The organism is Mogibacterium kristiansenii, from assembly GCF_029224645.1.
Classification (GTDB): domain Bacteria; phylum Bacillota; class Clostridia; order Peptostreptococcales; family Anaerovoracaceae; genus Mogibacterium_A; species Mogibacterium_A kristiansenii.
The window spans coordinates 1-50,064 of the sequence record NZ_JAQXUZ010000007.1 but is presented as its reverse complement, the minus strand read 5'-3'; the positions used below and the strand labels follow the sequence as shown (position 1 = coordinate 50,064).

The following is a 50,064-nucleotide window of genomic DNA, read 5'->3' as shown; positions in this document are numbered from 1 at the left end:
AATGGTAAGACCCGTGAGAGACTATCACGTTGATAGGCCAGAGGTGTAAGTGCAGTAATGCATTCAGCTGACTGGTACTAATCGGTCGAGGACTTGACCAGATGGTTTAGATGGCCAGTAGATATTATTCAGTTTTGAAGGTACAGCCTTCAAAAAACAAATAAGGAAAATCCGGTGATTATAGCAGAGAGGATACACCTGTTCCCATCCCGAACACAGAAGTTAAGCTCTCCAGCGCTGAAGATACTTGGCGGGAAGCTGCCTGGGAAATTAGGAAGTCGCCGGTTTTTCTAAGGCCCTATGGTCAAGTGGTTAAGACACCACCCTTTCACGGTGGTAACCCGGGTTCGAGTCCCGGTAGGGTCACCACTACCCCGCTTGCAAAAGCGGGGTTACTTTTTACAAAGAATACTTTTGCGCGCGACTGGCGGAATTGGCAGACGCACTAGATTTAGGTTCTAGCGGGAGACCGTGGGGGTTCAAGTCCCTCGTCGCGCACCATAAAACCCTTGAAACAAATGAGTTTCAAGGGTTTTTTTAATACAATTTTCGTTTGTAACGGCGTATTAGCCTCGGATGCCGGATTAGATAAAGAAAGAGAAGCCTGTGCCGGGCTCCCCATAGCCCGGCTGGCTTCTCTCATTTTGGACACGCCCTCTAGAAATTCGTTTTCCAGCATTCATCATATTGCTCGGCATAGTAAGGGTCAATCTTACAATAATACTCATGTGCATTGTATTTTTTAGGGTGTTTCCGTTTGCGTTCTTCTTCCAGCTTTTTCACGTTTACCCATTTCCCGTCAATTTTCTGAATATTTGGACCCCAAATATATAATAATACGATTAATCCGAACAACAACATCGTTTTCACCTTCCTTTCAATAATGCATAGCTTGAAACCCTTATATATCAAGGTCTACAAAGGCAAGCCGTTTATCGGCGCTTTAAAGTGGGTGTTTTTACTTTTATACCTTGATTTTCTTTATTATATTACGTATTTCGCAATAGTCAATGTAATTATTTCGATTTAGGAAATACATTCAACGATGCTCTTGCTCATCGTCAAGCTGGGGTTGCTTTCCGGAGAATTGGGTAAGTATTTTACCAATAAGGGCACTTTCACACAAAAGTAGTTTAAACACCTTCAATTCGGCGTTACAATATAATCAAGTTAAGGAACGAATACCAGAAGCATTTGGAGGGATTGAAATGGATAAGATTTATTTTACGATTACCGGAACCAGCTACCGATACGGAACGGAGCTGTTTGAAAAAGGAGATCGGGTGATGCTGAAAAAAGAACCGGATAACAAATACGATCACGAAGCAATCCAGGTGAAGGTACCGGGATTGGGTGTGATTGGATATGTGGCGAACAGCGTTCCCACCGTTCTTGGGGAATCGTACAGTGCGGGACGCCTGTACGATAAAATCGGCGATGAAGCGGAAGGAAAAGTAATTCGTATTCTGCCGGAGGCGCTGCTGTGCGTGCTGTGCGACGAATGGGAAAGTATGAAATAAAAGTACTGTCAACATGTTTGTTCTCATTTTTTTAAACTCTCTTAACGGATGACCTGTCGGAATCCCATTCGGCAGGTCATTTGTTTTTGCAAAAAGAAGAAAAATTATATAATTAAATATTGTATTTTGCAAAATCCGATGATATAATCATAACATCGAAATCCGGATAAAATATAATTGCGAGAAATATAGTTTTTAGGAGGTTTGCAACGATGAGTTTACATAAATGGCCTTATGCAAATGAAATCGGCCGGGAAGAGCATTTGGAATGCGATGTTCTGGTACTGGGCGGCGGTCTTGCGGGATGCTACGCAGCAATTGCGGCAGCTCGTAAGGGACAGAAGGTAATCCTGATGGAAAAGGGTGCGACGAAGCGTTCCGGTTCGGCGGGAAGCGGATTCGATCACTGGGAATCTGCGTGTACCAATCCGGGGAGTCAGGTGACACCGAAAGAGGTTGCAGAAGCCTATATCGATGAGCAGGATCATTACAGCAACGGAATTGCCCACTACATCGAATGCCGGGAAGGCTGGGATCGCCTGCTGGATATGGAAAGCTTTGGCGGAAAGATTCGCGATACGGAAGATGAGTTCAAGGGTGCGGAGTTCCGTGATGATGAGACGAAGCTGATGTATGCTTACGATTACACGAACCGTTATACTTTGAGAATCTGGGGCTCCGGATTCAAGCCGGCACTCTATAAGGAGTGTCAGAAGCTGGGCGTGAAGGTTCTGGACAGAACGGAGGCCACTTCTCTTCTGACGAAGAAGAAGGGTGATAAAATTATCGGCGCAGGCGCCTGCGGTATGAATGTGCGTACCGGCAAGTTCTACAGCGTTTCGGCGAAAGCCACCATTCTGGCGATGTCCCGTCCGGCCAGAGTATGGCTGTTCAATGCGGATCTTCCTGGACTTTGTGAATTCCGTCCGTTCAACAGTATCGGAAGCGGACATGCGATGGGCTATCGTGCCGGCATGGAATTCACTATGATGGAGAAATCCGTTCGGGGGGAATTCTCCGCGGCAGGAAGAAGCTATCCGCCGTACAGCACCGGTAACAATCACAATACCTGGTATGGAGCCACGATGGTGGATGCCAGAGGCGTGGAGATTCCGTATCTGGATAGAGACGGAAATGAACTCAAGAGCGTTTCGGAACGCTTCAACCCGGCAAAGGGACAGAAATTCTTCCTGAAGGGCGGTGTAATCGACGAAGCGAAATACGAATACCGGGGACCGGAAACGATGCCGTTCGAAGAACTGGCGAAAAGAGGATACAAGCTGCCGTTCTATGCCGATCTGAGCAAAATGCCGGAGATGGAAAGAAAAGTTATTTGGGGCATGATGGTTGGTGAAGAAGGAAGAACCAAGATTCCGGTACTCAAGTACTATACCGAGAAGGGATTCGATCCGGAGAAACACATGCTTCAGAGCTACGGAACCGGCTGGCAGTCTGCGAATTTCCTGGGACAGGAGAGACAGCTGTTCGGTGCGCCGGGTGGTGTGATTACCGACTGGAACTTGATGACCAATATCGAAGGTGTGTATGCGGCCGGAGATCAGCTGTACGCAATGGACTGCGGTGGAGCGGCATCCGCTACCGGTTATTATGCCGGACGAAAAGCAGCGGTGCACGCTTCGGAAATCGCTCCTGTTGAGTATGATAGGGCGCAGGCAGAAGCGGAAAAAGAACGCTTGCTGGCACCGCTTTACACCGAAGAAGGATATTCCTGGAAGGAACTGAATTTTGCGATTTCCAAGTGCATGCAGAACTACTGTGCAGAGGTGAAATGCGAAGAGTTGCTGAATGAAGGCCTGGATTTGCTGAATACCTACAGCGAGGACATCGTACCGAAGCTGCACTGTGAGAATCCGCACGATCTCATGAGAACCCACGAAGTGCTGGATATTTTGGATGTATCCAAGATGATTCTGGAAGCATGCAAGATGAGAAAGTCCAGCTCCGCTGTGCTTCCAGCGGAGCGATTATCCGGAAATGGATCCGGAAGAGGATAAGAAATTCCTTACCATCCGTCTGGAGAACGGAAAGGCCGTTCGCGGAGAAATTCCGCACGACTATTACGGCGACGTAGAGGAAATGTACGAGAAATATAACCGGGATTATATCGAGGAGGAGGCACCGAAGTATTATGAGTAATAAAGAGTTGTTTGCATCGGAAGTACCGTGCAGTGCAAATCCGATCACATATAATAAAGAACTTTGCATCGGCTGCAATTCCTGCACCAATGCATGCCCGATTGACGTTCTGGTTCCATCGGAGGTAAAAGGACAATCGCCGGTTGTAATGTATCCGGGGGAATGCATTTACTGCGGAGCCTGCGTTATGGAATGCCCGGTGGAGGGCGCCATTCATTTGGAGCATCCGCTGATCAACCGGACGAAATTCGTCCCGGTGAAATAGTATTAATATCAATACCTTTACATATACCTACATTTTCAAAAGGGCGGAATCGAGGAAGATTCCGCTCTTTTTCCTGTGTTTGAAAAAAGAAACATGAAAAATGGCTTTTTCTGTAAAAAAAGCCAAAATAACTATTGCATAATCATGCGAAAACGTTTATAATTATGAAAAAGGTTAAGAACATGTTTAAGAACATTTAAGATTATATTTGAGGAGGATGGAAAACATGAAAAAGAAAGTAACCTTGGTGCTGGCGGCACTGCTGTCCGTAGGAATGATTCTGTCGTTGACAGCATGCGGCGGTGGAAGTGATAAGGAAACGGTAAGCTATAAGGTGGGAACCGAACCGACATTCCCGCCGTTTGATACCACCGATGAAGATCAGAACATCGTGGGATTGGATATGGACCTGATTAAGGCCATCGGCAAAGACCAGGGCTTCGAGGTGACCTTTGAGAACCTGTCCTTTGACGGTCTGATTCCGGCACTCAAGGCCGGTAACATCGACATCGTCGCAGCGGGAATGAACAAGGACGATAAGGAAAGACAGAAGCAGGTGGATTTCAGCGATGCATACTATGAATCTCAGCTGTACGTCGTTGTCGCAGAAGACAATAACGATGTCAAGAGCATTGATGATTTGACTCCGGATATGAAGGTTGCGGCTCAGACCGGAACCACCGGTGCGGAGAAGGTGAAGACCCTCAAGAAGGAAGGCAAGATTAAAGAAGCGGTAATCGTTGACGGTCTGGACACCGCCATGATGCAGCTGATTAACGGAGATGTTTCGGCCGTAATTAACGACAAGCCGGTTAACGAAGCGTACATGAAGAAGAAGCCGGATAAGGTAAAAATGGTTGGAAAAGCACTCAACGCAGAGAACTACGGTTTTGCCGTTGCCAAGGGAAATGATGAGCTTCTGGAAAAGATCAATAAGGGTCTTGCCAACATCAAGGAAGACGGCACCTACGACAAGCTGGTAGATGAGTGGTTCAACAAGTAGTCGATGAACTAGACACTCGAATTTTGAAAAATTGCAATTGACCTTCTGGCCCGGAGAACTGTTCGGGGCAGAGGTCAATTTCTGTTCAGGAGGAATTATTTTGGCAGATTATTTACATGGAATTGCGGTCGCGGCCCAGGGCGTGCCCACCACATTGATCATTTCATTAGTAGCGGTGCTGGCCGGATTGATTATCGGTCTTTTCGTCGCTATTGCAAAAATGTCCAAACATCGGATTTTGCGGGGAATAGCAACGGTCTACGTGGACGTGCTGAGAGGTACACCACTGATGGTTCAGGTGCTCATTCTGGCATATGGCTTGCCTCAGCTGCTGAAATCCAACTTTGGATTTCAGTTTAATTGGACCCATTTTATCATCGTTGGTTTCATCGCCTGCGGAATTAACAGTTCCGCGTATATGGCAGAAATCATCCGAAGCGGATTGCAGGCGGTGGATATCGGTCAGACGGAAGCCGCGCGTTCCTTGGGAATGAGCAGCCGTATGACCATGCGGTATGTCATCGTCCCTCAAGCTTTCAAAATCATCGTTCCGGCCATGGGCAACGAATTCATCGCCCTGATTAAGGAAACGTCAATCTTGTCGGTTGTAGGCATCGTAGAAGTGACACGACAGGGCACACTGTGGGCATCTTCCAGTTTCCTGTCGTTCCAAGCGTACTTCGGAGTGGCTGTGATCTATTTAATTATGACATTGACGTTGGCAAGACTGGTATCGTTTGTAGAGAGGAGGCTGGCACAAAGTGATCGAGGTTAAGAATCTTGAAAAATCCTTCGGAAAAAACCACGTGCTGCGAGGGATTAACGAAACAATCAATGAGGGTGAAGTGGTTTGCATCATTGGACCTTCTGGTTCCGGTAAAAGTACGTTTCTTCGCTGTCTGAATCTGCTCGAGCAGCCGACATCCGGCGAGGTGATTCTGGATGGCGAGAAAATCAACGCACCGGATCGAGATATCGACAAAATCCGAGAGAAGCTGGGCATGGTATTCCAGAATTTCAATCTCTTCCCGCATATGAGTGTGCTGGACAACATCACGATGGCCCCGATTAAGGTAAAAGGACAAGCGCGCGGCGAAGCGGAAGCGGAAGCCCGGCGCCTGCTGGATGTGGTGGGTCTGCTGGACAAAGCGGAAGCCTATCCGTCTTCTCTTTCCGGGGGTCAGAAGCAGCGTGTGGCCATTGCCCGGGCGCTGGCGATGAAGCCGGAAATCATGCTGTTCGATGAACCGACTTCTGCACTGGACCCGGAAATGGTGGGCGAAGTTTTGGCCGTTATGAAGCAGCTGGCGGAAGACGGCATGACCATGGTCATCGTTACCCACGAAATGGGATTCGCCAGAGAGGTAGCGGACCGCGTGCTGTTCATCGATGGAGGCGTAATTCTGGAACAGGGAACGCCGGAAGAAATATTTGGAAATCCGCAGAATGAGAGAACACAGACTTTCTTGAGTATGGTATTATAAGGACATACTACCGATATAATCAAGGAGGGAACGTGTATGCATCCATTAACTGAATTGATTCGAAACGACATGAAACCGGCGCTGGGCGTGACGGAGCCGGGCGCCATTGCGTTTGCCGTCTCCACGGCGGCATCCTATCTGACCGGCGACATCCGGGAGGTCACCCTTCGGATGAACAGCGGCATGTACAAAAACGCCTTCACCTGCGGAATCCCCAACAGCAGTCATTACGGGAATCTGTATTCGGCGGCATTGGGAGTGGTGGCCGGTAAGCCGGAGCTTGGGCTGGAAAGCCTGCGCGACGTGACAGAAGAAGACAACCGGAAGGCAGAGAATTTGGTGGCACAGAATCGGGTGCATGCGGAGATGTCCGAAATTTCCAGCCGAATCCATATCGAAGCCACGGTTCAGACGGAATCCGGCACGGCCACGGTAAAAATCCGGGATTCTCACACCAACATCTTGTGGGTGGAGGTGAACGGAGAGGTGGTTTTCGGCCAAAAAGAAGGTTGCCGTGCAGAGGCGCCCGAGGCACCGGAGGAGACCGAAGGGGAAGCGGTTCCGCTGATTCATCGGTATACCCTCCGGGAAATGTTGGAATACGTGGAAACCGTTCCGGCGGAAGAGATTGCATTCATTCGGGATGCTTTTGCCATGAACATGGAGCTGTTCCGAAAGGGGATGGACAGCGACCGGACGCCGTATCTTCACTATTTATTGGAGGCCAACGGGGATGCGCTCTTCTCGGAGAACGAGTCGGCGACGGCATCCCTTCTGTGCAACGGTGCCATTGAATCTCGAGTGATTGGCTTGGATGCACCGGCCATGAGCATTACCGGTTCCGGTGCCCACGGAATTATCGCCACCATGCCGCTGTACGGAGTAGCAAAGATTCGGGGGCTGTCGGAGACCGAGCTGTGTCGGGCGACAGCGCTGAGCTATTTGATTTGCATGTATATCAAAGAATATTCCGGACGACTTTCCGCATTCTGCGGCTGTGCGATCGCAGCCGGAAGCGGGATGGCCTGCGGACTTGTTTTTATGAACGGAGGCGGGGTGTCGGAAATGGACAAATGCCTTCGGAATATGGCGTCCAGCATTACCGGAATGATTTGTGACGGCGGAAATCACGGATGCGCCATGAAGGGAATTGCGGCTTGCGATGCGGCATTTCGATCGGCAGATCTGGCGATGGCCGGGATTTCAATTGAGGATATCCATGGAATTAACGGGAAAACGCCGGAGGAAACCATGAGAAACATGGGGCGGATTGCGTCGCCCGGAATGGTGGGCACCGAGAAGACCATTGTGGAGATTATGAGCGAGAAATAGAGTTCGATAGTGTACGTGTGCGATTGCAGAACGAAACCCGGGACGAATGCGTCCCGGGTGTTTTGTTTTGCGGCAACAACAAAACCCGGGATGTACTGGCATCCCGGGTTTTGTCTGTTAAAAGAAAGGTTGCTTTCGCATGGTTATGTTTCGAAGGGTTTCTACTGGTAAGCCTTCGAGATTCTATCATTAGTATGAAAGGAGAAGTTTCAACTAATTTCGCTATTATAATAACAAATGATTAAAAATAAGTCAACCTATTTTTTATAAAAGATTGTGATTTTTTTCCGCAAACGCATAAGAAGGATTAATAAGTGTAGGACGGCCCAATCGGTTAACCTTTTCGGGGAACTGTGCTATAATGACCCTAGTTTTATTGAAAGCATAAGGAGGCAGATTATGAAAATTGTTCTCATGGAACCCCTCGGAATTTCGCAGGAGACGCTGTCCGCGTTGTCGGAAAAGCTCACTGCAGAGGGACATACTTTTACCGCATATGACACGGTGACCACGGATACGCAGGAACTGATTGAAAGAGCCGGAGATGCGGAGGTGCTGATTATCGCGAACCATCCGCTGCCGGGAGACGTCATCCGAGCAGACGAGAATCTGAAAATGATTTCGGTGGCGTTTGTGGGTATCGATCACGTGGATGTGGAAGCCTGCAAGGAGAAAGGCGTTCTGATTTCCAATACCGGCGGTTATTGCAACGATGCGGTGGCAGAGTTGGCCGTAGGACTGACGCTGGATTGCCTGAGAAATATTACTGCGGGGGACGCTTCGGTACAGGCCGGAGGCGGCAAAGCGGGACTGCAGGGCCACGAGCTGGCCGGCAAGACCGTGGGCATCGTGGGAACCGGTGCCATCGGCTGCAGAACGGCGGAAATCTTCAAAGTATTCGGATGCAAGCTGATCGGCTACAGCCGCAGTGAAAAGCCGCAGGCAAAGGAACTGGGTATCGAATACATGCCTTTGAAGGATGTTATGGCGAAGGCGGATATCGTATCCGTACACACGCCGCTGACACCGGAAACTCGCGGTCTGATTGGTGCGGAGGAAATCGGTGCCATGAAGCAGGGCGGAATTTTGATTAACACGTCCAGAGGTCCGGTGGTGGACACGGATGCACTGGCGGCGGCGCTGAAAGAGGGGAGAATCAAGGCGGGAACCGACGTATTTGAGAAGGATCCGCCGCTGCCGGAAGATCATCCGCTGCTGGGCGTTCCGAATCTGGTATGCACACCGCATGTGGGCTTTGATACCAGAGAATCCATCGACCGACGTGCGGAAATGGTTTTCGAGAACATCACAGAATGGATGAACGGAACTCCGGTTCGGAAAATGCTGTAACCGTTTATAACGTGAAAAGAAAAAATCGCCTGCCGTATGCACAGTTCGGCAGGCGATTTTTTGGCTTGATAAATTCAATGGCTGGTAAAACTCCTGTAGAGAAATTACCATCTCTCGGCGTGCACCTTGTCACAAGGCAGCTCCGGCAGCTCGTGTGCAGTCGGGGCCTCGTCGATGTGACCCATGACCAGCAGTGCTTCCACATTCTGGTTGTCCGGTGCACCCAGGCGGCGATTCACGAATTCTTCCGCAGAAACGCCTTCCTCGTTGGACGGACGGAGTCTCAGCTGCAACCAGCAGCTGCCCAGTCCCAAGTCGGACGCCATCAAATGCATCCACCCCATAACCAAGGAACTGTCCTCGATGAAGGTGTCGGTGACATCACTGTCGGAATATACTGCAATCGCAGCGGTTGCGGTTTCCAGCATCTTGGCACCGCCCTTTCGGCAGTTTACCAGATCTCTCAGTGTCTTTTCATCCCGAATGGTGACGAAAGACCACGGCTTCAGTCCTTTTCCGTTCGGAGCAAGCATTGCAGCCTGGAGAATTTTGTTGAGTTCCTCGTCGGTAACCGGTTCGCTGTTGAATGCACGGACACTGCGACGATTTTCCATCATTTCAATCAGACTCATAATCCTACTTCCTTTCATTTGAATTTATTTGGTTGATTTATTAGGCAAGTTCATTGTATCACATTTTCTGAAAATCGGTTGACACATTTTCAAAAAAACACAAAGAATTCACATTTCAACTTTAACGGGTAAAGTTGTCCAGTACCCACAGCATTCCGCACAGTGTGTCGATGCCGGAAGAATGGCCGATGTGCAGGAAGGATTTGGCATAACCGGTAATTTCGCCGATTCCGCGGTCGGCCGCCTGCAGCAGGTGAATCGCCGGCTCGCTGTATTCTCCCCGCAGCGCGGACTGGAGAAATTCGCCGCTGATATCGTTGGTGGCGAACAGATTCTGCTGAATCCGCCGGTGGAGCATCCGTGTAAAAGGAATTTTATCCTGCCCCGTCGTCTGGAGCATGGCCAGCACGCCACAGAGAAAATCATCGCCGGAAGGTGTCAAGCCGGTCCCTAGTCCCAAAATGCGTCCCAGAGAGATAGCGGCCTTTTCCGGTTCTTCGTTCTGAAGAAACTCTTCCGTTTCCTCAATGTACTTACGGGCACCTTGGAGAATGAAATCTCCTTTTAGGTGAGGGTCATCGTTGAAGATGTAAGCAAATCCGCTTTTGCCGGATTCCTGAATCACCTTGTCGATGCAATCACGAAACGTGCTGCCGATGGCGACGTGGGAAATGGATGCGGAATAATGTGCGGTGGCATTTTCAACATGAATGAGAATCAGGGAATCCTTGCAGTGGATTTCAATGTGATCCGGATATACAAAACAAGGCGCATTCTGTGTCACCGAAAGTGCGTCCATCTGACTTCCGTTCAGAGGTAGGCTCAGGCTGATGGGCGACAAGGGAGAATCCGCACACTGCAATGCCAGCAAAGCGTCCGGAAACTGCAGATTGATGGTGTGCCGATATACGGAATGGACCCGCCCCCGGTAAGGAGAACCGTGGTCCTGAATCTTTTTAAAGCGGCGAAGAATCGAATCAGAAGTTTTCAGCGCATCGATGCGAGTAGGAGTATTCATGTTGCGATTGCCCTTTCAATTTATTTCGTAATGTTAGTTTCTTTTTTGAATAATTCAACTATGCTTATAGTACCATTCCGTAGGGGAAAAATCAAAATATAAAAAAACTTAATGAAATGTGAAGGTGGTATTCATTTTTTGGAATGATTAATATCACAAAAATAACACATTTCTATTGATTAATCGAAATCACTCATGTAAAATATAAACATCAGAAAATTAAAATTTGGTTGACCGAATTTTGAAATTTTTAAATAAGCCGTTAGAAATTTTTATAGGCGGCAAAATCGGATGAGGGAAAAGGACGACCTCATTCAGGTTGAAGATATTGATCTTTTTAGAAGGAGGATTGTATTATGTATGATCTGCTGATTAAGAACGGTAAGCTGGTAACACCGGAGTTGGTGCAAGAAGGAAATGTTGCGGTAAAAGATGGAAAAATCGCCGCAATCCTGGCAGTTGGGGAAGAACCGGAAGCGACTCGAGTAATCGATGCACAGGGGAAATTCGTCTTCCCGGGCGCAATCGACACTCATGCACACTTGAACGATCCGGGATACGAATGGAGAGAAGACTACGAACACGGTACGGCAGCGGCGATTCTGGGAGGATATACCACTGTAATCGATATGCCGCTTCAGAACGAGCCGGCATTGACCACACCGGAGCTTTTCGACAAGAAAGAAGCAAAGGTTAGTCCGAATGCGTTCTCAGACTATTGCTTCTGGGGCGGACTTGTTCCGGATAATTTCGATCAGCTGGAAGCACTGGATGAGAAGGGCGTTGTAGCATTTAAGTCCTTCCTGGGACCGGTATCCCCGGATTATGCTTCCCTGACATACGGACAGGCATACGAAGCAATGAAGATTATCAAGGGTTTTGGCGGAATGGCCGGATTCCATTGTGAAGACTACAGCATGATTAAAGAAGGCGAAAAGGCAATGAAGGAAGCCGGCAGACTGGATTGGCAGGGATTCCTGGATTCCAGAACCGTTGCCGCTGAAATGGTTGCCACCGAAGCGGTCATTGCCATGGCAGAAGAGCTGGAATGCCGTGCGCACATCTGTCACATCAGCCACCCGGCAGTAGCCGAAAAGGTATTTGAAGCTCAGATGGAAGGTTATCCGATTTCTGCAGAAACCTGCGGCCATTACCTGACCTTTGTGGATCAGGATACCCTGGACAACGGACCGATGTTCAAATGCGCACCGCCGCTCCGTTCGGAGGATGCTCGCGAAGGAATGTGGGAATATGTAGAAAACGGAACGTTTGCCGGACTGGCATCCGACCACTCCCCATGCTCTTATGACGAGAAGTTCAACGAGATTCTCGGAAACAAAATCGAAAACGTATTCGATGTATGGGGCGGAATCAGCGGAATTCAGAGCTGCGTACAGGCCATCTTCTCCGAAGGTGTTGTAAAGAGAGGAGTGGATCCTTGCTCTCTCGCAAACGCTTGGGCAAAACTTCCGGCGGAGGCATTTGGACTCTACGGCAAGAAGGGTGATATCAAGCCGGGCTTCGATGCCGACCTGGTAATCATCGATCCGGATAAAGAATGGGAAATCACCGCAGACTCTCTGCTCTATGTGAACCCGATTTCCGCATTCGTTGGTCTGAAGGGACAGGGCCTGCCGGTATGCACCATCCTGAGAGGAAATGTGATGGCAGAGGATGGAAAAGTTGTTGGTGCAAAGGGCACCGGTGAACTGGTTAAGCGAATCCGCTAGGATTTGATGATATTAATTAAGGAGATTTAAAGTATGAGTATTGTAGAAAACAAGAATTTGAACCCGGAGCTGGTTGCAAATGTCCACGAGGATTTGCAGCCGACCAAGGAGAGAATCATGGGTTCCCTGTCCTACACCGCGTCCTTCCTGGGCGGTTGTGTATCCATCGGAACCTTTTCCATGGGTGCCAGCCTGATCGGTGTGCTGACCATTACCCAGGCTATTCTCGCCATGGCAATCGGCTGTCTGGTAATCGCCGTTGCGCTGGTTTTGATCGGTAACTGCGGACACAAATATGGAATTCCGTATATCGTGCAGCTGAGATCTTCTTTCGGTACCGCCGGCGTAAAAATACCGGGCGTGCTGCGTGGCCTTCCGGCAATCGTATGGTTCGGCTTCCAGTCTTGGGTTGGTGCCGGTGCCATCAACAGCTGCTTCAAGATTCTGTGGGGATTCGACAATCTTCCGGTAATCTTTGCACTGTTCACAATCCTGCAGGTTTCCCTGGCAATTAAGGGATTCCACGGAATTAAATGGCTGGAGAACTTCTCCTGCGTATTCATCGTTGCAATTCTTGCGTACATGCTGTACATTGTAAATACGAAGTTCGCGGTAGATATCAGTTCTTCCTTCGCCGGAATTAAGGGAACTTGGGGAATGCCGTTCTGGGCAGCGACCACTTCCTTCCTGGGCATCTATTCCACAATGATTATCAACGCTTCGGACTATTCCAGAAATCTGAAGGATGAAATTCGCCCGGTTAAGACCGGAAGCATTTATGCCATCGCAATTCTGCCGGTAACCCTGTTCATGGGTCTGATTGGATTGCTGGTAACCGCTGCAACCGGAAATTCCGATCCGGTAGTGGTATTTTCCACAACCATGGGAAGCAAGTTCCTGACTGTTGTAACCCTCCTGTTCATTGCATTTGCACAGGTTACGACAAACGTACTGAACAACATCGTTCCGCCGGCATACGTTCTGATGGAGTCCTTCAAGATGAAGTGGACTCACGCAACCATTCTGGTTGGTATCCTTTCCGTATGCGTAATGCCGTGGAAGCTGGTAACTGCGGACTCCGCTGCCGGACTGTCCCTGTTCACCAAGTTCTACTCTGCATTCCTGGGACCGATCTTCGCCGTAATGGTGGTAGACTACTACATTCTCAGAAAGAGTCAGCTGGATATCAACCTGATGTATGATAAGGAAGGTCCGTTCAAGGGCATCAACTGGGCGGCAGTAATCGCTATCGTACTGGGATCTCTGACTTCCGTATTCGTAATGGATCTGTCCTGGTATGTCAGCCTGATTCCGACCGGTGTTATATACTACATTCTGATGAAGGTCATGAAGAGTGCGGCTCCGTTCCGTACCGGAACCATCTTTGACAAATAGACATCCATAGGCATTTGACATATATAAGAAAACGAACCCGATTTGCAGTGATGCGAATCGGGTTCGTTTTTCTATTATTCGCTATTACAAGAACGGCCAAAACCGATGATAGATATTGAAAAAACGAATTATTAAAAGAATTCAACAATTAAACTATTTCTTTAAAAATAGAAAACAAATTGTATGAAAAGGAAAGCTTTTAAGGTGTTGCATTCAATGTGTAATTCATGTATTATTTATGTGAAATATATTAAATATGGGTTGACCTAAATTTTAACCCCTATTAAAAAGATATTAATTCCGATTTCAGAATTAATAGAAGGAGAGATATTATGTATGATCTTTTAATCAAAAACGGTCGTCTCGTAACACCGGACCGCATTTTTGAAGCGGAAATCGCAATTCAGGATGGAAAGTATGCAGCATTCCTGGCACCGGGCACGGAAGTGGACGCAAAAGAAGTAATCGATGCAGAGGGAAACCTGGTATTCCCGGGAATCATCGATTGCCATGCGCATCTGAATGAGCCTGGATTCGAGTACAGAGAAGATTTCGAAACCGGTTCCAGAGCCGCAGTTGTTGCGGGCTGCACCACGTTAATTGATATGCCGCTGAACAACGATCCATCTCTGATGAACAAAGAAATTTTTGATATGAAGATGGGCAAAATCAGCAAGCATTCCTATGTGGACTTCGGCCTTTGGGGTGGTCTGGTAGGAGACTTCGATGATGCTCCGGATTCGGTAAAGAATAATATGGCAGATCTGGAAGATCTTCAGAAGCTGGGCGTTGCTGCATTTAAGGGATTTACCTGCCCGAACGGACCGCTGTTCCCAACCGTGAATCTGGGAAATGTTCGGAAGGCGCTGGAAATCCTGAAGCCATACAATGCGCTGTGCGGTTTCCACTGTGAAGAGTACGGCCAGGTTCTGGAAATGGAAAAAGAAGCGAAGGCAAAGGAAGGCCTGAGCAGAGATGAAAAGATCCGTGCATTCCTGGATTCTCACGATGTATGGACCGAGTATGTAGCAACAAAAAATGTCATCGATATGGCAAGAGCAACCGGCGGAAGAGTTCATATCTGCCATGTCAGCCATCCGATGGTTGCACAGGTGGTGAAGGATGCGCAGCACGAAGGTCTGCCGATTACCGCAGAGACTTGCCCGCACTACCTGGGACTCACCGAAGATTTTGTTTTTGAAAAAGGAGCTCCGGCAAAGTGCACTCCTCCGATGAGAAAGAAAGAGGATATGGAAAAGCTGTGGGATTACGTTCTGGACGGAACCCTGTCCTGCATCGGTAGTGACCACTCTCCGGCAGCCGATGAGGAAAAGGACAATGAGACCAGAGACATCTGGAAGGCATGGGGCGGTCTGAACTCCATTCAGTACTTCCTGCCGATGATGTTCGACATGGTAGTTCATCAGAAGAATCTGAGCCCAACGCTGATTGCAAAGGTCATGGACTACAACCCGGCGAAGATTTTCGGATTCTACGGACGCAAGGGTGCATTTGAACTGGGATTCGACGGTGACGTTGTAATTCTGGATCCGGAAAAAGAATGGAAGTGCGAACAGGATAAGCTGTACACAAAGGGTCACGTGAGCTGCTTCGACGGTTTCGAGGGCAAGGGTACACCGACCTGCACCATTATCCGCGGCCGGGTAGTTGCGAAGGATGGCAAGTATCTGGAAGAAGCAAACGGTTACGGCGAGTACGTAACACCGATTCAGTAATTTACCGATTTCCTTTCAGGGGACGGAAATTAAATATGTATGATTTTATTTGAGGAGATTAAGCAATGAGCAACGAAAAGAATCAGGAAGTTGTCCAGAAGAAACAGGACGACAGCATTCGCCCGATTCCTTGGGAAAAGAGAACGATGAATTGGGGATCCAACACCATGCTGTGGCTGGGTGGATGTATTTCCATTGGAACGCTGGCAATGGGATCTGCACAGATGGAGACAGGACTGAACCTCCTGCAGCTCTTCCTGGCAGTGCTGATCGGTTCCACTATTCTGGTAATCGGTATCGCAATGAACGACCAGTTCGGTTACACCACCGGTGCACCGTATTCCGTTCACTTGAAGAGTGCATATGGAACGAAGGGTAACATTCTTCCTTCCATGCTGAGAGGTCTTCCGGCTATCGTATGGTACGGATACCAGACATGGCTGGGTGGTGCCGCAATCAACAACATCGTTAAATTGATTTTCGGTTATGACAATATTTGGCTGTGGTTCATCGTATTCCAGGTGGTACAGATTCTGCTGTCCATCAAGGGATTCCAGGGTGCAAAGTGGGTTGGAAACATCGGCGGAACCGTAATCGTTTTCGCAATGATTTACCTGCTGTACATCTGCCTGACCACACAGTGGGATGTGATTTCCACGAACCTGATGAACAAGTCCGGAACTTGGGGTCTGCCGTTTGTTGCTGCAATCATCGCATTCTTTGGAAACAGTACAACCGTAATGCTGAACGCTTCGGACTACTCCAGAGAGATGAAGCAGGGCTACAGCGCACCGGTAAGAGGTTTCTCTTACTTCATGGCAATGGTACCGGCTACCGTAATGCTGGGAATCATCGGTGCGATGGCTTCCACTGCAACCGGTATTGCAAACCCGATCAACGCTTTTGCGGAAATGGTAGACAACAAAGCCATCCTGGTTGTAACACTGGCATTCATCATCTTTGCACAGCTGTCCACCAACCTGGCAAGTAACGTTATTCCGCCGGCATACGTATTTATGGACACTTTCAAGATGAAGCATAAGACAGCGGTTATCCTGATCGGTATCCTGGCTGTTGCAACATGCCCATGGATTTTGACCAATGACAGCTCCGCAGCAGGTCTGTCCCTGTTCGTTAAGATTTACTCCGCATTCTTCGCTCCGATTTTTGCCGTTCTGATTGTGGATTTCTTCATTCTTCACAGAAGAAAGTTCACCGAAGAGCAGCTGGAAGATCTGTATGACGACAACGGATCCAAGAAGGGTGTGAATATGGCAGCAATTATCGCTACTGTAATCGGTGCGGTAATCGGACTGCTGAACGTAGACCTGTCCTTCTTCACGGCAACGATTCCGACCGGCATCGTATATTATCTGCTGATGAAGAACATGAAGTCTGTAGAAGGTTTCCGCAAAGGAACTGTCTTGGAGAAAAAATAAGCCATCAAAAATCATTTTTTCATACACCTGCAGAGAAATCTGCAACCCTAAAAAGGCTATCGCATATATGTGCGGTGGCCTTTTTAGGCAATTTAGGTGAAAGTGTTCGAATTCGAACACTTTCACTTTTTTGTCTAGTTAAATTAATGATAAAGTGCGATAGAATCATGACAAGAGATAAGAGAATTATTAAAAGAACTGCTAGGAGGTAGAAATCATGAAACTCGTACATTCATTAGAACAATTTGGTCTGGATCGGGCGATTGATATGGCATATAAGGATCCGGATAAGAATCTTATGAAGATTATGGACTGGGCAGATAAGTTTGCGGGAGACGATTTTGTCGGAGCGAGAAGAGCAATTCGGAAAGAGCTGGAGGACAAAAACAGTCCTTACCAGAAGTATATTACTCATATTATCAACGACATCAATCCGGATGTGGCGAAGACACTTCTGGGAAACTTTTTCCTGAACGCATGTCTGGCCGGATGGAAGAGAGAAGACGAACTCAGAAATAAATTAGACTGCAACATTCCGTGGGCAATTCTGATGGACCCGACCAGTGCCTGCAACTTGCACTGCACCGGTTGCTGGGCGGCGGAATACGGTAACAAGCTGAACCTTTCCCTGGAGGAACTGGACGATATCATGTGTCAGGGGAAGAATATGGGCGTGTACTTCTATCTTCTGACCGGCGGAGAACCGATGGTACGAAAGGAGGATATCATCAAGCTGTGCGAGAAGCACGATGACTGCGTGATTCTTGCTTTTACAAACGGCACGCTGATCGATGATGAATTTGCCGAAGAGATGCTTCGGGTGAAAAATTTTATCCCGTGCATTTCAATTGAAGGTTTCAGTGAGGCGACAGACAGTCGAAGAGGCGTGGGCGTATACGATAAGGTAATGCATGCCTGCGATGTTCTTCGCCGCAACCGGCTTCCGTTTGGATTCTCCTGCTGCTACACCAGTGCCAACTTCGAATCCATTACATCGAAGGAATTTCTGGACAGCTTGAAGGATGTGGGCGCTTTCTTCACCTGGTTCTTCCACTACATGCCGGTGGGAAATGATGCTTCGCCGGAGCTGCTGCCAACACCGGAACAGCGTGTGGAAACCATGAACCGCGTACGGAAGTATCGTGCGGAAAACCCATTATTCATCATCGATTTCCAGAATGACGGCGAATACGTTAACGGATGCATTGCCGGCGGAAGAAGATATCTTCACATCAATGCGAACGGCGACATCGATCCGTGTGCCTTCATTCACTACTCGGATTCGAATATTCGGGAAAAAACATTGCTGGAGGCTATGCAGAGTCCGTTGTTCATGGCATACCACAGAAATATGCCGTTCAACGATAATTACCTGAAACCGTGTCCGATGCTGGAGAATCCGGACAAACTGCCGAAAATGGTAAAGGAATCCGGCGCGCACTCGACGGATTTGGAATCTCCGGAAAGTGCAGAGCATTTCTGCGGAAAGACCGTCGCTTATGCGAAAAACTGGGATCCGGTGGCAGATAAACTCTGGGCAGAAAAATCGAAAATGAAATGAAGTGAGAATACCAAATAAAAAGACCATGCAGGAGCGGTACGGCTGTCCCTGCACGGTCGTTCTTTTTTTACAGATTTTTTTCCATAAATTGTATCGTGGCGTTCAGCAATTCATCGGTGAAAGGACTGTCCTCGTCTCGGTCGAAGTCATGATCCCCGGCGGCGGCGATGTATTTCTCCGGCCGATATTTGGATGAAAGCGCGTTGAATTCCGTGAAGGGCACATCGTTATCTCCGGTACTGTGGGCACAGAACAGGGGAGCCTGAATCCTGTCCTTGAGCCGGAGGGAGTAGTCGATAAAGAAGAATTTCTCCCGGCCGCTGTAGATTAGATCCTTCCAAAGTCCCTTTTGCCGGGCGTACACGTATACGCTGTAATGGGTTTCCAGCGGACCGGTGCAGTGGGGTTCCGAAGGAATCGCCCGAAGACAGCTTTCCGGCACTTCCGGTAGGGAATTATACCAGAGACTGGAAGCATCATACCACCCGTCCGTCAGGAAGCCGTATCCGTAATAGGACAGAATGCCGGCAGGTTTGACGGCAAGCTTTTCCGAGGCGCCGGTCAAAAGTGCCAGGTAGGCGCCGGCGGAGCGTCCCCACAGAAAATACGGAATCTCTCCCGGCATAAAAGTATTCTGCGTTTCGTCCTCCGTGACCAATCCGGCGGCGGTCAGCACTTCTTCATAGCGGTTGACGGAATCCAGCACATCCTCCAGAATTCCCGGAAGGGTCACCGCCGGAGCGAGAGGGTAATCCATTGCGGCAATCACATATCCTTTCTCGGTAAAAGTACGCAGGTGTTTTTCCGGCAGGTCCTCCCGGTTCCCGTAAAGGAGTCCGCCGCCGTGAAAATACAGCAGAACGGCCTTCGGAGAGACGGAATCCTCGTGATATACGGTGGCTTTTTTTGTGAAATCGTATGACGCGAACTCCGAAAAATCAATAATTTGTTTCTGAAGCATAGAAATGTCCTCCCGATATGCCGAGAATTTGTAAAAAAATCATCAGCACGTTATTTTTAGTAAACCTATAAATTTTTATGATGTTTCTTCTTCGGAATTTTACTCCATTTCAACGGTAATTGTCAAATAGTTCGAAAAAATGGTTCCGGCAACGAAGAATAGGGGGAAAACTGTAAAACTATACAATATGTTGAAAAACAAGGGGTTTAAAGAGAAAAGAACCTCATATTAAAAATAGGTTGTCCAAATTTTAGTGCAAAAATAATTAAATAATAGCTTGCAAAATGGGTTGAAAGGTGGCACAATTGAATTGTAAAAATTGGTTGACCACTTGCGGTTTGAAAAAAGAAAACCGCGGAAAGGATTCAACGTAACATTTTTTAACAGAGATAATGAAAGAGAGGTTATTTCAATGAGTTATCTGAACAACAACACTGGCTACAGAGAAACACTGCTGTCCACTAGATCCGTATGCAAGAAAGAGAATTACGTCATTCTGGAACCGGACGGCATCGTAAAGAATGCAATCCCGGGATATGAAAACTGTGACACCACAATTCTGGGTTCCCCGGCAATGGGCGCAGATTTCGCAGATTACATTTCCACCGTTCATCCGGGCGGCAAGAACGACGCCATCGGCGGAAACGGCATCGAGTCCTTCCTGTATGTAATTAACGGAAAGCTGACCGTTAAGAATGCAGATGAGGAAGCAGAGCTTACTGAGGGTGGTTACATCTACTCTCCGGCAGATAAGCCATTCAGCTTCGTTAACAACAGCGACGAGGATGCGTTCGTATACATCTACAGAAGAAGATACGCTGCACTGGAAGGTCTCAGCGCACACACCGTTGTTGCCAACATCAACGACACCGAGTGGAAAGAGTATGAAGGCATGGCAAACTGCCACAGCAAGGACTTCCTGCCGGCTGCAGAGGATTTCGGTTTCGATATGAACATGCATCTGCTGAAGTTCAAACCGGGTGCAAGCCACGGATACATGGAAACTCACATCCAGGAGCACGGAATGTACTTCCTGCAGGGTAAGGGAATGTATCGTCTGGACGACGAGTGGATTCCGCTGCAGAAGGGCGACTACGTATTCATGGATTCCTATGTACCGCAGGCTTGCTATGGCGTAGGTACCGAGGACTTCATCTACATCTACTCTAAGGACTGCAACAGAGACGTTGAGCTCTAGTTCAATTCTAAAGACGTTAATCCGGGCTTGCGCAGGCAGGCCCGGATGTCAATAAAAACAAATTGCATTGGGAAGAGATTCCCGAATAATGGGAGGTATCATAAGTGAAATTATCGAGAGAAGAACTGAAAGGCCTGATGAAGGGTAAACTCATGCAGGCAGGTCTGCACGAAGACCATGCGGAAACCACTGCAGAAATTCTGATGTGGGCACATGAGAGAGGTTATTATTCCCACGGCGCGGTTCGTGTAGAGTATTACAGCGAGAGAATCTTCAAGGGTGGCATTACTGTTGAACCAAACATTACCTGGAAGCAGACCGGACCTTGCTCCGGAATTCTGGATGGTGACAACGGCATTGGCTTCGTTGTTGCAAAAGAAGGTATGAAGAAGGCCATCGAGATGGCGAAGGAAAACGGTATTGCAGTAGTGGGAATGAGCAATCTGTCTCACAGCGGTTCCATCGGTTACTACACTGAAATGGCTGCGGATGAGGGCCTGTGCGCAATTTCTTTCTGCCAGTCCGATCCGATGGCAGTTCCTTACGGCGGCGCAGAACCTTACTATGGTACCAACCCGATTTCTTTTGCAGCACCGACTGCAGACGATCGTACGGTTGTATTCGACATGGCAACAACCGTACAGGCATGGGGAAAGATTCTGGACAAGAGATCCAAGCATCAGGAGATTCCGGCAGATTGGGCAGTAGATGAGCACGGTGCTCCGGTTACCGACCCGCACAAGGTGAACGCTCTGGTTCCAATCGCAGGTGCAAAGGGATATGGTTTGATGATGATGGTAGACATCTTCTCCGGAATTCTGCTGGGTGTTCCGTTCGGCGGTCACGTAAGCTCCATGTATCACGATCTGTCCGAAGGCAGAAGACTGGGTCAGATGCATATCGTTATCGATCCGGAAAGATTCTGCGGCGCAGATCAGTTCATGAAGACCATGTCCGCTTGCCTGGACGAAATCGGCGAAATCAAGCCGGCTCCGGGATTCGATAAGGTAAATTATCCGGGCGAGAGAGCAAAAATGAGAATGGATAAAGCGTACGCAACCGGTGGTGTGGACGTAGCGGATGAACTGGTGGAATACCTGAAGGGGGAACCGGTACATTTTGACAGATACGATCATAAGAATCGTTTTGCGGACTAATTATAGATAACATTGAAGCCGTAACTTTTTTACAGATAAACAAGGAGAGATTTAATGTTAAAGACAATCGTTAAAGCCGGAAGCTATCACGATTCTGTAACTCTGATGCTTCTGACCAATGAAGTTTCCACCGTTGAGGGTGTGAACAAGGTTTCCATCATGATGGCAACTCCTGCGAACAAGGACATCTTCAAGCAGGGCGGCCTGGAAACAGAAGAACTGATGGCAGCTACGCCGAACGACATGGTAGTCGTTGCAGACGTGGAAGAGGAAAGCGTTCTGGACGCACTGATGGAGAGAGTAGACGAGTACTTCGCAAAAGAAGGAAGCGCCGATGCGAAGAAGCAGGGTGCTCAGGCAGCAAAGTCCTGGGATCAGGCTCTGGCTCAGATGCCGGATGCCAATCTGGCAGTTATTTCCATTCCGGGTGCATATGCCGCACTGGAAGCGGAGAGAGCACTGGACGAAGACATGAACGTGTTCATGTTCTCCGACAACGTAACCATCGAAGATGAGAAGAAGATTAAGGATAAGGCGCACGAGAAGGGCCTGGTTGTTATGGGACCGGACTGCGGAACCGGAATCATCCAGAGCGTTCCGATTGCTTTTACCAACACCGTTAACCCGGGTTCCATCGGAATCATCGGTGCATCCGGTACCGGAATTCAGGAACTGACCACCATCATTGACCGTCTGGGCGAGGGCGTTACCAACGCAATCGGAACCGGCGGCAGAGATCTGTCTGCAGAGGTAGGCGGAACCACAATGCTGGATGTAATCGATGCCATGGAAGAGGATCAGACCGTTAAGGTGCTGGTTGTTATCTCCAAACCACCGGCAAAGGAAGTGGCAGATAAGGTTGCTGCAAGACTGAGCGTTTGCAAGAAGCCGGTTGTATGCTTGTTCCTGGGCGAGAAGCCGGAATATTACGAAGAGGGATTCTATCAGACCTATACGCTGGATGAGTGTGCTCGCCTGGCAGTAAGCCTGGTAAGAGGTCAGAAGGTAGAAGAGGGAACTGTTGATTGCGACAGAAGCCGGTTCTTCAAGAAGGAAGACAAGAAGACCATCAAGGCATACTATTCCGGCGGTACTCTGGCCGGAGAATCTGCAATGCTGATTAAAGAAGCACTGGGACTGCAGGATTGCGCTCATCAGGAAGGATTCAAGCTGAACGCAGACGGCAACGTGGTAATCGACTTGGGCGATGACGTTTACACACAGGGTAAGCCGCATCCAATGATCGATCCGAGAACCAGAGTAGAGTGCATGGAAGAGGCTGTGGACGATCCAAGCACCGGTGTCATCCTGTTCGACGTGGTACTGGGATACGGTTCTCACGAAGACATGGCCGGAGCACTGATTCCGGCAGTAAAGAGCCTGCAGGAAAAGGCTGCTGCTCAGAACAGAAATGTATTCTTCGTTGCAGAAGTATGCGGAACCAGAAACGACTTCCAGGGTTACGACGAATCCGTTGCAAAGCTGAAGGAAGCCGGCGTAATTGTGGCGGAAACCAACATGCTGGCTGCAAAGACTGCACTTCAGGCAATCGGATACGATTTCATTCCGGAACAGAAGGAAACTCGTCCGAAGCAGGTAAGAGAGTGCGAAGTATCCGCACCTTCCGAAAAGCTGGTGAAGATGCTCTCCAACAAGCCAAAGGTTATCAACATCGGTCTGAAGAGCTTTGCAGAAGTAACCGAGAAATTCGGCTGCGATGTGGTACAGTACGACTGGATGCCACCGGCAGGCGGAGATATCACTCTGATTAAGGCTCTGAACTTCCTGAGAAATTACGAAGGATTCGATATCGACGAAGCAAACCGCAAGGTAATCGCAAAGGTCGTTGCTGCTCAGCCGGTACTGAAAGACAACGTTCCGGCAAAGACGGTAATTCCGCAGCTGAACGAAAACAACGGAAAGGTAATCCTGCACGCAGGTCCGCCGATTGAATACAAGGATATGCCGGCAACCGTACAGGGTTCCTGCGTTGGTGCAGTGCTCTTCGAGGAGTGGGCAGACAACGAAGCAGATGCTCGTAAGCTCCTGGAGTCCGGTGAGATTCAGTTCGTTCCATGCCACCACTGCAACGCAGTAGGTCCGATGGGCGGAATCACTACACAGAACATGCCGGTATTCGTTGTTCAGAACGAAACCGATGGCAACTACGCATACTGCCAGATGAACGAAGGTATCGGAAAGGTACTGCGTTTCGGTGCATACTCTGAAGAGGTTGTAAACCGCCTGAGATGGATGAGAGATGTACTGGGACCAACACTGGGAAGAGCGATTCGTTCCCTGGATGGAGGTCTGGCAATCAATCCGCTGATTGCAAAGGCAATCGCAATGGGCGACGAGTTCCACCAGAGAAATATTGCTGCGTCCCTGTGCTTCTATAAGGAAATGGCACCGATTATCACCGACATGGATATGCCGCAGGATGAGAAATCTTCCGTAATGAAGTTCTTGGCAGACACCGATCAGTTCTTCCTGAACATCATGATGGCAACCGGTAAGGCAATCATGGACGGTGCGAGAACGCTGACCGACGGAACCGTTGTTACTGCAATGTGCAGAAATGGCGTAAACTTCGGTATCCGTATCGCCGGAATGGGAGACGAATGGTTCACCGGTCCGGTAAATACACCGCAGGGTCTGTACTTCACCGGTTATGACGGCGAGGATGCTTGCCCGGATATCGGCGACAGTGCAATTACCGAAACCGTTGGTGTCGGTGGAATGGCAATGATCGCAGCTCCGGCTGTAACCCGGTTCGTCGGTGCAGGCGGCTATGAAGATGCGCTGAACACCAGCAACGAAATGACCGAAATCACCATCGACAGAAATCCGAACTACATCATTCCGAACTGGAACTTCAGAGGTACCTGCCTGGGTATTGATGCAAGACTGGTTGTGGAAAAGGGAATTACTCCGGTTATCAACACCGGTATCGCCCACAAGATTGCGGGATTCGGTCAGATTGGTGCCGGTACGGTACATCCGCCGATTGAAGCATTCCAGAAGGCCGTTCTGGCTTATGCAAAGAAGTTGGGTTTTGAGGAATAATCTAATTTAAAGAAGCTACTGTGGCGGCCTGAGAAATCAGGCCGCTGCGTATATCAGAGTATATGGAGGACTAAATAATGGGCAAGAAAATTGTCATCGCACTGGGGGGAAATGCACTGGGAAATAACGTAGAAGAGCAGCGGAAAGCGGTTGCTCACACTGCCGGTGTAATTGTGGACCTGATTGAAGAGGGTCATGATCTGATTGTCACTCACGGAAACGGACCACAGGTAGGCATGATTCAGAATGCAATGGATATGCTGGCAAGATCCAATCACCAGTACGGAGAGGTTCCGCTGGCATCCTGCGGCGCAATGAGCCAGGGATATATCGGAATCGATCTGCAGAATGCAATCAAATATGAACTGAAGAAGAGAGGAATCGACAAGAAGGTTTCCACAATTATTTCTCAGACATTGGTGGATGAGAATGACGATGCCTTCAAGAATCCGACCAAGCCGATCGGACGTTTCCTGACCAAAGAAGAAGCGGATGAGCTGGAAGCTCAGGGCGTTGCTGTGGTAGAGGATGCCGGAAGAGGTTACAGAGAGGTGGTTGCTTCTCCAATGCCAAAGAGAATCTGTGAACTTGGAACCATCAAAACTCTGTTCGAAGCCGGTCACATCGTAATCACCTGCGGCGGCGGCGGTATCCCGGTTGTGGATCGGGACGGTGCACTGGTCGGTGCGCGTGCCGTTATCGATAAGGACAACGCAAGCAGCTTGCTGGCATCCACTTTCGGTGCCGATTATCTGGTAATTCTCACAGCTGTGGAGAAGGTTGCTATTAACTGGGGTAAGGAAAACCAGGAATGGCTGGCAGATTTGACTGTAGATCAGGCAAAGGAGTACATTGCTGAGGAACAGTTTGCAAAGGGCTCCATGCTTCCAAAGGTAGAAGCGGCAATCCGTTTCGCAGAATCCGGAGAAGGCAGAAATGCGTTGATCACACTCCTCGAGAAGGCAAAAGAAGGTATCAATGGAGAGACTGGAACCGTCATCCACAGATAATTCTGCTTTTACCATAATACGAGATTTGAGAAAAAGAGGAGTACTTTCAATATGAATATACCTGTAAATTTCTTGACATGGATAATGGCGTTTCTGCCGATTATCGTATTAATCGTATTAATGATCAAGTTTCACTGGGGCGCCACCGAGGCAGCCCCGGTTGGCTTGCTTATTACGATTTTTTCCGGTCTGCTGGTGTATAAGGCGGACATTACCACCATCGCGGTGGAGAGTGCCAAAGGAATCTGGAGTGCGTTAGTCATCCTCCTGATTATCTGGACGGCGATTCTCATGTACCAGGTGGGCGATGAGGCAAAAGCGTTCATTGTCATCAAAGAAGGCATGAGCAAGCTGCTGCCGAATGAACTGCTGCTGGTACTGGCGATGGGCTGGATTTTCGAAAGTTTCCTGCAGGGCATTACCGGATTCGGTGTACCGGTTGCAGTAGGCGCACCGCTTCTGATTGGTATCGGCGTGGCGCCGATGTATGCTATCGTTATTCCGCTGCTGGGTCAGGCATGGGGAAATACCTTCGGTACCTTGGGTGCCGCGTGGGACTCTCTGACGGTATCCGCCGGTGTTCAGGCAGGCAGTCTGGAATATTACAGGGCGGCATTCTGGGCAGCGGTATTCCTGCTGGTATGGGATTTCGTGACCGGCATTATCATCTGCTGGCTGTACGGAAAAGGAAAGGCTGTAAAGAAGGGGCTTCCGGCTGTGCTGGTAATGACGATTATCGGTGGCGGCGGTGAGCTGGTGCTGAGCCAGGTGAACACCACACTGAGCAACTTCGTTCCGGCTGTTATCTGTCTGGTCGTTCTCATGCTGATGGGAAGGATGAAGATGTACCGGGATGAGTGGAGAATCGAAGATTCCAAGATTATGGTTCGCACCGAGAGCACCGGAGAGACCTTGGATGCACCGAAGGATATGACACTGGTACAGGCATTCGTACCGTACGTACTGCTGTCCCTGATGACCATCATCGTGCTGACGGTTGCACCAATCAATGCATTCTTGAGCAAGGTTCAGCTGAGCATTTCCGTTCCGGAAACATCCACCGGATACGGCTTCGTCAATGCGGCCTCCGATGCGTTCTCGCCGATTGTTCCGTTTACCCATGCCAGCATGTTCCTGTTCCTGTCTGCAGTAATCGGATTGGCATACTACAAGAAGCACGGCTGGATTCAGGCCGGCGGAACCAAGGCGATTTTCGGCCGCTCCATTACCATGACCATGCCATCCGGAATGGCAGTAATCGGACTGGTAATCATGTCCAAGATTATGTCCGGAACCGGACAGACCGTCGTTCTGTCTCAGGGAATTGCCGGCGTGCTGGGCAATAAATACCTGATCCTCGCGCCGTTCATCGGACTGCTGGGAACATTTATGACCGGCAGCAACATGAGTTCCAACATTCTGTTCGGAGACTTCCAGATGACTACATCTTCTCTGCTGGGTGTGAATGCACCGGCGGTATTGGGGGCACAGACCGCAGGCGGTGCGATCGGTGCTGCAGTGAGCCCGAGCAAGATTATTCTGGGAACCACCACCGCTGGATGTCTGGGCAAAGAAGGTGAAGTGCTGAAAATTATGCTGACCTTCACCATTCCGGCCACCATTGCAATTGGCCTGTTCTTATTCCTGGTGTTTGGTCTGTAGAAATGGAGATAAATAGAATGGAAAAGAAAAGTTTCTGGAAAACGAATGCAGGGGCATTAACCGTTGCATTTATCATCACCATGATCGGTTTCACTCTGATTCTTCTTGGGGTAAACCATGGAATGAACGGATTGGCAACAGGAGGATTCGCGGCGGTGGTCGTGGCAATGCTTATTTCACCGATTAAGGTTTTTATTATTGATCGAAAAAACTAGGAGGACGTTAAGATGGAAATCGAAAAGATTACAGGAAGAATTGCCCAGGATTTGGAGTATCTGAAGAAATTCACCGCTACCCCGGGAGAAGGTTGCACCAGACTTCCGTTCACCAAGGAAGCGAGAGATGCCGTGAATTATCTGAGAGAAATCATGGAAGAAATTGGTCTGGAAGTGCACGAGGATGAAGCCGGAAACGTAATCGGTATTCTGAGAGGTACGGATCCGGACGCTCCATGTGTAATGTCCGGTTCTCATTACGATTCGGTGATCCACGGCGGTAACTACGATGGCATCGGCGGCGTGGTTTGCTCCATCGAGATGGCTCGTCAGATTGTAGAGAGCGGAATGGAACATAAGAGAGATCTGGTTGTTGTCGGCTTCAACGATGAAGAAGGTATGCGTTTCGGGACCGGATATTTTGGTTCCGGTGCAATACTGGGTCACCGCGATGAGACATATACCGAGCAGTTCAAGGATGCAAGCGGAATCTCCATTGCAGAAGCGATGAAGGAATACGGCTTGGATCCGGCAAAAGTAGGCGATGCCGCTTGGAAAGAGGGTTCCATCGGTCACTTTGTAGAAGCGCACATCGAGCAGGGTCCGGTACTGGATCAGAAAGAGCTGGAAATCGGTCTGGTAACCGGTATCGTCGGTATTCAGAGATACATGGTTACGGTACACGGAAGAGCCGACCATGCAGGAACCACTCCAATGGATATGAGAATGGATGCCGTAGATACCGCATCGAAGGTAATCTGCAAAATTGCAGACTGGGCACGGGAGAAGGCAGACGGTACGGTTGCTACCGTTGGTTTCATGAACGTAACCCCGGGCGGAATGAACATCGTTGCGGAGAAAGTAGAGTTCACGGTTGACATTCGGTCCATGAATAATGATAATATTAATGATATCGCCAGAAGAATTCGAGCTGCATTGGAGCGTGAGTGCAAGATTATGGGCGGAACCTATGAAATTGACACGAAGCTGGTCATCGAACCGGTTGCTCTGGATGCAGGCATGCTGGACACACTGGAAGATTCTTGCAAGGAGAGAGGATATTCCTACATGCGTCTTCCGAGTGGTGCGGGACACGACTCTCTGGAAATCGGTCAGCAGCTTCCAACAGTTATGTTGTTCGTTTCCAGCAAGGACGGTCGAAGCCATGCACCGGTTGAATTCAGTAAATACAGTGACCTGGCTAAAGCCTCTGTACTGATGACCGACCTGGTTGAAAAACTTCTGAACGAGTAATCGCGAAGTTAAAGATTGAGTGAAAAAATGAGGTACATGATGGTAGAGGGCAAGTACAACTCTGTCTACAAGAAAGACAATATCCGACAGGTTCGCCGGACGTTGAAGATGACCCAAAAGGAATTTTTGGAGTATTTTCTGATGAAAGAGAATGGAAAGACGGCCATGAGCGTGGCGACTCTATCCAACCTGGAATCCAAGGGGGGCGATCGCCTCAATGAGGTAATCAGTGCCGTTTCCGGCCGTTTACAGCTGGACAGCATGATGTTCTCCCTGGAACCGCAGGAATTTCTCCAGAATCTGGAAACCTGTTTGAATTCTCATCAGGCAGACGAGGATTTGTTCTATAAGAGTGAAAAAAAGGGAAATATCAGTCAGTTGGTCAATCGACTGACCATGTATTTCGCCGATGAAATTCTGGAAGGCCGTCTAAAGCGAGGAGATCAGATTGAGTCAGACCGGGAGCTGGCAAAAAAATTAAATGTCGGCCGATCCGCCGTCCGGGAGGCCTTAAAGGTATTGGACGTCTTGGGGATGATTGATATACGCCTGGGACAGGGTACGTATATTACGAGCCGGGAAACCAATTTCTTCTCGGTACCGTTGTCCTGGTCTCTGTTTCTGGACGGCACTCAGGTAAAGAGCATCCTTCAGGTTCGTGGAGCGCTGGAACTCCGGGCGGTTCAGCTGGCGTCTCAGTGCGAGGATAAGAATAAACTGGATAAACTGACGGACATCTATTATCGGATGCAGAAAACCTTCCAGGAAAGCAAGGATACGGACAATCTGCAGCATGCGCTGCAGGAAACCCTGAATGCGGATATTGAATTCCATACCTGCATTGCAGAATGTTCCGGCAATCCGATTATCCTGTCCATGCTGACCACGATTCGAAATTTCCTCAAGCGGGTCAGCGGAACCGGTATGGTGGATTCGGAACAGCTGCAGGCCGTTGTGGAAGAGCATCAGAAATTGTACGGTGCGATTATCAGCGGAAATGTGGATGCGGCAACGCAAACCATGATGAAGCACTTGGCGGCTTCTATGGCACGTTACAAAATCTAAGAATTCCCCGGAATATCAAGAAAAACCCTTGCATATCAAAGGGATTCGTGCTATTATATCCATATACGTTGGAACTTGAAAGAGTGGGCAGAGCCCACTCTTTCGTTTGTATGTGGATTATTCCGGAGGGATGATGGCAAAAGAAGATGTAGTCAGCCGCGTAAAAGAACTTGCAGAAGAGTATATTTGCGGCAGAGATTTGGAAATTTATAATGTAGAGTACCGCAAGGAGGGACCGGAATGGAAACTTCGGGTATATCTTGACAAACCGGCAGATTGTGAGCAGGAATTTGTAAACATTGAAGAATGTGAAGAGGTGAATCGGTATCTGAGCGAGAAACTGGATGAACTGGATCTGATTGCCCGTCAGTACACCATCGAGGTGTCCTCACCGGGAATGGATCGGGAGCTGATTCATGATAAGGACTTCGACCGTTTCGCCGGAAGAATTGTAGACGTCAAGCTGTATGAACCGATGAACGGTCAGAAGAGCTTTGAGGCCGAGCTGGTGGGACGCACGGAAGAAGATGTAATTCAGTTGGATTTAGATGGGGAGAGATTGGAGATTCCGCACAAGAAGATTTCCAAGATCAACCTTGCAGTTATATTTTAGGAGGGTTAAATGAATAAGGAATTTCTAGATGCACTCAATGAGTTGGAGCGCGAAAAGAACATTTCCAAAGAGGACATTATCGCGGCAATCGAGAAGGCCGTTAAAACCACTTACGAAAGAAACTACAGCAAAGACCAGAAGGTGGATGTCATAGTAGACCGGGAATCCGGTGAGGTAATGGTACTTCTCAGCAAGGAAGTTGTGGAAGAAGTAATGGATGATGCCACCGAGGTATCTTTGGAAGAAGCACGGTCTTACGACGAACGTTACGAAATCGGCGATGAGATTCAGTACCGAATCGATCCGAAGGATTTCGGCCGCATTGCCGCACAGACCGCAAAGCAGGTTGTGGTTCAGAGCATCCGTGAAGCGGAACGAAACAACACCTACGACCAGTTCATCGAACTGAAGGAAAAGCTGGTGACCGCAAGAGTCGAGAGAGTGAACGAAGGCAGAGTCTACGTATCCATCGGAAACGTGGAATGTTCTTTGTCTAAATCCGAGCAGGTTCGCGGCGAGGAACTGCGTCCGGGTCAGTATATCAAGGTATACGTAATGGACGTACAGAAGAAGCCGAAGGGAACTCAGATTTTCATTTCCCGTTCCCATCCGGGACTGGTTCGGAAGCTGTTCGAACTGGAAATTCCGGAAATTGCCGACGGTACGGTGGAGATTAAAGGAATTGCCCGTGAGGCCGGTTCCCGCACGAAGATTGCGGTATATTCCAACGATGAGAACGTGGATCCGGTAGGTGCCTGCGTTGGAAACCGGGGATCCCGTGTACAGTCCATCGTGGACGAGCTGAACGATGAGAAAATCGACATCATCGTATGGGATGAGAATCCGACGGTGCTGATCAGCAACGTTCTGCGTCCGGCAGTTGTGGAAGCGGTATATGCCGATGAAAAAGAAAAGAGCGCCATCGCTGTGGTTCCGGAACAGCAGCTTTCCCTGGCCATCGGAAGAGAAGGACAGAACGTTCGTCTGGCAGCCAGAGTCAGCGGATGGAAGATCGATATCAAGAGCAAGGCCCAGCTGGAAGAAAGCGGTTTTGATTTTGATGACTATACCGATGAAGATGAAGAGGCAAATGCTTTTGAAGAAGAAAATGAAATGACAGAAGATGCAGTTGTGGAGGCAGAAGCACCGGAAGCAGAAGAGACCGCTTCGGAAGAGTAGAGGCGTGGTATGAAAGACCGAAGAACACCAATGCGAAGATGCATCGGGTGCAGGGAATCCTTTCCTCAGAATCAGCTGATTCGGCTGACGCTCCACGATGAAGCCATTCATGTGGATCGAGACGGGAAGAGCCCGGGGCGAGGCGTGTATCTCTGCAAGAATCCGGAATGCATCGAGAAAGCAAGAAAAAGCAGAGCATTTCAGCGAAATTATAAGAGAGAAATCAAAATGGAAATAACAGATGCGGCTTTTGACGAAGCCAGTGCATTTGTAAAGGAGGTAGTGAATGGCGAAGAAGGTATCTGATATTATGACCGAGCTGGATATTTCGTATCAGGAACTGAAACGAAATTCCGACAAGTTGGGCATTAAGGTGACCGGCGAGGAAGACAGCATGGAGGATCGGGATGCGGGTAGAATTATCAGCACCATCAATATGCTGAAAGGAAACGATCGTCCGGAAGCCCAGTCCAAGAAACCGAAGATTAAGGCAACTCCGATTATCAGCAAACCGGCACCGATGGCGAAGAAGGAGAAGGAAGAAGCTCCGAAGGATGCACCGGCAAAGGAAGAAGCTCCGAAGGAAGAGCCGAAGAAACGGGTTGGACTGAAAATCGTGAAGACCGCAGCCGAGGTTGAAAGCGAAGAAGCGGCGGCAAAGGCTGAGCAGAAAGCCGCAAAAGAAAAAGAAGCCGCTGAGAAAAAGGCGGCGAAGAAATCCGAGAAGAAGTCTGAGAAAAAGACGTCCGATAAGCCTGCTGAAAAGAAGGCAGCGGACCACAAGGCAGAAGAAAAGAAGACGGCAAAGAAGGCAGAGGAAAAGAAGGAAGAGTATACCAACGCTCCGAACAAGCCAATGCGCTTCAAGAAGATTTTCGATGCATCCAAAGCACCGCAGCCGGAAGCAAAGGAATCCGGCAAATCTTCCGATGGCAGAAAGAAGAGAAACGACCGCAATGACCGCAGAGGAAAAGATGGTCAGGGCCGTAAGGACGGCGGAAACCGCCGGAACAACAATGAAGGCCGGAACGATCATTCCCCGCGCCGCAGCACCGGCGCATCCACACCGGAAATGGCAGCGGTAGAAACCGGAAAGGGCGGAAAGGGAAAGAGCAAGAAGTTCTTTGACCACAATAAGGATAAGAATGAAGACCGCAGCAGAGGCGATCGTCACAACAAGCACGGTCGTCACGAAGGAAACGGCGGCGGAAAAAATTCCCGTTACTTCGACGAGAATTCTCTGGAAAAACAGACCAGACATAAGAAAAAGAAAGCACCGAAGAACGTGGAGCCGGAAGTGGATATTGAAGAGCTTCTGCCGGAAGGCACCATTGCGGTAACCGTTCCGATTACCGTTGCAGGTCTGGCAGAACAGGCAGAGATCTCGCCGACATCCATCATCATGTCTCTGATGAAGATGGGCATCATGGCTACATTGAACCAGACCATCGATAAGGACGTGGTGGAGATGCTGGCAGAGGATCTGGGTATCAGCGTCGTGGTTACCGAAGAAGTGGAAGAAGAGCCGGAAGAAGGCCTGGATCTTCACGAAGATGCGGAAAGCGAACTGAAGCCGAGAGCTCCAATCATCACCGTAATGGGTCACGTTGACCACGGTAAAACATCCCTGCTGGATGCGATTCGAAACACCAACGTCACCGCAGGAGAATCCGGCGGAATTACACAGCATATCGGTGCATCTGAAGTTACCATCAACGGCAAGAAAATCGTATTCCTGGATACTCCAGGACACGAAGCGTTTACCACCATGCGTGCCCGCGGTGCACAGATTACGGATATCGCCGTATTGGTTGTTGCGGCAGATGACAGTGTTAAGCCGCAGACCATCGAGTCCATCAGCCACGCAAAGGCGGCAAACGTTCCGATTATCGTTGCCATCAACAAGATGGATAAGCCGGGCGCAAATCCGGACAAGGTAAAGAAGGACCTGGCCGACAACGGCATCCTGGTAGAAGACTGGGGTGGAGACGTAATCAGTGTACCGGTATCCGCAAAGAAGGGCGAAGGCATTACCGACCTGCTGGAGATGATTCTTCTGGAGGCAGAAATGCTGGAGCTGAAGGCGAACCCGGACAGACTGGCACTGGGTACGGTAATCGAGGCCAGACTGGACAAGGCAAGAGGTCCGATTGCCACACTGCTGGTAATGAACGGTACTCTGAAGACCGGTCAGAGTGTGGTAGCCGGAACATGCTCCGGAAAGATCCGTGTAATGACTAACTTCAAGGGTGACAAAATCCGTAAGGCCGGTCCGGCAACGGCAGTAGAAATTCTGGGTCTGTCGGATGTACCGATGGCCGGTGATGCCTTCAATGCCGTGAAGGACGATAAGGTTGCCAGAGAAATCGCAAACAGCCGTGCCGAGAAGATGAGAGAGGATGTATTGGCAAAGAATGCCAGCATGACGCTGGACAAGCTCTTCTCCCAGATTCAGGAAGGCGAGACCAAGGAACTGAACCTGATTATCAAGGCGGACGTACAGGGTTCCGTCGGTGCTATCATCTCCTCTCTGGAGAAGCTGGATACACCGGATGTTCGAATCAACGTGGTTCATTCCGGCGTAGGTACCGTCACCGAGTCCGACGTAATGCTGGCGGAGACATCCAATGCCATCATTATCGGATTTAACGTTCGTCCGACCACGGCCGTAACCAACCAGGCGGCGGATGCGGATGTTGAAATCAGAACATACCGTGTCATCTACGATATCATCGACGAAATTTCCGACGCGATGAAGGGTATGCTGGATCCGGAATTCCGGGAAGAAATTCTGGGTAAGGCAGAAATCCGTGACACCTTCCGCGTACCGAACGTGGGAACTGTCGGCGGTGCCTATGTTACAGAAGGAAAGATTCAGCGGAATGCACAGATTCGTCTGGTACGGGATGGCATCGTAATCCACGAAGGCACCATCTCCTCTCTGAAGAGATACAAGGACGATGCCAAGGAAGTGGCAACCGGTTACGAATGCGGTCTGGGAATCGAGAACTACAACGATATCAAACCGGGCGATACGCTGGAATGCTTCACAATGGTAGAGGTTGAAAGATAATTATGGGTAGAAATCATCGAATTGGACGGGTTTCGGAAGAGATTAAAAAGAGCATCAGCAAGCTGCTGGTGAACGGAATCAAGGATCCGAGACTGAACTCGAGAATTATCACCATTTCCGGTGTGGATGTCACTGCGGACGGCAGTTTCGCCACGGTGTACATCACACCGCTGACCCTCGCAGATGAGGACAAAGAAGCAGTGAACAAGGAAGTTCTGGAAGCCTTTAATCGGGCAAAGGGAACCTTCAAGAAGAACATCGGAAAGGACATCAAGATGCGCCACGTGCCGGAATTGATTTTCAAAATCGATTCCTCCATGGATTACGGACGGCACATCGATGCGCTGATTGATGAAATTCACAACGAGAACTAATATGAAGAATTCATACAAAGAGATAGCAGAAAAATTGGCAGGATTGGATCACATCGTGATTCTTCCGCACGTAAACATGGATGGCGATGCCTTGGGCTCGTCATCCGCTCTTTGCGTTGCGCTGAAATCCATGGGTAAGAATGCGGTAATCGTCACCGACGAGGCGACACCGGCGAATCTGGACTTTCTGGCGAGGAATTTGATTGTTTCCCAGCCGGACTTCCGGCCGGAAATGGCCATCATGGTGGATTGCAGCGGAATGAACCGCATTCCGGGGCGAGAGGAAATCTTTGAGACGGCCCCGGTAAAAGCAGTGATTGACCACCATGGGGTGACCGGAGAACAACCGAATTTTGATTTTGGCCGAATCGAACCGGACTCGGCGGCAACGGGAGAGATGATTGAGCTTTTGATTGAAGCGATGAATGTGGAAATCGATCTTCCGATGGCGGAGGGTATTTTTACCGCAATCACCACGGATACCGGGAATTTTCAGCATGCCAATACCACTGCGCGTACCCACGAAATGGCGGCGCAGCTGCACCGGGTGTCGGGGTTCAATTGCAAGAAAATCAGCAACCTGATTTATAACCGCAATTCCCTGCGGTCCATTCGGCTGCATTCCCTGGTGATGAGCAGTATTCAGCTGTTCGGTGAGGACAAGGTGGCCGTGGCCGCCGTGACACAGGAAATGCTCCGGGAGACCGGGTGCGAATTGAGCGAAGCGGAAGGTTTTGTGCAGGACATTATGAGCGTGGACGGCATCGAGGTGGGATGCCTGCTGAAGGAAGCGGAACCGGCGGTGATTCGATGCAGTCTCCGTTCCCGGTCCCATATCAACGTGGCGGAAGTGGCCGGTGCCTTGGGCGGCGGCGGACACGTTCTGGCGGCGGGCTGCCGAATCCGGAAACCGCTGGATGAGGCGAAGTCGATTATTACAGAGAAGTTAGTGGAGCAAGTGGAGAAAGATCAATAATATGTTTGAAAACGGAATCCTGAATATCAATAAGCCGGAGGGCTGGACCTCCCAGGATGTGGTGGCAAAACTTCGGGGACGGCTTCACATTCGCCGTGTGGGGCATACCGGAACGCTGGATCCCATGGCGACGGGAGTGCTTCCGGTGTGTTTTGGGAAGGCGACTCGGATTATCGAATATTACGATGACGATTTTAAGACCTACGAAGCGGAAATGAAGCTGGGAATGGTGACAGATACTCTGGACATCACCGGCACGGTACTGGAGACGAAACCGGTGGATGTGTCGGAAGAGGATGTAATTCAGACGATTGATTCTTTTAGGGGATGGATCACCCAGATTCCGCCGAAGTATTCCGCACTGAAGTTGAACGGGAAGCCACTGTACAAATACGCCCGAGAAGGGGTAGAGGTGGAAATCAAATCCCGGAAAATCTATGTGGAGGACATTCAGCCGGTGGAAGTGAATTTGGGAGAGAACCGGATTCTCTTTCGGGTGACCTGCTCCAAGGGAACATATATCCGCACCATCTGCGATGATATCGGGAAAAAATTGGGCTGCGGCGGCACCATGACCGCCCTTCAGCGAATCCAATCCGGTTGTTTTCGGGTGGAAGACGCGCGGACGCTTCCGGAGATTTTGGAGATGACCGATGAGGAGCTGGAGCGCTGCGTGATTCCCATGGATGAAACGTTGGTGCACTTGGGCAGAATCGAACTGAAGAGCATGGAGTCCGTGCCGTTCTATTACAATGGTCGGGAGATTGATACCGGATACGTGAACGTGCTTGCATCGCCTGCAGTTCCGGAGGCGATGCAGAAGGAGTCCCGCTTGGGGGATAAATACCGGGTGTACGACCCGGAAGGAAAGTTCCTGGGAATTTCTTCCCTTCGGGAGAATACGTTATATCCGGAGAAGGTGATACGATAAGATGAAAGTAATACGTTCATTAGACGATGTTAAGATAGATGGGCAGACGGTGGTAGCACTGGGCAATTTCGACGGGGTTCATATCGGCCACCGGGAGATTCTCCTGAGTGCGGTACGAAAAGCAAAGCGGAACAACTGGACGCCGGTATGCTTTACCTTTTCCACGCATACCCGCAAAGAGGTGAGCCTCATCTGTACCGAGATGGAGAAAATGGCACTGCTTCAGTCCCTGGGGATTGAGGTTGTGGTGGATATTCCATTTGACGAGAGAATTCGAAATACCTCTGCAGAGGATTTTATCCGGCGCATTCTGGGAGAGACCCTGCATGCGGCAGCAGTGTGCTGCGGATTCAATTTTCGGTTCGGAAAGAAAGCGGCCGGGGATGTGGATTTGATGCAAAGCCTGGGCCGGGACCTGGGAATGGAGGTTCTGGTGAATGAGCCGGTGTACGTTGATGATATGGTGGTCAGCTCCACCTTGGTTCGCCGACTGATTACGGAAGGGGATATGGAACGGGCATCGGTTTGCCTGGGCCGGAACTTCTACTGCACCGGAAAGGTGATTCCCGGCAAGCAGCTGGGGGGCCGAATCGGTTTCCCGACGGCCAACGTGGTGTTCGAAGCCTACCGAATCGCGCCGCCCAACGGGGTCTATTACACATTGGCGGAAATCGACGGCGTCAAATATCCGGGGATTACCGATGTGGGGGTAAAACCAACAGTCGGGGAATTTGAGAAATCCATCGAGACCCACGTGTACGGACTGAATCGGGATTTGTACGGTAAAAATATCCGGATTGAGTTCTTGAAGTGGGAGCGGCCGGAGATGAAATTCGGTTCCGTAGAAGAGCTGCGGGAGCGGATTGCGTCGGATTGTGAAAAGGGGCGGCAGTACCATCGGGCGCACGGATTCCCGGAACTGTAAGCAGGGAGAGATCCCGAAAATACTTTTAGCAGGAGTTAAATTATAGATGATACAGGAAATCGGCGATAGAATATTTGATAATCACTACAGACCGGACATTCGGATGCGGGCAGAGGATGAGCTGTTTCTCTTCGATGAGAAGAGCGGCGAAATCGGCATGAAGGAGTCCGAGGACGGAATGCTGGAGATTCCAAAAGCGGGAGATGCAGGTCTTACGGAAGAGGAGTGCGTCTACCTGTTCTCCATTGACGATACCCGGTTCTTTATGCCAAAGAGCGAATGCAGCGTTTCCCTGCCGGCGGGCTACGAGTATCGGTCTCCTCGGGTTCTCCGAAAGGGAAAACCGAAAGACCTGTGCTTTGCGGCCATGACGGCAGGGCACCTGAACGCGTGGTACAAAAACAATCGGATGTGCGGAAGATGCGGAACCCGGACGGAATACGGCGAGAAGGAACGCTTGATGCGCTGTCCGAAGTGCGGAAATCTTATTTTTCCCCGAATTAACCCGGCGGTAACGGTGGCGGTAACCCATGAGGATAAGCTGCTGGTATCCCGTTACAACGGCAGAAAGCAGACCAACTTGTATGCACTGATTGCCGGCTTCGTGGAAATCGGGGAGTCCGCAGAGGAATGCGTGGCCCGGGAGGTCATGGAAGAAGTGGGACTCAGGGTCAAGAACATCCGATACTACGGATCCCAGCCGTGGGGTTTTGCGGGAAACTTGCAAATCGGCTACACCGCAGAGGTGGACGGGGACGACCGCATCGTCCTGGACCGCGAGGAGCTGGAAACCGCTTTCTTCATTTCCCGAGAGGAACTGGAAATGAACCCGGTTCGGCCTGCGCTGACACAGGAAATGATTGAAGCGTTCCGGTTGGGGAAGATTCGGTAGAGGAAAGGAGGAGTAATTACAAAGTATAGGTAATTGCACGATAACGTGACTAAGCGAAACCTTTTGATAGTTCTGGTAATGTTTGGATGCCTTATCCCAATCCTAGGTATCCTTGGAGGCACCGGAGTGATACAAAACGGAATATTATTGTCATCTTTAATAAAAGTACTCTTAGTTTGTATTTTTGTTGTTGCAGGAATTTATTTTTTCAAATTTAAAAATTGTAGTTATCCCATGCTTGCGGCAATAGTTGCTGCATTCGCTTGTGCGTTTGCACTTGTTGTAAAGTGAAGAGCTTTTTTCTCCGTCATGTCCCGCCAATACGACCCAGATGTTCGGTCTGTCGACGCCAAAGACTGAAAGACCCTGCATCCGTAATGCAATCTCATCTTCAGGATTGCATTACGGATGCAGGGCCTTACCTTTTGCCCCAGAAGCGACCAAGACTTGGTGCAAGAAAGCCTGGAAACGCATTGATTGCGTCGACAATGCACCAAGTCCCCCGGGAGAATTTCCCCGAAAGCGACCAAGACTTGGTGCAAGAAAGTCGGGAAACGCATTGATTGCGTCGACAATGCACCAAGTCCATCGAGGAAAATGCCTCGGAACCGGCTGAGACTTGGTGCAAGAAAGCCTGGAAAGGCATTGATTGCGTCGGCGATGCACCAAGTCCCCCAGAAGAATTGCCTCGGAAGCGACCAAGACTTGGTGCAAGAAAGCCTGAAAACGCATTGATTGCGTCGGTAATGCACCAAGTCCCCCGGGAGAATTGCCTCGGAAGCGACCAAGACTTGGTGCAAGAAAGCCTGGAAACGCATTGATTGCGTCGGTAATGCACCAAGTCCATCGAGGAAAATGCCTCGGAATCGGCGGGGACTTGGTGCAAGAAAGCCTGGAAAGGCTATTCGATGCTCTTCAAGGACTCCGTCATGCTGATGTTCTCCAGCCGTCGGGACATGGCAATGCTCACGATGAAGGCAAAGACGAAGGTGAGAATCACTGCCAGAGCGTAGCTGAATCCGGTGATCCGAGTATCGAAGGAAATCAGATCTATGTTAATCCGGCTGATGATGAATCCCAGAAGAATCCGCCCCAGTCCCAAGCCCAGCAGAGCACTGATTCCGGTGAGAAAAATGTTCTCCCGGAAGACGTAGGCGGCGGTTTCGCCTTTTCGGAAGCCCAGCACCTTGATGGTGGCAATCTCCCGGATTCGCTCGGTGATGTTGATATTGGTCAGGTTGTACAGCACGATGAAGGCCAGTGCGCCGGCGGAGAGAACCACCACCAGAACGATAGCATTCAAACTCTTCATCATGTTGTTGACCCGGTCCCTCATATCTATGTTGATGGATACCGCGGCCACCTCATCCCGCTTGAGAAGTTTGGTGGCGGATTGGTGCACGGACTTGTCGCTGCCGGTGGCAGTGCGAACCATGGCGGATTTGATGGATGCCGCGGTTCCGAACAGGTCTCGGTAGGTATCCGGTGTGATGTACACGTAGTTGTAGATGTAGTTTTCGCAGATTCCGCTGATTTTCACCTTGCCTTGGTGATAATCATCGTCCCGGAGGGTGATTTCATCTCCCACGGAGAGATTGTAGTTGCGTGCCAGCTTCTTACAGATGACCGCCTGACCTTTACCCGGATAGGAAATGGATTTGCCGGCGTGGTTGTGGAGATCCACGAACTGCCGGAAACCCTTGGATTCCGCCGCAATCAGGGTGATGGATTTTACCTGATCGCCGTGGAGGATGTCGGCACTGTTTTTATGGACAAAGAGAATATCCTTGTAGGCGCCGTCGTTATTCTTGCGGAATGTCTTTTGCTTTTCGGCGGTCATGTTTTTATCGAACGTCACATCGTAATCGTATTTCTGGATTTCGTCGAACTGGAAATTCACCACATTCTGGATGGAATCCCGAATGCCCAGACCGGCCACCAGAAGGGCGGTGCAGCCGCTGATGCCGATGAGCATCATGAGAAAACGTTTTTTGTAGCGGAAGATATTCCGGAAGGTGACTTTCTGAAGGAAGCTGAACCGGTTCCACAGAAATCCGATTCGTTCCAAAAGAATTCGTTTTCCGTTCTTCGGTGCCCGAGGCCGAATCAGCTGTGCCGGGACTTCTCGGAAATCCCCCAGACAAGGAAGCAGAGTGGCACTGACGGCGCAAAGCAGGGAAACCCCCACCGCCGCAGCGGACAGCTTCGGGCTGAGTACGTATTTAAGGTTGGCATTGAAGTCGTACATCATGCCGTAGGCTTTCCAGATCACCTTCGGGAAAATATAAGCGCCGGCGAAAAGTCCGGTAACGGCGCCCAATAGGGAAGCACTGCAGGAATAGAACAGGTATTTTCCGATGATGGAAGAATTGCTGTATCCCAGTGCCTTCAGCACACCGATTTCCGTCCGCTGGGCATCCACCATTCGGGTCATGGTGGTCATGCACACCAGGGCGGCGACCAGGAAAAAGAAAATCGGGAAGACCTTGCAGATTCCGTCTACGATGGAGGAATCGCTGTCGAAACATGCGTATCCTGTATTGGTATTTCGGTCTAGCACGTAGGTATCCGCTTTATCGATTTCGGCAATTTTCTTCTTACCGTCGTCCAGCTTCTCCTTGGCATCCGCCAATTTATCTTCTGCCTCGCGGAATTCCTTGTTGACCGTGGCAACGGCTTCGTTATATTTCGTGAAGCCTTTTTTCAGTTCCTGATTGCCCGCCTTGATTTTCCCTTTGCCTTTCTTCACCAGTAGAAGACCATCTTGGATCTTCCGCTTCTGCCCCTGAAGCTGCTGCTTCTGCGCCAGAAGCCGATCCACCGGCGCGCCTGCCGCCTTGCTCTGTTCGATAGCGGCGTTCACCTGCCGAATTCCTCTGTCTACCTTCTTCAGATTGGATTTCAGAGATTTTTCCTTGCTGTTCAGCTTCTTGCTCTTCTTCTGAAGCTTCGCCTTGTTGTTCGTCAGCTTCTGATGGTTGTCCCGGAGCTTCTGTTGGGTGTCCGCCTTTTCTTTTAGGAAATCGTTATAATTCTTCTCGTACTTGGCTTTGTTCTTTTCCCATTTTCGAGTGGCTTTGGCCACAATATCCTTGTATCGAATTTCCGCCCGCTCTTCAAGAATATCCTCCATTCCGGCATTGTTGGCATCGATATAATTCTTGTACTTCTTGGAGTAAATCGGGTAGTTCTTCTTCAGCTTCACGTCAATCCGGGTGAAAACATCCGTATCAAAAGCATCCCGGTTCATATACACGAAGCCGGAAACCTTTCCATCGCCCAAGGAGGTGGTACCCCGCTCAAAGTTCAGGTACACCGGCGAGGTGACGGTGCCCACCACCTTCAACTCCTTCCGATAAAACAAATTTCGGGTACTCTTGCTGTTCCGGGGGGAGATCACGATTTTCTTTCCAATCAGGTCATTTCCAAGGTTGTGATCCACCACGCATTCATCCTTGGCTTTCGGCAGACGTCCCTTCATCAGGTGGATGGTATTGACCTTTGAGGTGATGGAATGGAAGCGGAGCACCTTATCGGATGCTTGCCCTTCGTAGTGAAAGAGTACGTCTTCCGTGACGGAACCTTCCGCCGCTTCCACCTCATTCTGCCCGGCGACGGCATCTACATCCTTTTCCGTTAACCCAAGGGTGGACTGAAGCTGATAGTCGTACATCTTGTTTTTCTTCAAGTATTCATTGGCAGTAGCCACCATGGCTGGTTTGGTGGATTTCAGACCGCAGAAAAACCCCACGCCAAGCATGACGATTGCCAGGATGGCCAAATATCTTCCCAGACTGGAACGTATTTCTCGCAATGTTGATTTTTTCAGCATTTTTCTGTCCTACCATTCTATGTCTTCCACCGGGGTGATGTGCTCATTCTTCTCTACCGAAGAGATGTGTCCATTTTTGATGTGGATAATTCGATCGGCCATAGCGGTGAGGGCGGTGTTGTGGGTAATGATGACCACCGTCATGCCCTGCTGCCGGCTGGTATCCTGAAGCAGTTTCAGGATGGACTTTCCCGTGTTGTAATCCAGCGCACCGGTAGGTTCATCGCACAGCAGAAGTTTCGGATTCTTCGCCAGCGCCCGGGCGATGGCCACCCGCTGCTGCTCGCCGCCGGAGAGCTGGGCCGGAAAGTTCCCCAGGCGGTCCTTCAGTCCCACCTTTGTCAGTGTTTCTTCCGCATCCAAAGGATCCCGGCAAATCTGAGTGGCCAGGGATACATTCTCCAGAGCAGTGAGGTTTGGAATCAAATTATAGAATTGGAAGACGAAACCGATTTCGTATCGGCGGTAGTCCGTCAGTTCCCGCCGGCTGTACCGGGAAATATCCTTTCCGTCCAGAAGAACCTGTCCGTCGGACAGGGTATCCATACCTCCCAGGATGTTCAGCAAGGTGGTTTTGCCGGCGCCGGATGCCCCTACAATGACACAAACTTCGCCTTTCTCTATTTCAAATGTGGCGTCGTGGAGAGCTTCAATCAGCACCTCCCCCATGCGGTACACCTTCTTTACATTTTTGAATTCAACATAGGATCCCATAGGCGATCTCCTTCCTTTGTACGTATATGGTAGCATAGCGCGGTGGTCATCGCTACCGGAAATCGATGACGGACGAATGATTTTTTTATTCGGCTTTCCGGGGCAGCGAGCGCGAACTTTTCCGGAGCGCGGGCCGGCCGGTGATGATTTCCGGGGTAGTGGTTCGCGCTCGGAAACGGAAAACAAAGGCTTAGAGGAGAGGCGAGCGCGAACCATGCCGGAAGGAGTCACTGATATAGGAAATTTAAAAAGGAAAAAACATTGCAAAAAAAGTGAAGAACCAAAAAAGTGAAGAACCAAAATAATCCCTGCGGAGCGAGTCCACAGGGATGGTTCGTGCCTTCAAACGGGTCCGACCGGAATTTATTTGCCCAGTTCAATCATGCGGTCAATCGGTCTCTTGGCATCCCGAATCAATTCGTCGGAAAGCAGAATCTCTTCGCCGCCTTCACCCAGCAGTGCGTTGTATATGTCGTACAAGGTGGTAATCTTCATGTTATGACATACGCAGCGGTCGGAGAGAAGGTAGAACTTCTTATCCGGACATTCGAACTGGAGGTGCTGCACGATGCTGCTCTCCGTGCCGATGATGAATTCTTTGCAATCGCTTTCCTTCGCGTAGTTCATGATTCCGGTGGTGCTTCCGGCATAATCCGCCTGTTCGGTGACCGATGCGCGGCATTCCGGATGAACCAGAACCTTGGCTTCCGGATGCTTCTCCCGAGCAATCCGAACGTCGGTCGGGGTGATGTTCATATGAGTGGAGCAGCCGCCCTGGAAGAACTTGAAATTCTTCTCCGGGAGCTGTTTTGCGACCCATGCGCCCAGGTTGCAGTCCGGGATGAACAGGATGTCCTTCTCCGGCATATTCTTCAGAATCTTAACGGCAGAGGAAGAGGTGACCACAACGTCCACGGCGGTCTTCAGCTCCGAGGTGGTGTTGATGTAAGCGACGGTGGCATATCCCGGATTTTCTTTCTGCATCTCCAGAACCTTATCCCGGTCCATCTGCAGCGCCATGGTGCATCCCGCCAGGTCGTTGGCCAGGAGAACCTTCTTCTCCGGGGAAAGAACCTTAACGGTTTCTGCCATGAAGCGAACGCCGGCCATGATAACGGTCTTCTGAGGCGCCTTCGCTGCCTGTACGCTGAGGCCGTAGGAATCGCCGACGTAGTCCGCAATTTCCCAGATATCGTGGCTCTGGTAGGCGTGGGCCAGGATGCAGACATCCTTCTCCTTCTTCAGTTCAATAATTCGATCCTGTAATTCTCTTGTATTCATAACCTTATTTCCTTTCAGATTGTCCTATTCATTATAGTGACTGTATATTTACATGTCAAGACAGCAGTAAAATTTTTTATTTACAACTGTCTTGTCACCTGAAAGAATATGTGTTATACTTCATCACTGATAAAGGTTTGTTGTTAATGGAAGGTTGAAAACAACGGAACATAAGGAAGAAGGTTTAATAATGAAGACAGAAGTATTAATCGTCGGCAGCGGCTGCTCCGGACTGTACTGTGCACTGCAGCTTCCTCGAGACAAGGAAATCACCCTGATTACCAAAGCCGATCTGGAAAGCAACGATTCCTACCTGGCACAGGGCGGAATCTGCATGTTGAAGGACGACGAGGACTACGACAGCTATTTTGAAGATACCATGAAAGCCGGACACTACGAGAACGACCGGGAGTCCGTGGACATCATGATTCGTTCCTCGCAGGACGTGGTTCAAGATCTCCTGGAATACGGTGTTCGTTTCCACCGGGACGAGAACGGCGAATTGGATTTCACCCGGGAGGGCGCCCACTCGGATAAAAGAATCCTCTTTCACGAGGACATCACCGGCAAGGAAATTACCAGCAAGCTTTTGGCGCAGGTAAAAAAACTTTCGAACGTAAAGCTGATGGAATACACCACCATGGAAGATCTGATTACAAAGGACAACACCTGCTACGGCGCGGTGGTTCGGAAGAAGGACGGCACGCTGGAGACCATTCAGGCGGACTGCACCGTACTGGCCACCGGCGGAATCGGCGGAATTTATCGCCATTCCACCAACTTCCGTCATCTCACCGGCGATGCATTGGCCATCGCCATTCGCCACGGAATTGAACTGCAGGACATCAACTACGTGCAGATTCACCCGACCACATTCTATTCCAAGGATGATAAGACCAGAAGCTTCCTGATTTCGGAATCCGTTCGAGGAGAGGGCGCAAAGCTCTACGGAAAGAACATGGAGCGTTTCGCCAACGAGCTTCTGCCGAGAGATCTGCTGTCCCAGAAAATTCACGAACAGATGGAAAAGGACGGAACAGAACACGTATGGGAAGACCTGCGACCGATTCCACACGACGTGCTGGAAAACCACTTCCCGAACATCGTGGAGCACTGCAGAGAAGCGGGATATGACGTGTTCAAGGAGTGCATCCCGGTGGTTCCGGCGCAGCACTATTTCATGGGCGGAATCAAGGTAGATCACGAGAGCAGAACCACCATGAACCAGCTGTATGCCGTGGGCGAAACCGCTTGTAACGGCGTGCACGGAAAGAATCGTCTGGCCAGCAATTCCCTGTTGGAGAGCCTGGTGTTCTCCAAGAGAGCGGCTCAGGATCTGGTGGAGCACTATTCTGAGTTCAAGGGAAATGATGAAGTGGTGACCAACACGGATCTGAAGAAGTATGAGGATCGGGAGACCATGGAGAAGGAGAACATCCGCCTGGTGGCAGCGGCCATTGAGAAGGCAAACGGCGGAACGCCGATAAATTCCGAGTACCGCCACGTATAATGGCGGAAGCGTCGGAAACGTATGGAGAGCGAAATTTGTTTTTATCGGAAGAGAGGAAATAAAATGTTTGATAGAGCGACAATGGAGCTGAACGTGGAGCCGCTGATTCTCGGCGCGCTGCGGGAGGATATTACCAGTGAAGATGTGTCCACCAACTGCATCATGCGGGACAAGTGCCCGGGGAACGTGGAGCTGATCTGCAAGCAGGACGGCGTGATCTGCGGTCTGCAGGTTTTTGAGCGGGTATTCACTCTGCTGGATCCGGAGACGGAGGTTGTCACTTACGTGAAGGATGGCGATAAGGTGGAGAAGGGTCAGAAGCTGGCGGACATTCGGGGGGATATCCGGGTGCTGTTGTCCGGCGAGCGGACGGCGCTGAACTATCTGCAGCGCATGAGCGGCGTGGCGACCCATACCCGTCAGATTGCGGACCTGCTGGAGGGAACCGGCATTCGCCTGCTGGATACGCGGAAGACTACTCCGAACAACCGGGTTTTTGAGAAGTACGCGGTGCGAATCGGCGGCGGATGCAACCATCGGTACAACCTTTCCGACGGCGTGATGCTGAAGGATAACCATATCGAGGCGGCCGGCGGCGTGGCGAAGGCGATTGCAATGGCCAAGGAGTATGCGCCTTTCGTTCGGAAAATCGAAGTGGAAGTGGAGAATCTGGAGATGACCCGGGAGGCGGTAAATGCCGGAGCGGATATCATCATGCTGGATAACATGGACCACGACACGATGGCAGAGGCCATTGGAATCATCGACGGCAGAGCGGAAATCGAGATTTCCGGCAATGTGGATGAGGCGAAGGTGGAGATGATTCGGGACCTGAAGGTGGATTACGTATCCAGCGGTGCACTGACTCACTCGTCCCCGATTCTGGACCTGTCGCTGAAGAATATGAGAAGAATATAGGACCCGGAAAACGTGGGAAGAATGAGTTGGAGAACAGGGGGTAAAAAATCGGAATGAAAACGGCGGAACGAAGAGATGCAATCATTAAAAAACTAAAAAACAGTGCGGAACCCCTGTCCGGAGCGGCGTTGGCGCAGGAACTGGGCGTCAGCCGGCAGGTCATCGTTCAGGATATTTCCATCCTTCGGGCCCAGGGAAATGAGGTGCTGTCCACCAATCGGGGATATGTGCTTCAGCACTCGGAGGAAGCCAGCCGGGTGTTCAAGGTGATTCACACGGAGGAGGAGATTCGGAAGGAATTCTCCATCATCGTGGATTGCGGCGGACGAATCCGGGATGAGTTTGTATACCATAAGGTGTACGGAACCATGCGGGGGGAATTGAATATTCGCTCTCGGCTGGATATCGAGAACTACCTAAAACAAATTCGGGAAGGTCAATCCCGTCCGCTGATGCGGGCGACCTCCGGGTATCACTATCATACCGTTACGGCGGAAAGCCGGGAGATTCTGGATATGATTCAGAATAAGCTGGAAGAGTGCGGTTTTCTGGCGCCGCTGCAGGATTATGAGCCGGTGAACTTCCGGAGCCAGTCGTCGTTGTAGGGGAGACTTCTTGATTCCGGACAAGCTGGATTTGGCGATTGCATGAATGCTGCTTTTATGGTAAAATCAGGCAGTACTATGTAAGTCGAAGCGTTGTGAATGTTCTATTTGCAACGCTTTTAATATGTTTGCATTCACGAGAGAAAGGAACACACATGTTAGACGTAATAAATGTAAGCGTGAATTTCAGCGGACAGCCGCTGTTCAAGGATGTTAATCTGAAATTCACACCGGGAAATTGCTACGGCGTCATCGGCGCCAACGGTGCGGGCAAATCCACATTCCTGAGAGTCCTCTCCGGAAATCTGGAGCCGACCACCGGAGATGTGGCCATCAAGAAGGGGGCCAGAATGTCGGTTCTGAAGCAGGACCACTTCGCCTACGATGAATACACCGTTCTGGACACCGTAATTATGGGAAACAAGCACCTTTATGACGTAATGAAGGAAAAGGATGCCCTGTACATGAAGCCGGATTTCTCCGATGAGGACGGAATCCGTGCGGCAGAGCTGGAAGGGGAGTTCGCTGAGATGGACGGCTGGGAAGCGGAGTCCAACGTGAGCCGCCTGATTCAGGGGCTGGGACTCTCCAACGATATTCTCTATTCTCAGATGAGCACGCTCACCGGTAAGGAGAAGGTGAAGGTTCTCCTGGCGCAGGCGCTGTTCGGCAATCCGGACATCATCCTCCTGGACGAGCCGACCAACCACCTGGACATCAAGGCCATCAACTGGCTGGAGGACTTCCTGCTGGATTACGAGGGTACGGTCATCGTGGTATCCCACGACCGTCACTTCCTGAATACGGTCTGCACCAACATCGTGGACGTGGACTACGGCAAAATCAAAATGTACGTGGGCAACTACGAGTTCTGGTACGAATCCAGCCAGATGGTTCAGAAGATGATTCGGGATCAGAATAAGAAGAATGAAGATAAAATCAAAGAACTGCAGACCTTTATTCAGCGGTTCTCCGCCAACAAGTCCAAATCCAAGCAGGCCACTTCCCGCCGGAAGCTGCTGGACAAGCTGTCCGTAGAGGAAATGCCGGCATCCTCCAGACGGTATCCGTTCGTTGGTTTTACCATGGATCGAGAAGCGGGTAAAGACATCCTGACGGTAGACGGAATCAGCAAGACCATCGACGGCGTAAAAGTACTGGACAACGTATCCTTCATGGTGGGCCGGGAGGATAAAATCGCTTTCGTCGGTGAGAACGAAATTGCCAACACCACCCTGTTCAAGATCCTCATGGGCGAGATGGAGCCGGACGAAGGTTCCTTTAAATGGGGTGTAACCATCACAAAGTCCTACTTCCCGATGGACAACTCGGAGTTCTTCAACGACTGCGAGCTGAACATGATTGACTGGCTGGGTCAGTACACTTCCGAGACCACCGAAACCTTTATGAGAAGTTTCTTAGGCAAGATGCTGTTCTCCGGGGATGATGTGTACAAGCAGGTAAAAGTACTCTCCGGAGGAGAGAAGGTGCGGTGCATGCTGTCCCGGATGATGCTCTTCGGATCCAACTTCCTGGTGCTGGATCAGCCAACCAACCATTTGGATCTGGAATCCATCACTGCCGTGAACGATGGGTTGAAGGCGTTCAAGGGAAATATTATCTTTGCGTCCCATGACCACGAGTTCATCAGCACGGTTGCCAACCGGATTATGGAAATCGACGGGGAAGGCCACCTTACGGATAAGCTGTGCACCTACGATGAGTATGTGGAAATGCAGGCATAGAGGATATAAGGATATAGCAGAGGAATAAAGAAATAGAGAAACCCCTGCAGCGGTTCGGAACCGCTGCAGGGGTTTTTGCTCCCCGAAACGAAGGCATAAGGATTTGCGGGCAGGGGGGAGCAAAGAGGCCGGCCGGTGTGCGGGCGAAAATGCATTTAGAGGCCGGCAATTGTGTGAAGATTTTGCTCCCCGAAACGAAGGCATAAGGATTTGCGGGCAGGGGGGAGCAAAGAGGCCGGCCGGTGTGCGGGCGAAAATGCATTTAGAGGCCGGCAATTGTGTGAAG

General features: G+C 50.0%; 41 protein-coding genes, 2 tRNA genes and 2 rRNA genes. 39 read left to right on the top strand and 6 right to left on the bottom strand.

Features of this window, described 5'->3' with window-relative positions; translation table 11 throughout:
• From PUE40_RS02780 to PUE40_RS02720, 13 genes are all read left to right on the top strand, one after another.
• Positions 1-101 (top strand): 23S ribosomal RNA (locus PUE40_RS02780); the annotation flags it as partial.
• 69 nt (positions 102-170) lie between these two features.
• Positions 171-287, top strand: a 5S ribosomal RNA gene (gene rrf / locus PUE40_RS02775).
• Between the two features lie 7 nt (positions 288-294).
• Positions 295-369 (top strand) — tRNA-Glu (locus PUE40_RS02770).
• Positions 370-418: 49 nt separating this feature from the next.
• A tRNA-Leu gene (locus PUE40_RS02765) sits at positions 419-501 on the top strand.
• Positions 502-1,208: 707 nt separating this feature from the next.
• The gene (locus tag PUE40_RS02760) at positions 1,209-1,520 is read left to right on the top strand and encodes an HIRAN domain-containing protein (protein ID WP_277671838.1); all 312 of its coding nucleotides are present in this window, start codon (positions 1,209-1,211) and stop codon (positions 1,518-1,520) included.
• 212 nt (positions 1,521-1,732) lie between these two features.
• Complete coding sequence (locus PUE40_RS02755; protein WP_277671837.1) at positions 1,733-3,535, top strand: FAD-dependent oxidoreductase; 1,803 nt, start codon at positions 1,733-1,735, stop codon at positions 3,533-3,535.
• Positions 3,516-3,677, top strand: a complete 162-nt coding sequence (locus PUE40_RS02750) for a hypothetical protein (RefSeq protein ID WP_277671836.1) — start codon at positions 3,516-3,518, stop codon at positions 3,675-3,677. Before PUE40_RS02755 ends, PUE40_RS02750 begins: the two co-directional genes overlap by 20 nt.
• A complete protein-coding gene (locus tag PUE40_RS02745) occupies positions 3,670-3,942 on the top strand; it encodes a 4Fe-4S dicluster domain-containing protein (RefSeq protein WP_154553957.1) in 273 nt (90 codons plus the stop codon). The genes PUE40_RS02750 and PUE40_RS02745 overlap by 8 nt, the downstream gene beginning before the upstream one ends.
• Positions 3,943-4,168: 226 nt before the next feature.
• Positions 4,169-4,945, top strand: a complete 777-nt coding sequence (locus PUE40_RS02740) for a basic amino acid ABC transporter substrate-binding protein (RefSeq protein ID WP_235898189.1) — start codon at positions 4,169-4,171, stop codon at positions 4,943-4,945.
• A gap of 100 nt (positions 4,946-5,045) precedes the next feature.
• A complete protein-coding gene (locus tag PUE40_RS02735; protein WP_235898190.1) occupies positions 5,046-5,720 on the top strand; it encodes an amino acid ABC transporter permease in 675 nt (224 codons plus the stop codon).
• Positions 5,707-6,429 (top strand): amino acid ABC transporter ATP-binding protein, encoded by a 723-nt coding sequence (locus tag PUE40_RS02730; RefSeq protein WP_277671835.1) that lies wholly within the window; start codon positions 5,707-5,709, stop codon positions 6,427-6,429. Before PUE40_RS02735 ends, PUE40_RS02730 begins: the two co-directional genes overlap by 14 nt.
• 36 nt (positions 6,430-6,465) lie before the next feature.
• A complete protein-coding gene (locus tag PUE40_RS02725; RefSeq protein WP_277671834.1) occupies positions 6,466-7,761 on the top strand; it encodes an L-cysteine desulfidase family protein in 1,296 nt (431 codons plus the stop codon).
• Positions 7,762-8,160: 399 nt separating this feature from the next.
• Entirely contained in the window at positions 8,161-9,111 is a 951-nt protein-coding gene (locus PUE40_RS02720) for a 2-hydroxyacid dehydrogenase (RefSeq protein WP_277671833.1), read from the top strand.
• Positions 9,112-9,215: 104 nt separating this feature from the next.
• Here the strand turns inward: PUE40_RS02720 and PUE40_RS02715 are convergent, their stop codons facing one another.
• Positions 9,216-9,743 (bottom strand): nitroreductase family protein, encoded by a 528-nt coding sequence (locus PUE40_RS02715; protein WP_206157294.1) that lies wholly within the window; start codon positions 9,741-9,743, stop codon positions 9,216-9,218.
• Between the two features lie 121 nt (positions 9,744-9,864).
• Positions 9,865-10,761 (bottom strand): oxamate carbamoyltransferase subunit AllH family protein, encoded by an 897-nt coding sequence (locus PUE40_RS02710; RefSeq protein ID WP_277671832.1) that lies wholly within the window; start codon positions 10,759-10,761, stop codon positions 9,865-9,867.
• Between the two features lie 356 nt (positions 10,762-11,117).
• On the opposite strand from PUE40_RS02710, the gene allB (PUE40_RS02705) reads away from it, so the two are divergent.
• From allB (PUE40_RS02705) to PUE40_RS02685, 5 genes are all read left to right on the top strand, one after another.
• The gene (gene allB / locus PUE40_RS02705) at positions 11,118-12,491 is read left to right on the top strand and encodes an allantoinase AllB (RefSeq protein ID WP_277671831.1); all 1,374 of its coding nucleotides are present in this window, start codon (positions 11,118-11,120) and stop codon (positions 12,489-12,491) included.
• A gap of 33 nt (positions 12,492-12,524) precedes the next feature.
• Positions 12,525-13,886 (top strand): NCS1 family transporter, encoded by a 1,362-nt coding sequence (locus PUE40_RS02700; protein WP_154553965.1) that lies wholly within the window; start codon positions 12,525-12,527, stop codon positions 13,884-13,886.
• 332 nt (positions 13,887-14,218) lie between these two features.
• Positions 14,219-15,622: an allantoinase AllB gene (allB, locus tag PUE40_RS02695; protein WP_277671830.1), complete on the top strand. Its 1,404-nt coding sequence runs from the start codon at positions 14,219-14,221 to the stop codon at positions 15,620-15,622.
• Positions 15,623-15,687: 65 nt separating this feature from the next.
• Positions 15,688-17,061 carry an NCS1 family transporter gene (locus PUE40_RS02690; RefSeq protein WP_277671829.1) on the top strand — a complete coding sequence of 458 codons (1,374 nt, stop codon included), beginning with the start codon at positions 15,688-15,690 and terminating at the stop codon, positions 17,059-17,061.
• Between the two features lie 217 nt (positions 17,062-17,278).
• On the top strand, positions 17,279-18,622 hold the full coding sequence (locus PUE40_RS02685; protein WP_277671828.1) for a radical SAM/SPASM domain-containing protein: 1,344 nt from the start codon (positions 17,279-17,281) through the stop codon (positions 18,620-18,622).
• A gap of 67 nt (positions 18,623-18,689) precedes the next feature.
• Here PUE40_RS02685 and PUE40_RS02680 read toward each other — a convergent pair whose 3' ends face one another.
• On the bottom strand, positions 18,690-19,583 hold the full coding sequence (locus PUE40_RS02680) for an alpha/beta hydrolase (protein WP_277671827.1): 894 nt from the start codon (positions 19,581-19,583) through the stop codon (positions 18,690-18,692).
• A 412-nt stretch (positions 19,584-19,995) separates the two neighbouring features.
• On the opposite strand from PUE40_RS02680, the gene allE reads away from it, so the two are divergent.
• The 17 genes from allE (at position 19,996) to nudC (ending at position 39,173) form a co-directional block, all read left to right on the top strand.
• Complete coding sequence (allE, locus tag PUE40_RS02675) at positions 19,996-20,781, top strand: (S)-ureidoglycine aminohydrolase (protein WP_154553970.1); 786 nt, start codon at positions 19,996-19,998, stop codon at positions 20,779-20,781.
• Positions 20,782-20,885: 104 nt separating this feature from the next.
• On the top strand, positions 20,886-21,938 hold the full coding sequence (gene allD / locus PUE40_RS02670) for an ureidoglycolate dehydrogenase (RefSeq protein ID WP_277671826.1): 1,053 nt from the start codon (positions 20,886-20,888) through the stop codon (positions 21,936-21,938).
• A 54-nt stretch (positions 21,939-21,992) separates the two neighbouring features.
• A complete protein-coding gene (locus PUE40_RS02665) occupies positions 21,993-25,004 on the top strand; it encodes a bifunctional FdrA/YlbE family protein (RefSeq protein WP_154553971.1) in 3,012 nt (1,003 codons plus the stop codon).
• A 77-nt stretch (positions 25,005-25,081) separates the two neighbouring features.
• Complete coding sequence (arcC, locus tag PUE40_RS02660; protein WP_154553972.1) at positions 25,082-26,014, top strand: carbamate kinase; 933 nt, start codon at positions 25,082-25,084, stop codon at positions 26,012-26,014.
• 51 nt (positions 26,015-26,065) lie between these two features.
• Positions 26,066-27,676 carry an L-lactate permease gene (locus PUE40_RS02655; RefSeq protein WP_154553973.1) on the top strand — a complete coding sequence of 537 codons (1,611 nt, stop codon included), beginning with the start codon at positions 26,066-26,068 and terminating at the stop codon, positions 27,674-27,676.
• A 17-nt stretch (positions 27,677-27,693) separates the two neighbouring features.
• Positions 27,694-27,891, top strand: coding sequence for a hypothetical protein (locus PUE40_RS02650; protein WP_154553974.1), 198 nt, complete (start codon positions 27,694-27,696; stop codon positions 27,889-27,891).
• Positions 27,892-27,903: 12 nt separating this feature from the next.
• Positions 27,904-29,145: a M20 family metallo-hydrolase gene (locus PUE40_RS02645; RefSeq protein ID WP_277671825.1), complete on the top strand. Its 1,242-nt coding sequence runs from the start codon at positions 27,904-27,906 to the stop codon at positions 29,143-29,145.
• A gap of 27 nt (positions 29,146-29,172) precedes the next feature.
• Positions 29,173-30,210, top strand: coding sequence for a FadR/GntR family transcriptional regulator (locus PUE40_RS02640; RefSeq protein WP_235898191.1), 1,038 nt, complete (start codon positions 29,173-29,175; stop codon positions 30,208-30,210).
• Positions 30,211-30,343: 133 nt separating this feature from the next.
• Positions 30,344-30,823 (top strand): ribosome maturation factor RimP, encoded by a 480-nt coding sequence (locus PUE40_RS02635; RefSeq protein ID WP_277671824.1) that lies wholly within the window; start codon positions 30,344-30,346, stop codon positions 30,821-30,823.
• Between the two features lie 9 nt (positions 30,824-30,832).
• Positions 30,833-32,002, top strand: a complete 1,170-nt coding sequence (gene nusA, locus PUE40_RS02630) for a transcription termination factor NusA (protein ID WP_277671823.1) — start codon at positions 30,833-30,835, stop codon at positions 32,000-32,002.
• 9 nt (positions 32,003-32,011) lie between these two features.
• Positions 32,012-32,308, top strand: coding sequence for an RNase P modulator RnpM (rnpM, locus tag PUE40_RS02625; protein ID WP_154553978.1), 297 nt, complete (start codon positions 32,012-32,014; stop codon positions 32,306-32,308).
• The gene (infB, locus tag PUE40_RS08290; RefSeq protein ID WP_277671822.1) at positions 32,289-35,075 is read left to right on the top strand and encodes a translation initiation factor IF-2; all 2,787 of its coding nucleotides are present in this window, start codon (positions 32,289-32,291) and stop codon (positions 35,073-35,075) included. Before rnpM ends, infB begins: the two co-directional genes overlap by 20 nt.
• Positions 35,076-35,077: 2 nt before the next feature.
• Positions 35,078-35,449, top strand: a complete 372-nt coding sequence (gene rbfA / locus PUE40_RS02615; RefSeq protein ID WP_154553980.1) for a 30S ribosome-binding factor RbfA — start codon at positions 35,078-35,080, stop codon at positions 35,447-35,449.
• 1 nt (position 35,450) lies between these two features.
• Positions 35,451-36,425, top strand: a complete 975-nt coding sequence (locus tag PUE40_RS02610) for a DHH family phosphoesterase (RefSeq protein WP_206157296.1) — start codon at positions 35,451-35,453, stop codon at positions 36,423-36,425.
• Between the two features lies 1 nt (position 36,426).
• Positions 36,427-37,356 carry a tRNA pseudouridine(55) synthase TruB gene (gene truB / locus PUE40_RS02605; protein ID WP_277671821.1) on the top strand — a complete coding sequence of 310 codons (930 nt, stop codon included), beginning with the start codon at positions 36,427-36,429 and terminating at the stop codon, positions 37,354-37,356.
• Between the two features lies 1 nt (position 37,357).
• Positions 37,358-38,281 (top strand): bifunctional riboflavin kinase/FAD synthetase, encoded by a 924-nt coding sequence (locus PUE40_RS02600; protein WP_154553983.1) that lies wholly within the window; start codon positions 37,358-37,360, stop codon positions 38,279-38,281.
• A 46-nt stretch (positions 38,282-38,327) separates the two neighbouring features.
• The gene (nudC, locus tag PUE40_RS02595; protein ID WP_277671820.1) at positions 38,328-39,173 is read left to right on the top strand and encodes an NAD(+) diphosphatase; all 846 of its coding nucleotides are present in this window, start codon (positions 38,328-38,330) and stop codon (positions 39,171-39,173) included.
• 901 nt (positions 39,174-40,074) lie between these two features.
• Here the strand turns inward: nudC and PUE40_RS02590 are convergent.
• The 3 genes from PUE40_RS02590 to nadA form a co-directional block, all read right to left on the bottom strand.
• On the bottom strand, positions 40,075-43,005 hold the full coding sequence (locus PUE40_RS02590) for an ABC transporter permease (protein ID WP_277671819.1): 2,931 nt from the start codon (positions 43,003-43,005) through the stop codon (positions 40,075-40,077).
• Between the two features lie 9 nt (positions 43,006-43,014).
• On the bottom strand, positions 43,015-43,719 hold the full coding sequence (locus PUE40_RS02585; RefSeq protein WP_154553986.1) for an ABC transporter ATP-binding protein: 705 nt from the start codon (positions 43,717-43,719) through the stop codon (positions 43,015-43,017).
• Positions 43,720-44,082: 363 nt separating this feature from the next.
• Positions 44,083-45,000 (bottom strand): quinolinate synthase NadA, encoded by a 918-nt coding sequence (gene nadA / locus PUE40_RS02580; RefSeq protein WP_277671818.1) that lies wholly within the window; start codon positions 44,998-45,000, stop codon positions 44,083-44,085.
• A gap of 190 nt (positions 45,001-45,190) precedes the next feature.
• On the opposite strand from nadA, the gene PUE40_RS02575 reads away from it, so the two are divergent.
• The 4 genes from PUE40_RS02575 (at position 45,191) to PUE40_RS02560 (ending at position 49,778) form a co-directional block, all read left to right on the top strand.
• Positions 45,191-46,510 (top strand): L-aspartate oxidase, encoded by a 1,320-nt coding sequence (locus PUE40_RS02575; protein WP_277671817.1) that lies wholly within the window; start codon positions 45,191-45,193, stop codon positions 46,508-46,510.
• 63 nt (positions 46,511-46,573) lie between these two features.
• A complete protein-coding gene (nadC, locus tag PUE40_RS02570; protein ID WP_277671816.1) occupies positions 46,574-47,428 on the top strand; it encodes a carboxylating nicotinate-nucleotide diphosphorylase in 855 nt (284 codons plus the stop codon).
• Positions 47,429-47,481: 53 nt separating this feature from the next.
• Entirely contained in the window at positions 47,482-48,033 is a 552-nt protein-coding gene (locus PUE40_RS02565; RefSeq protein ID WP_277671815.1) for a transcription repressor NadR, read from the top strand.
• Positions 48,034-48,188: 155 nt separating this feature from the next.
• Positions 48,189-49,778, top strand: a complete 1,590-nt coding sequence (locus PUE40_RS02560) for an ABC-F family ATP-binding cassette domain-containing protein (RefSeq protein WP_277671814.1) — start codon at positions 48,189-48,191, stop codon at positions 49,776-49,778.
• Positions 49,779-50,064 lie beyond the last annotated feature (286 nt).

Excerpts from the sequence above, each read along its gene's own strand:
- PUE40_RS02690 (WP_277671829.1), top strand. The coding sequence starts at position 15,688 with ATGAGCAACGAAAAGAATCAGGAAGTTGTCCAGAAGAAACAGGACGAC.
- PUE40_RS02750 (WP_277671836.1), top strand. The coding sequence starts at position 3,516 with ATGGATCCGGAAGAGGATAAGAAATTCCTTACCATCCGTCTGGAGAAC.
- PUE40_RS02655 (WP_154553973.1), top strand. The coding sequence starts at position 26,066 with ATGAATATACCTGTAAATTTCTTGACATGGATAATGGCGTTTCTGCCG.
- PUE40_RS02635 (WP_277671824.1), top strand. The coding sequence starts at position 30,344 with ATGGCAAAAGAAGATGTAGTCAGCCGCGTAAAAGAACTTGCAGAAGAG.
- PUE40_RS02585 (WP_154553986.1), bottom strand. The coding sequence starts at position 43,719 with ATGGGATCCTATGTTGAATTCAAAAATGTAAAGAAGGTGTACCGCATG.
- nusA (WP_277671823.1), top strand. The coding sequence starts at position 30,833 with ATGAATAAGGAATTTCTAGATGCACTCAATGAGTTGGAGCGCGAAAAG.
- allB (WP_277671831.1), top strand. The coding sequence starts at position 11,118 with ATGTATGATCTGCTGATTAAGAACGGTAAGCTGGTAACACCGGAGTTG.
- PUE40_RS02560 (WP_277671814.1), top strand. The coding sequence starts at position 48,189 with ATGTTAGACGTAATAAATGTAAGCGTGAATTTCAGCGGACAGCCGCTG.
- PUE40_RS02650 (WP_154553974.1), top strand. The coding sequence starts at position 27,694 with ATGGAAAAGAAAAGTTTCTGGAAAACGAATGCAGGGGCATTAACCGTT.
- PUE40_RS02700 (WP_154553965.1), top strand. The coding sequence starts at position 12,525 with ATGAGTATTGTAGAAAACAAGAATTTGAACCCGGAGCTGGTTGCAAAT.
- PUE40_RS02640 (WP_235898191.1), top strand. The coding sequence starts at position 29,173 with ATGAGGTACATGATGGTAGAGGGCAAGTACAACTCTGTCTACAAGAAA.
- PUE40_RS02710 (WP_277671832.1), bottom strand. The coding sequence starts at position 10,761 with ATGAATACTCCTACTCGCATCGATGCGCTGAAAACTTCTGATTCGATT.
- nadA (WP_277671818.1), bottom strand. The coding sequence starts at position 45,000 with ATGAATACAAGAGAATTACAGGATCGAATTATTGAACTGAAGAAGGAG.
- PUE40_RS02645 (WP_277671825.1), top strand. The coding sequence starts at position 27,904 with ATGGAAATCGAAAAGATTACAGGAAGAATTGCCCAGGATTTGGAGTAT.
- arcC (WP_154553972.1), top strand. The coding sequence starts at position 25,082 with ATGGGCAAGAAAATTGTCATCGCACTGGGGGGAAATGCACTGGGAAAT.
- PUE40_RS02590 (WP_277671819.1), bottom strand. The coding sequence starts at position 43,005 with ATGCTGAAAAAATCAACATTGCGAGAAATACGTTCCAGTCTGGGAAGA.
- PUE40_RS02725 (WP_277671834.1), top strand. The coding sequence starts at position 6,466 with ATGCATCCATTAACTGAATTGATTCGAAACGACATGAAACCGGCGCTG.
- PUE40_RS02680 (WP_277671827.1), bottom strand. The coding sequence starts at position 19,583 with ATGCTTCAGAAACAAATTATTGATTTTTCGGAGTTCGCGTCATACGAT.
- infB (WP_277671822.1), top strand. The coding sequence starts at position 32,289 with ATGGCGAAGAAGGTATCTGATATTATGACCGAGCTGGATATTTCGTAT.
- truB (WP_277671821.1), top strand. The coding sequence starts at position 36,427 with ATGTTTGAAAACGGAATCCTGAATATCAATAAGCCGGAGGGCTGGACC.
- PUE40_RS02740 (WP_235898189.1), top strand. The coding sequence starts at position 4,169 with ATGAAAAAGAAAGTAACCTTGGTGCTGGCGGCACTGCTGTCCGTAGGA.
- PUE40_RS02755 (WP_277671837.1), top strand. The coding sequence starts at position 1,733 with ATGAGTTTACATAAATGGCCTTATGCAAATGAAATCGGCCGGGAAGAG.
- nadC (WP_277671816.1), top strand. The coding sequence starts at position 46,574 with ATGTTTGATAGAGCGACAATGGAGCTGAACGTGGAGCCGCTGATTCTC.
- PUE40_RS02600 (WP_154553983.1), top strand. The coding sequence starts at position 37,358 with ATGAAAGTAATACGTTCATTAGACGATGTTAAGATAGATGGGCAGACG.
- allE (WP_154553970.1), top strand. The coding sequence starts at position 19,996 with ATGAGTTATCTGAACAACAACACTGGCTACAGAGAAACACTGCTGTCC.
- rbfA (WP_154553980.1), top strand. The coding sequence starts at position 35,078 with ATGGGTAGAAATCATCGAATTGGACGGGTTTCGGAAGAGATTAAAAAG.
- allB (WP_277671830.1), top strand. The coding sequence starts at position 14,219 with ATGTATGATCTTTTAATCAAAAACGGTCGTCTCGTAACACCGGACCGC.
- PUE40_RS02575 (WP_277671817.1), top strand. The coding sequence starts at position 45,191 with ATGAAGACAGAAGTATTAATCGTCGGCAGCGGCTGCTCCGGACTGTAC.
- PUE40_RS02715 (WP_206157294.1), bottom strand. The coding sequence starts at position 9,743 with ATGAGTCTGATTGAAATGATGGAAAATCGTCGCAGTGTCCGTGCATTC.
- PUE40_RS02720 (WP_277671833.1), top strand. The coding sequence starts at position 8,161 with ATGAAAATTGTTCTCATGGAACCCCTCGGAATTTCGCAGGAGACGCTG.
- PUE40_RS02685 (WP_277671828.1), top strand. The coding sequence starts at position 17,279 with ATGAAACTCGTACATTCATTAGAACAATTTGGTCTGGATCGGGCGATT.
- PUE40_RS02565 (WP_277671815.1), top strand. The coding sequence starts at position 47,482 with ATGAAAACGGCGGAACGAAGAGATGCAATCATTAAAAAACTAAAAAAC.
- PUE40_RS02665 (WP_154553971.1), top strand. The coding sequence starts at position 21,993 with ATGTTAAAGACAATCGTTAAAGCCGGAAGCTATCACGATTCTGTAACT.
- nudC (WP_277671820.1), top strand. The coding sequence starts at position 38,328 with ATGATACAGGAAATCGGCGATAGAATATTTGATAATCACTACAGACCG.
- PUE40_RS02745 (WP_154553957.1), top strand. The coding sequence starts at position 3,670 with ATGAGTAATAAAGAGTTGTTTGCATCGGAAGTACCGTGCAGTGCAAAT.
- PUE40_RS02610 (WP_206157296.1), top strand. The coding sequence starts at position 35,451 with ATGAAGAATTCATACAAAGAGATAGCAGAAAAATTGGCAGGATTGGAT.
- PUE40_RS02760 (WP_277671838.1), top strand. The coding sequence starts at position 1,209 with ATGGATAAGATTTATTTTACGATTACCGGAACCAGCTACCGATACGGA.
- rnpM (WP_154553978.1), top strand. The coding sequence starts at position 32,012 with ATGAAAGACCGAAGAACACCAATGCGAAGATGCATCGGGTGCAGGGAA.